53 protein-coding genes and 1 tRNA gene (2 of these 54 running past the window's edge) are annotated in these 56,222 nt (G+C 55.6%); 31 read left to right on the forward strand and 23 right to left on the reverse strand.

Annotation, left to right across the window (positions count from 1 at the left end):
- Positions 1-550, reverse strand: the start of a protein-coding gene (locus GOV89_RS02815) for a glycosyltransferase family 2 protein (RefSeq protein WP_171237394.1). 1,328 nt of this gene lie to the left of the window's left edge; only the first 550 of its 1,878 coding nucleotides appear in the window; its start codon is at positions 548-550; the stop codon falls past the left edge of the window.
- A gap of 82 nt (positions 551-632) precedes the next feature.
- Positions 633-1,799 (reverse strand): glutamine-hydrolyzing carbamoyl-phosphate synthase small subunit, encoded by a 1,167-nt coding sequence (carA, locus tag GOV89_RS02820; protein WP_171237395.1) that lies wholly within the window; start codon positions 1,797-1,799, stop codon positions 633-635.
- A 183-nt stretch (positions 1,800-1,982) separates the two neighbouring features.
- Here carA and GOV89_RS02825 point away from each other — a divergent pair, with 183 nt between their 5' ends.
- Entirely contained in the window at positions 1,983-2,468 is a 486-nt protein-coding gene (locus GOV89_RS02825; RefSeq protein ID WP_171174673.1) for a GatB/YqeY domain-containing protein, read from the forward strand.
- 21 nt (positions 2,469-2,489) lie between these two features.
- Here GOV89_RS02825 and GOV89_RS02830 read toward each other — a convergent pair whose 3' ends face one another.
- The 3 genes from GOV89_RS02830 to ctaD form a co-directional block, all read right to left on the reverse strand.
- A complete protein-coding gene (locus tag GOV89_RS02830) occupies positions 2,490-2,981 on the reverse strand; it encodes a DUF2244 domain-containing protein (RefSeq protein WP_171237396.1) in 492 nt (163 codons plus the stop codon).
- A gap of 44 nt (positions 2,982-3,025) precedes the next feature.
- A complete protein-coding gene (locus GOV89_RS02835; protein WP_171237397.1) occupies positions 3,026-3,625 on the reverse strand; it encodes a 2-hydroxychromene-2-carboxylate isomerase in 600 nt (199 codons plus the stop codon).
- Positions 3,626-3,747: 122 nt separating this feature from the next.
- Positions 3,748-5,406 (reverse strand): cytochrome c oxidase subunit I, encoded by a 1,659-nt coding sequence (gene ctaD / locus GOV89_RS02840; RefSeq protein WP_171089416.1) that lies wholly within the window; start codon positions 5,404-5,406, stop codon positions 3,748-3,750.
- Positions 5,407-5,711: 305 nt separating this feature from the next.
- Between ctaD and GOV89_RS02845 the strand changes: the two genes are divergently transcribed.
- Complete coding sequence (locus GOV89_RS02845; protein ID WP_171174666.1) at positions 5,712-6,128, forward strand: HIT family protein; 417 nt, start codon at positions 5,712-5,714, stop codon at positions 6,126-6,128.
- Positions 6,129-6,519: 391 nt separating this feature from the next.
- Here the strand turns inward: GOV89_RS02845 and lipB are convergent, their stop codons facing one another.
- Together lipB and GOV89_RS02855 are read right to left on the reverse strand one after the other, a co-directional pair.
- Entirely contained in the window at positions 6,520-7,176 is a 657-nt protein-coding gene (lipB, locus tag GOV89_RS02850) for a lipoyl(octanoyl) transferase LipB (protein WP_171237398.1), read from the reverse strand.
- Positions 7,177-7,215: 39 nt separating this feature from the next.
- Complete coding sequence (locus GOV89_RS02855) at positions 7,216-7,875, reverse strand: DsbA family oxidoreductase (protein ID WP_171237399.1); 660 nt, start codon at positions 7,873-7,875, stop codon at positions 7,216-7,218.
- 141 nt (positions 7,876-8,016) lie between these two features.
- Here GOV89_RS02855 and GOV89_RS02860 point away from each other — a divergent pair.
- Positions 8,017-8,103: transfer RNA gene (locus GOV89_RS02860), tRNA-Leu, on the forward strand.
- A 528-nt stretch (positions 8,104-8,631) separates the two neighbouring features.
- Here GOV89_RS02860 and GOV89_RS02865 read toward each other — a convergent pair.
- The 3 genes from GOV89_RS02865 to GOV89_RS02875 all read right to left on the reverse strand — a co-directional run bounded on the left by GOV89_RS02865 (position 8,632) and on the right by GOV89_RS02875 (position 12,195).
- A complete protein-coding gene (locus GOV89_RS02865) occupies positions 8,632-10,488 on the reverse strand; it encodes a KGGVGR-motif variant AAA ATPase (RefSeq protein WP_171237400.1) in 1,857 nt (618 codons plus the stop codon).
- Entirely contained in the window at positions 10,488-11,012 is a 525-nt protein-coding gene (locus GOV89_RS02870; RefSeq protein WP_171237401.1) for a type II TA system antitoxin MqsA family protein, read from the reverse strand. Before GOV89_RS02870 ends, GOV89_RS02865 begins: the two co-directional genes overlap by 1 nt.
- 490 nt (positions 11,013-11,502) lie before the next feature.
- Entirely contained in the window at positions 11,503-12,195 is a 693-nt protein-coding gene (locus GOV89_RS02875) for a hypothetical protein (protein ID WP_171237402.1), read from the reverse strand.
- Between the two features lie 340 nt (positions 12,196-12,535).
- Here GOV89_RS02875 and GOV89_RS02880 point away from each other — a divergent pair, with 340 nt between their 5' ends.
- The 4 genes from GOV89_RS02880 (at position 12,536) to GOV89_RS02895 (ending at position 18,193) form a co-directional block, all read left to right on the forward strand.
- The gene (locus GOV89_RS02880) at positions 12,536-14,410 is read left to right on the forward strand and encodes a glycosyltransferase family 2 protein (protein ID WP_171237403.1); all 1,875 of its coding nucleotides are present in this window, start codon (positions 12,536-12,538) and stop codon (positions 14,408-14,410) included.
- 108 nt (positions 14,411-14,518) lie between these two features.
- The gene (locus tag GOV89_RS02885; RefSeq protein WP_171174651.1) at positions 14,519-15,190 is read left to right on the forward strand and encodes a class I SAM-dependent methyltransferase; all 672 of its coding nucleotides are present in this window, start codon (positions 14,519-14,521) and stop codon (positions 15,188-15,190) included.
- Between the two features lie 22 nt (positions 15,191-15,212).
- Positions 15,213-16,265, forward strand: coding sequence for a glycosyltransferase family 2 protein (locus GOV89_RS02890; RefSeq protein WP_253284423.1), 1,053 nt, complete (start codon positions 15,213-15,215; stop codon positions 16,263-16,265).
- A gap of 26 nt (positions 16,266-16,291) precedes the next feature.
- Positions 16,292-18,193: an ATP-grasp fold amidoligase family protein gene (locus GOV89_RS02895; protein WP_171237404.1), complete on the forward strand. Its 1,902-nt coding sequence runs from the start codon at positions 16,292-16,294 to the stop codon at positions 18,191-18,193.
- A 43-nt stretch (positions 18,194-18,236) separates the two neighbouring features.
- Here the strand turns inward: GOV89_RS02895 and GOV89_RS02900 are convergent, their stop codons facing one another.
- Positions 18,237-18,539, reverse strand: coding sequence for a DUF6476 family protein (locus tag GOV89_RS02900; RefSeq protein WP_171174647.1), 303 nt, complete (start codon positions 18,537-18,539; stop codon positions 18,237-18,239).
- Between GOV89_RS02900 and GOV89_RS02905 the strand changes: the two genes are divergently transcribed.
- On the forward strand, positions 18,538-19,575 hold the full coding sequence (locus GOV89_RS02905) for an RluA family pseudouridine synthase (protein ID WP_171237405.1): 1,038 nt from the start codon (positions 18,538-18,540) through the stop codon (positions 19,573-19,575). The genes GOV89_RS02900 and GOV89_RS02905 overlap by 2 nt on opposite strands.
- Positions 19,576-19,717: 142 nt before the next feature.
- Positions 19,718-20,614 carry an RNA polymerase sigma factor RpoH gene (gene rpoH, locus GOV89_RS02910; protein WP_171237406.1) on the forward strand — a complete coding sequence of 299 codons (897 nt, stop codon included), beginning with the start codon at positions 19,718-19,720 and terminating at the stop codon, positions 20,612-20,614.
- 44 nt (positions 20,615-20,658) lie between these two features.
- Here rpoH and GOV89_RS02915 read toward each other — a convergent pair whose 3' ends face one another.
- Positions 20,659-21,738 carry a fasciclin domain-containing protein gene (locus GOV89_RS02915; protein ID WP_171237407.1) on the reverse strand — a complete coding sequence of 360 codons (1,080 nt, stop codon included), beginning with the start codon at positions 21,736-21,738 and terminating at the stop codon, positions 20,659-20,661.
- A 260-nt stretch (positions 21,739-21,998) separates the two neighbouring features.
- Here GOV89_RS02915 and GOV89_RS02920 point away from each other — a divergent pair, with 260 nt between their 5' ends.
- The 3 genes from GOV89_RS02920 to GOV89_RS02930 are packed head-to-tail and all read left to right on the forward strand — an operon-like array spanning position 21,999 to position 24,190.
- Positions 21,999-22,973, forward strand: a complete 975-nt coding sequence (locus tag GOV89_RS02920; RefSeq protein WP_171237408.1) for a Gfo/Idh/MocA family protein — start codon at positions 21,999-22,001, stop codon at positions 22,971-22,973.
- Between the two features lie 58 nt (positions 22,974-23,031).
- The gene (locus GOV89_RS02925; RefSeq protein ID WP_171237409.1) at positions 23,032-23,301 is read left to right on the forward strand and encodes a DksA/TraR family C4-type zinc finger protein; all 270 of its coding nucleotides are present in this window, start codon (positions 23,032-23,034) and stop codon (positions 23,299-23,301) included.
- Positions 23,302-23,314: 13 nt separating this feature from the next.
- Entirely contained in the window at positions 23,315-24,190 is an 876-nt protein-coding gene (locus GOV89_RS02930) for a DMT family transporter (protein ID WP_171237410.1), read from the forward strand.
- Here the strand turns inward: GOV89_RS02930 and GOV89_RS02935 are convergent, their stop codons facing one another.
- The 3 genes from GOV89_RS02935 to GOV89_RS02945 form a co-directional block, all read right to left on the reverse strand.
- Positions 24,191-26,011, reverse strand: coding sequence for a M3 family oligoendopeptidase (locus tag GOV89_RS02935; RefSeq protein WP_171174632.1), 1,821 nt, complete (start codon positions 26,009-26,011; stop codon positions 24,191-24,193). It lies immediately after the preceding gene.
- A 109-nt stretch (positions 26,012-26,120) separates the two neighbouring features.
- Positions 26,121-27,071: an alpha/beta hydrolase gene (locus GOV89_RS02940; protein WP_171174630.1), complete on the reverse strand. Its 951-nt coding sequence runs from the start codon at positions 27,069-27,071 to the stop codon at positions 26,121-26,123.
- Positions 27,071-27,361: an SCP2 sterol-binding domain-containing protein gene (locus tag GOV89_RS02945; RefSeq protein ID WP_171174628.1), complete on the reverse strand. Its 291-nt coding sequence runs from the start codon at positions 27,359-27,361 to the stop codon at positions 27,071-27,073. Before GOV89_RS02945 ends, GOV89_RS02940 begins: the two co-directional genes overlap by 1 nt.
- Positions 27,362-27,391: 30 nt before the next feature.
- Between GOV89_RS02945 and GOV89_RS02950 the strand changes: the two genes are divergently transcribed.
- From GOV89_RS02950 to GOV89_RS02975, 6 genes are all read left to right on the forward strand, one after another.
- Positions 27,392-28,000 carry a tetratricopeptide repeat protein gene (locus GOV89_RS02950; protein ID WP_171237411.1) on the forward strand — a complete coding sequence of 203 codons (609 nt, stop codon included), beginning with the start codon at positions 27,392-27,394 and terminating at the stop codon, positions 27,998-28,000.
- A gap of 18 nt (positions 28,001-28,018) precedes the next feature.
- Complete coding sequence (locus GOV89_RS02955; RefSeq protein ID WP_217352129.1) at positions 28,019-30,835, forward strand: DEAD/DEAH box helicase; 2,817 nt, start codon at positions 28,019-28,021, stop codon at positions 30,833-30,835.
- A gap of 6 nt (positions 30,836-30,841) precedes the next feature.
- On the forward strand, positions 30,842-31,207 hold the full coding sequence (locus GOV89_RS02960; protein WP_171234068.1) for an RNA-binding S4 domain-containing protein: 366 nt from the start codon (positions 30,842-30,844) through the stop codon (positions 31,205-31,207).
- A 66-nt stretch (positions 31,208-31,273) separates the two neighbouring features.
- Positions 31,274-31,612 carry a ferredoxin FdxA gene (fdxA, locus tag GOV89_RS02965; protein ID WP_074735041.1) on the forward strand — a complete coding sequence of 113 codons (339 nt, stop codon included), beginning with the start codon at positions 31,274-31,276 and terminating at the stop codon, positions 31,610-31,612.
- Positions 31,613-31,895: 283 nt separating this feature from the next.
- On the forward strand, positions 31,896-32,405 hold the full coding sequence (locus GOV89_RS02970; RefSeq protein ID WP_171089457.1) for a CarD family transcriptional regulator: 510 nt from the start codon (positions 31,896-31,898) through the stop codon (positions 32,403-32,405).
- A 114-nt stretch (positions 32,406-32,519) separates the two neighbouring features.
- Positions 32,520-33,281 carry an ion channel gene (locus tag GOV89_RS02975; protein ID WP_171237413.1) on the forward strand — a complete coding sequence of 254 codons (762 nt, stop codon included), beginning with the start codon at positions 32,520-32,522 and terminating at the stop codon, positions 33,279-33,281.
- Here GOV89_RS02975 and cobS read toward each other — a convergent pair.
- On the reverse strand, positions 33,278-34,090 hold the full coding sequence (cobS, locus tag GOV89_RS02980) for an adenosylcobinamide-GDP ribazoletransferase (RefSeq protein ID WP_371809922.1): 813 nt from the start codon (positions 34,088-34,090) through the stop codon (positions 33,278-33,280). The genes GOV89_RS02975 and cobS overlap by 4 nt on opposite strands.
- Before the next feature lie 30 nt (positions 34,091-34,120).
- On the opposite strand from cobS, the gene cobT reads away from it, so the two are divergent.
- Positions 34,121-35,131, forward strand: coding sequence for a nicotinate-nucleotide--dimethylbenzimidazole phosphoribosyltransferase (gene cobT / locus GOV89_RS02985; protein ID WP_171174616.1), 1,011 nt, complete (start codon positions 34,121-34,123; stop codon positions 35,129-35,131).
- Positions 35,132-35,161: 30 nt separating this feature from the next.
- On the opposite strand, the gene GOV89_RS02990 is transcribed toward cobT, so the two are convergent.
- Both GOV89_RS02990 and GOV89_RS02995 read right to left on the reverse strand, forming a co-directional pair.
- The gene (locus tag GOV89_RS02990; protein ID WP_171237414.1) at positions 35,162-37,042 is read right to left on the reverse strand and encodes a monovalent cation:proton antiporter-2 (CPA2) family protein; all 1,881 of its coding nucleotides are present in this window, start codon (positions 37,040-37,042) and stop codon (positions 35,162-35,164) included.
- A 20-nt stretch (positions 37,043-37,062) separates the two neighbouring features.
- Positions 37,063-37,518: an Lrp/AsnC family transcriptional regulator gene (locus GOV89_RS02995; RefSeq protein ID WP_171091132.1), complete on the reverse strand. Its 456-nt coding sequence runs from the start codon at positions 37,516-37,518 to the stop codon at positions 37,063-37,065.
- Positions 37,519-37,666: 148 nt separating this feature from the next.
- On the opposite strand from GOV89_RS02995, the gene hppD reads away from it, so the two are divergent.
- On the forward strand, positions 37,667-38,764 hold the full coding sequence (gene hppD, locus GOV89_RS03000; RefSeq protein ID WP_171237415.1) for a 4-hydroxyphenylpyruvate dioxygenase: 1,098 nt from the start codon (positions 37,667-37,669) through the stop codon (positions 38,762-38,764).
- A 42-nt stretch (positions 38,765-38,806) separates the two neighbouring features.
- Here the strand turns inward: hppD and GOV89_RS03005 are convergent, their stop codons facing one another.
- Positions 38,807-40,837: a hypothetical protein gene (locus GOV89_RS03005; protein ID WP_171237416.1), complete on the reverse strand. Its 2,031-nt coding sequence runs from the start codon at positions 40,835-40,837 to the stop codon at positions 38,807-38,809.
- Between the two features lie 155 nt (positions 40,838-40,992).
- Here GOV89_RS03005 and GOV89_RS03010 point away from each other — a divergent pair, with 155 nt between their 5' ends.
- Positions 40,993-41,697, forward strand: coding sequence for an SIMPL domain-containing protein (locus GOV89_RS03010; RefSeq protein ID WP_371810596.1), 705 nt, complete (start codon positions 40,993-40,995; stop codon positions 41,695-41,697).
- Here the strand turns inward: GOV89_RS03010 and GOV89_RS03015 are convergent.
- From GOV89_RS03015 to GOV89_RS03025, 3 genes are all read right to left on the reverse strand, one after another.
- Positions 41,694-42,410 carry a GNAT family N-acetyltransferase gene (locus GOV89_RS03015; protein ID WP_171237418.1) on the reverse strand — a complete coding sequence of 239 codons (717 nt, stop codon included), beginning with the start codon at positions 42,408-42,410 and terminating at the stop codon, positions 41,694-41,696. The two genes, GOV89_RS03010 and GOV89_RS03015, sit on opposite strands and share 4 nt — an antisense overlap.
- A gap of 2 nt (positions 42,411-42,412) precedes the next feature.
- The gene (locus tag GOV89_RS03020; RefSeq protein ID WP_171237419.1) at positions 42,413-43,705 is read right to left on the reverse strand and encodes an O-acetylhomoserine aminocarboxypropyltransferase/cysteine synthase family protein; all 1,293 of its coding nucleotides are present in this window, start codon (positions 43,703-43,705) and stop codon (positions 42,413-42,415) included.
- 72 nt (positions 43,706-43,777) lie between these two features.
- Positions 43,778-44,773 (reverse strand): hypothetical protein, encoded by a 996-nt coding sequence (locus GOV89_RS03025; protein WP_171237420.1) that lies wholly within the window; start codon positions 44,771-44,773, stop codon positions 43,778-43,780.
- 466 nt (positions 44,774-45,239) lie between these two features.
- On the opposite strand from GOV89_RS03025, the gene GOV89_RS03030 reads away from it, so the two are divergent.
- From GOV89_RS03030 to preA, 3 genes are read left to right on the forward strand one after another with little or no spacing between them, the layout of a single operon-like run.
- Positions 45,240-46,574, forward strand: coding sequence for an NAD(P)-dependent oxidoreductase (locus GOV89_RS03030; RefSeq protein WP_171234075.1), 1,335 nt, complete (start codon positions 45,240-45,242; stop codon positions 46,572-46,574).
- A gap of 46 nt (positions 46,575-46,620) precedes the next feature.
- Positions 46,621-47,457 (forward strand): methyltransferase domain-containing protein, encoded by an 837-nt coding sequence (locus tag GOV89_RS03035; RefSeq protein ID WP_171237421.1) that lies wholly within the window; start codon positions 46,621-46,623, stop codon positions 47,455-47,457.
- An 18-nt stretch (positions 47,458-47,475) separates the two neighbouring features.
- On the forward strand, positions 47,476-48,780 hold the full coding sequence (preA, locus tag GOV89_RS03040) for an NAD-dependent dihydropyrimidine dehydrogenase subunit PreA (RefSeq protein WP_171237422.1): 1,305 nt from the start codon (positions 47,476-47,478) through the stop codon (positions 48,778-48,780).
- Between the two features lie 47 nt (positions 48,781-48,827).
- Here the strand turns inward: preA and GOV89_RS03045 are convergent, their stop codons facing one another.
- Entirely contained in the window at positions 48,828-49,436 is a 609-nt protein-coding gene (locus GOV89_RS03045; protein ID WP_171174593.1) for a TetR family transcriptional regulator C-terminal domain-containing protein, read from the reverse strand.
- Positions 49,437-49,607: 171 nt separating this feature from the next.
- Between GOV89_RS03045 and GOV89_RS03050 the strand changes: the two genes are divergently transcribed.
- The 7 genes from GOV89_RS03050 to GOV89_RS03080 form a co-directional block, all read left to right on the forward strand.
- Positions 49,608-50,858 carry a Zn-dependent hydrolase gene (locus tag GOV89_RS03050; RefSeq protein WP_171237423.1) on the forward strand — a complete coding sequence of 417 codons (1,251 nt, stop codon included), beginning with the start codon at positions 49,608-49,610 and terminating at the stop codon, positions 50,856-50,858.
- Positions 50,859-50,950: 92 nt separating this feature from the next.
- A complete protein-coding gene (hydA, locus tag GOV89_RS03055; RefSeq protein ID WP_171174589.1) occupies positions 50,951-52,405 on the forward strand; it encodes a dihydropyrimidinase in 1,455 nt (484 codons plus the stop codon).
- A gap of 55 nt (positions 52,406-52,460) precedes the next feature.
- A complete protein-coding gene (locus GOV89_RS03060) occupies positions 52,461-53,258 on the forward strand; it encodes an ABC transporter ATP-binding protein (RefSeq protein ID WP_171237424.1) in 798 nt (265 codons plus the stop codon).
- The gene (locus GOV89_RS03065; RefSeq protein WP_171234082.1) at positions 53,248-53,691 is read left to right on the forward strand and encodes a GNAT family N-acetyltransferase; all 444 of its coding nucleotides are present in this window, start codon (positions 53,248-53,250) and stop codon (positions 53,689-53,691) included. The genes GOV89_RS03060 and GOV89_RS03065 overlap by 11 nt, the downstream gene beginning before the upstream one ends.
- Positions 53,688-54,605 (forward strand): ABC transporter permease, encoded by a 918-nt coding sequence (locus GOV89_RS03070; RefSeq protein WP_171237425.1) that lies wholly within the window; start codon positions 53,688-53,690, stop codon positions 54,603-54,605. Before GOV89_RS03065 ends, GOV89_RS03070 begins: the two co-directional genes overlap by 4 nt.
- The gene (locus tag GOV89_RS03075; protein ID WP_171174581.1) at positions 54,602-55,447 is read left to right on the forward strand and encodes an ABC transporter permease; all 846 of its coding nucleotides are present in this window, start codon (positions 54,602-54,604) and stop codon (positions 55,445-55,447) included. The genes GOV89_RS03070 and GOV89_RS03075 overlap by 4 nt, the downstream gene beginning before the upstream one ends.
- Before the next feature lie 63 nt (positions 55,448-55,510).
- On the forward strand, positions 55,511-56,222 hold the 5' portion of the coding sequence (locus GOV89_RS03080; protein ID WP_171237426.1) for an ABC transporter substrate-binding protein. Its footprint extends 284 nt past the window's final position; 712 of the gene's 996 nt are visible here — the first part of the coding sequence; its start codon is at positions 55,511-55,513; its stop codon lies off the right edge, out of view.

Here is a 56,222-nt window from a genome sequence, read left to right on the forward strand (position 1 = left end):
GCGACCCAATCGTCCAGTTGCGGCAACTCTGATCCGCATCAACCCGTGTTTCTGCAGCCTCTGCCAAAGGGCGCGAAAACTGTCGGGCAATAGTGCGGTCGATCTGATCAGAAGCCGCAAGAACTGGAATGATCGTGTAGTCGCAATCCCGCATGTTGTTTGTGACAGCTGGAAACCGATCCGGACGCGCTGTCGCAACCAACAGAAGCGGGCCCACGCGCATCCACGGAATGACGTTGTGTTTCAACCAAAAGCCAACTGGTTTCAGGTCGCACAGCCCCGGCATGGGCGGGATCTGTTCCAAGTTCGCAATCTGCCAGCCGGACTGGACAGACAGGGCATGCAAGATGTCTTGCCGGGTGGCAAATCCTTCACCCACCAAAATTTCGCCCAAAGGCGCGTTTTGCTGGGATTGCAAATGCAAGGCGTGGTCGAGTTCCGACTGCGTCAGAGTTTCGGCTTCTACCAGACAGGTGCCCAGCGGTTTTCGAAATCCGGGAGCGGGGATCGGAGAAGCGGCTGTGAAATTTTGGAGATTAAGCTCAACCATAAAAAGAACCCTGGCACAGTTACCCGTGCTCAGGGTTGTTCGATCAAGGTTAACGTGCCGTTAACACTGCAAAGCTTGAGAGTTATGCGCTCTGTTTTTTCTTTTCCATGGCGTCAGCGAAACGCTCGAACAGATAGAAACTGTCCTGAGGCCCGGGGGATGCTTCCGGGTGATACTGCACCGAATAAACGGGCCGATCTGTCATGCGAATCCCGCAGTTCGACCCGTCAAACAAAGATTGGTGGGTTTCCACAACGCCATCGGGCAGAGACTGAGCATCAACCGCAAAGCCGTGGTTCATCGAAGTAATCTCAACCTTGCCGGTATCCAGATCCTTGACCGGATGGTTGGCGCCGTGGTGGCCGTGGTTCATCTTGACTGTCTGACCGCCCAAGGCCAGTGCCAGCATTTGGTGGCCGAGGCAGATGCCGAAAACAGGCAGATCGGTGGTCTCCAGTACCTCTTTGATCATAGGCACAGCGTATTCTCCGGTCGCTGCCGGATCGCCGGGGCCATTCGACAGGAACACTCCATCAGGCTGATGGGCAAGCACCTCGGCGGCAGTGGCTGTTGCGGGCAGTACCGTTACATCACACCCAGCTGACGCAAGACAACGCAGGATGTTGCGCTTTGCACCATAGTCGACGGCCACAACCTTGTGCACCGGGGCTTCCTGACGCTGATACCCGTCAGGCCAGGCCCAACGCATTTCGTCCCAGCGATAGCTTTGAGCACAGGTCACATCCTTGGCCAGATCCATGCCCTCCAGACCGGCAAACCCACGGGCGGCTGCAACCAGTGCCTCGATGTCGAAATTGCCTTCGGGGTTATGGGCCAAAGCAACATGAGGTGCGCCTTGTTGACGGATAGCACGTGTTAAACGGCGGGTGTCGACGCCGCCGATCGCGATCCGTCCGCGACGGGCCAACCAGCCTTTGAGCTCCTCGGCCGATCGCCAGTTCGAGGGCTCGGTCGGATCCCATTTTACAACCATGCCTGCAGCAACCGGGTCGCCGGTTTCATCATCTTCGGGGTTCACGCCGACATTGCCGATATGCGGGAAGGTGAACGTCACGATCTGACCGGCGTATGACGGGTCTGTCATGATTTCCTGATAGCCTGTCATGGCTGTGTTAAAGCACAGCTCGGCCACAGTCTGCCCGGTGGCGCCAAAGCCATTGCCATAAAACAATGTACCATCGGCCAATGCCAGACATGCGGTGGGCTTGGACGGGGCGTTCTGGGCCATGGCGCGACTCTCCTTCAAGGTAAACCGGCGCATACCTAAGGGGGTTAGGCGCGTGGGTCAAGCCTGTTCAAATTTTTGGCTATTGTTGTTTTTCAAAGACTTAGATGTAATGGCTTCCTGTTGTATCAGGCTTTTTGTTTAGATATGGTCGGGGTTCCGTTGTCATGGGGATGGACAAACCAAATGGACATGCGATCACGGGTGAACACAGCCCTGAAGCAAGCAATGAAAGACAAAGCGGCCGAGCGTCTGTCGACGTTGCGGTTGATCAACGCGGCTATCAAGGACCGTGACATCGCCGCGCGCGCCTTGGACAATGAAGAGGCCAAGGGTTGCGGCGATGCTGAGGTACTTGAAATCCTTGGTAAAATGACAAAGCAACGCAAAGAAAGCGCCCGTGCCTATGAAGAAGGCGGCCGTTTGGATTTGGCCGAACGCGAGATGCAGGAAGTTGCGGTCATCGAGGAATTTCTGCCCAAGCAGCTGGATGATGACGAGGTGTCAAAGGCGATTCAGACTGCGATCACCGCAACCGGGGCCGGATCCATCCGAGACATGGGTAAAGTCATGGGCGAATTGAAGACTCGTTACACCGGACAGATGGATTTTGGCAAAGTTGGCCCGATGGTCAAAGATCACCTTTGCGCAGCGTCAAACGGCAACTGCTGAAAAAACAAAATGAACGATGACCTACTGCGCGACCCGTTCGCGCAGTCTTGTGCTTAGTTCGTCATAAAGCGTTATCCGCTCATCTTCCGATAAAAACGAACCGATCTCGACCTCGCGCCCATCACCGACAAGCGTGACATAGTGAGGGACGGGTCCACCTTTCTCGTGCATTTCCGTCCTTGCCCAAAAGCGATTGCAGGACCATTCCTGTTGGTCTTTGCCGGGTGTGTAATGCACCAGATGCGCTTGCGTATCAGACAGCGTCAGAACCTCGAAAACGCTGCGTGCGCGATAGTTGGTCTGAATGGCCAGCCAAAGGCCAAATACCGTGATCAGAAGAAAGGGTAACAGCCCCCACAGAACCACAGACCCCAGCATGGCCAGCAACGGGATCAGGCCAAACATGAACACCGAAAGTATGGTGATAAAAGCTCCGCGCGGAGGCAGAGAGTTATGCGGCCAAAGGCGAAGCTCTTGTTCCGTTTCGGATGTCTGATTCCATGTATACGGCATATCGCGAACATAGCGCAGGACTGTCTTGTGTCGACGGGTTTTGACTAGATGACGTGACCGACACGCGCCCAGGACAGGGCATCGTCCAAACGGTCATCTCCCCAGAACACTTCTTGGCGGACGACAAAACTTGGGGCGCCGAATACGCCCAGCTTCATAGCTGTTTCTGTTTCGGCTTCAAGCGCTGCGGTGACGTCATCACTGCGCGCCCGTCCCAGCGCCAACCTGGGGTCTTGCTGGCATCGTAAAAGGGCTTCGGACAAGGCGTTCTCGCTTCCGGCTTCAATCCCTTCTTCGAACCAGATACGGTACAGCGCCTGGGTAAAGGATTTACCCCAACCTTCAATCATTCCCAGCACGGCGACCTGATTGGCCAGAGCCAGATCTGAGACAGGGTAGGGCGCAGGCAGGTTGGCGTGAATGTGGTACTTGGCGCAGCGGCGTTCGATATCGCGCCACATATAGGCCGATTTGACCGGCTTTCCGGCAAAAGGAGTGTTCTGTTGGGTCGACATCACGGTACGCACGTTAAACGGCCGCCAGTTCACTGTGGCGTCATGTTCGGCGCACCACTCGTCCAGACGCATCACGGTTAGGTAGCTATAAGTACTGCCGATCGAGTACCAAAAGTCGATTTCAGGCATAGACGACCCTCCGGCTGTCTTGCACTGATATAATACCCGATTTTGTCCTGATTGGCGAACGTCGGGTCCGCGCAAAGAAAAACCCCGCCACTTGGGCGGGGTTTCTTTGGATCGGAATGGGATCAGTGCGCGTGGCCTTTGTCCCAGTCTTCCTGCTTTGGCAGTTGCTCGAACGTGTGTTCAGGCGGTGGCGATGGCAGGGTCCATTCCAGTGTGTCGGCGTATTCGTTCCATGGGTTCGGACGGGTCTCTTTTGCGCCACGGAACAAAGCGTAGAACACGATGCCGAAGAACAGCAGGAACGAAGCGAACGATATGAACGCGCCAATCGACGATACGAAGTTCCACTGAGCGAACGCTTCGGGGTAGTCAATATAGCGGCGCGGCATGCCTTGACGGCCCAGGAAGTGCTGCGGGAAGAAGGTCAGGTTGGCGCCAATGAAGAACATCCAGAAGTGAACCTTGCCCCAGAACTCGGAATACTGACGGCCTGTCATCTTCGAGAAGTAGAAGTACACGCCAGCGAAGATCGCGAAGACGGCACCCAAGCTCATCACATAGTGGAAGTGTGCCACCACGTAGTAGGTGTCATGATAAGCACGGTCGACACCGGCCTGCGACAGAACCACACCGGTCACACCACCAACGGTGAACAGGAACAGGAAGCCGAAGGCAAACAGCATCGGAGTTTTGAACTCGATCGAGCCGCCCCACATGGTCGCAATCCACGAGAAGACCTTAACGCCAGTCGGAACAGCAATAACCATCGTTGCCAGCATGAAATAGGCCTGCTGACGCAGCGACATGCCAACGGTGTACATGTGGTGCGCCCACACAACGAAGCCCAGAACACCGATCGCGATGATCGCCCAAACCATCGGCAGGTAGCCAAAGATTGGCTTGCGCGCGAAGGTAGCGATCACGTGGCTGATGATGCCGAAACCGGGCAGGATCACGATGTACACTTCCGGGTGGCCGAAGAACCACAGGATGTGCTGATACAGGATCGGGTCACCGCCACCGGCAGGGTCAAAGAAGGTGAAACCAAAGTTGCGATCCATCAGCAACATGGTGATCGCGCCTGCCAGAACCGGCAGCGACAGCAGAATCAGCCACGAGGTGACGAAGATTGACCAGCTGAACAGCGGCACCTTGAACAGGGTCATGCCCGGGGCACGCATGTTCAGGAAGGTGGTGATCATGTTGATCGCGCCGAGGATCGAGGAGGCGCCCGATACGTGCACGGCGAAGATCGCAAGGTCCATGGACATGCCGCCCTCGGTCGTGGACAGCGGCGGGTACAGAACCCAGCCTACGCCTGAACCAAGCTGGTCGTTACCACCGGGGCTGAGCAGCGAGGCCACACCCAGAGAAGTACCGGCGACGTAAAGCCAGAAGGACAGGTTGTTCATCCGCGGGAACGCCATATCCGGCGCGCCGATCTGCAACGGCATGAAATAGTTGCCAAATCCGCCGAACAGGGCGGGAATGACCACGAAGAACATCATCAGAACACCGTGATAGGTGATCATAACGTTCCAAAGATGCCCGTTGGGGGTACATGGGTCGGCCATGAAGCCTTCCAGACACATGTACTGAACGCCCGGGTGCATCAGCTCGAGCCGCATGTAAACGGTCATCGCCACCGAGATCAGACCGGCTAGGGCCGATACGATCAGGTACAGAATCCCGATGTCCTTGTGGTTGGTCGACATGAACCAGCGCTGGAAAAAGCTGCGCTCGTCTTCATGGTCGTGACCATGAATGGCTGCGTCTGCCATTATAGGTGCCTCCTGTTGCAACTGCACCGCGCAGTCGGACCTCTCCAACGCGCGGGATTCCTGCTGGTTTTAGATTGCGAAGAGGGCACCTTCAATGGCCGAGTTTGATCTGGATCAAGATTAATTGTCGCGGGCAGGGGGTTGCCGCGCGATTTTCAGGCCTCGAACGGCATCTATCTGGGAATGCTTGCCCGGTTTTCAAGCCGTAGATGGTGGCCCGCAAGGGCGTTTGGCAGAGTTCCGCCTTGACCGTCATGGGCAGGCGTCTCAGAACTACGCCAACACCCGCAATCCGGAGACCAAATATGGCTGACTACGATCCCGACAACATCTTTGCCAAAATCCTGCGCAATGAGATCCCCTCGACCCGCGTGTTCGAGGATGATGAGACGTTGGCCTTCATGGATATCATGCCGCGTTCGGACGGTCATTTGCTGGTGATACCCAAATCGCCGTGCCGCAATGTGCTGGACGCCACGCCCGAGCAACTGGTTGCCGTGATGAAGACGGTGCAGAAAATGGCACAAGCAGCGAAGGCGGCATTTGATGCAGACGGAGTGACGATCCAACAGTTCAACGAAGCCGCAGGCGGGCAGGAAGTTTTCCACTTGCACTTCCATGTCCTGCCGCGTCATGAAGACGTGTCGATGCGCCCGCCCGGAAAGATGGGTGATTTCGACCAGATCGCGCAGCACGCCGAAAAGATCAAAGCCGCATTGTAAAGCTGAGTTTCAGTTATCCGCCGTAACGAATTTCGGACCTACACCCCATCAAAGGGCGCGGCGTTTACGCGCGTATCAATCAGGGGAAAGAGAATTGCCGTTCCGATTTGGGGTCGGAACGGCAGACTCGTAACAAAACACTTCTCGGATTTCGAGGGCGAACCCTGGATCACCGGTTAACATACCACTCACTCTTGATTGGCAGTTTCATACTACTCGTTAACGGCTCCTTTGTATCTAGTTGAGTTAAATAATGTCTAAAAAAAAACGATAAACCCGGCTTAAACACGGTTAATTGCTTCAGGCGTCGGAAACAGAGCTAACCGCTTGAGCGTATTGTTTTGAAGCTCGCATGATATCACCGATTCGCTTTGCTGAGATACAGGGTGGCTCACCCGTCATTCGAACCAAAGACATCTACAAATGTCTTCTCTAACGCGGCATCAAGATCAGCCATGGTCACAGGAAGTCCTAGATCGACCAGAGAGGTCACGCCGTATTCGCTGATCCCGCAGGGGACGATTCCCGAGAAATGCTCCAAATCGGGTTCGACGTTGACCGAGATGCCGTGAAAGCTGACCCATTTGCGCAGGCGCAGACCAATGGCTGCGATCTTGTCTTCCGCTGCCTTGCCCGTCACCGTGAGCGGCTTGTCGTCCCGCCGAACCCAAACTCCAACGCGTCCGTCGCGGATCTCGCCGTGTACATTGAATTCAGCCAGGGCCGAGATCACCCAGGTTTCCAATTGCTTTACAAACTGGCGCACATCCCGTCCGCGTTTGTTGAGATCCAGCATGACATAAGCCACACGCTGACCCGGTCCGTGATAGGTGTATTCACCGCCACGTTTGCTTTCATAGACCGGAAACCGATCAGGATCGGTTAGGTCCTCGATCTTGGCTGAGGTGCCGGCAGTATACAGGGGCGGATGCTCCAGCAGCCAAACGCATTCTTCAGCGTTGCCGCGTGCGATTTCGGCAACGCGGGCCTCCATGAAGGCCACGGCGTCGTCATAGCTGGTCAGACCATCGGTGATTTTCCATTCCATGCCGGCCTCATATCTGTGCAAAGCGGTCAGGGAAAGGGGTCAGGCGGCCTCGGACAGGCATCGTTGCAACATCTGAGCATAGGTTTCGGTTCCCTGTGCGCCGGTCAGCAGGTATTTTCCGCCAAACACCATGGACGGCACGCCGGAAATACCCCGGCTGGTCCAGAATTGCTGTTTCTCGCGCACGGGGCCCGTGTGTTGGCCACTCTCAAGCGCTTGCCGAGCAGCTTCCGCATCAAGCCCGACTGATCGAACGGCATCCAGCAAAACCTCGGAGTCCGAGACGTCCTTCTGCTGGGTAAAATTCGCATCAAACAGAGCAAGCTTCAGCGGGTGTTGCTGACCTTGCCCTTCTGCCCAATCCAGCAACTGATGTGCGGCAAACGTATTTACCATCCGGCTTTCGTCGCCGAAGTTGAACGTAAACCCCAGCTCTGCGCCAATCGAAGTGAGTCTGTCCCGCGCTTGCTGGCTTTGTTCGGCGGTGGTTCCGTATTTCTCCATGATATGCTCGCGCAGGTTTTGACCTTCGGGTGGCATATTCGGGTTCAGTTCGAACGGATGCCAGCGCAGCCGGGCCAAAACACCCATTTGCTGCAATGCTGTGTCCAATTGTTTAAAGCCAACAATGCACCACGGGCAAACCACGTCTGAAACGATGTCGATCTGTACAATGGGGCGGTTCTCGGTTGAGGTCATTTGCGGTTCCTGTCAGATCGGATGTGTGGTGATCATTCAGCTAGATAGGTCTGCTTCCGAGTAATTTAAACCAGAGCGTTTTTGCCTCTTCACATCGTGCGCGCCAACGTCTATACGCCGCTCTACCAAGTCACAGGTAGTGCGGTCGTGGCGGAATTGGTAGACGCGCAGCGTTGAGGTCGCTGTGGGGTAACACCCGTGGAAGTTCGAGTCTTCTCGACCGCACCATAATTTTCTGAAAATTATTTTAATTTCAGCAACTTAATGAGAAATCGCATAAGTTGGACCACCTTTTGGGCCACCTCATGCGTGCTGCTTAGGTGGAGGTTCAAATCCATCGTTATGACTGCCATCGATTAACTTGGGCAAAGATGCAGCTCTGCCGTGGGGCTCTGTCGGTGCTTTGGGATTGAAGTTTCTTTGGGATTCAAGTGACATGCCTCGGTTGAAGGTCTTTCGCAAGACTTTCACCTTGGTGCAAGCTACCGCTATCTTAGAGTTCCGTTTCCACCAAGTAAGGCAGGACTTTCACTGCGGGAGCTCCAGCTTTCTCTATTCGATGAACAAAGAGGCGCTACAATTTGCAGCGCCTCTTACTTAAGCTTCAAAAAAGTTCGACAATATTACTCGTCTGAACCAGGATGAAAGATCATCTCAGTACTCCAAGAAGTGTTTCGTCGTTCTAACGGAACCTAGTTACGATTGGGTTAATTGTCTAGTGACAATCACCGGAAGTGGCGGAGCCAAAAGGTTGATTTAGTCTAGGTGGTTTTCTTCGACCTGCATGAAGGGGGGGATGACCTTGCTTCCTTCGTTCGCAAGCGTCCTCATATCTTGTAGCTGCTGGGTGAGCTCCTCACTTGGTGTATTTAAGTAAGTCCAGCAGCTAAAAACCGTTTCCCCGGGTTTAAGCAGTTGTTCTGCAATTGAAATTTGCTCTATGGCTTCGTCATGTGCGCCCAGCCCCATTTGTGCCAAGCCTAGACACTGTCTTGCATTAACAGATAGGTTTGAGTTGCGAGCTTCTGCTCGCTCGATAATGTTTTGCAAGAGTTCAATGGGCGGTTCTCCGTCAATAGCCCACGTCGCCATAGCGCGATTAAACAGGTTCTCAACCACGTATTCGGATGGGTCAGAGGTAGAGAACTTATCAATATGCTCAATTGCTTGGTGGAATTGACCAGAGGCGATTAAGCACAAAATAGCGTAATTGCGGGCTTGTGTCCTCTGATCGGTCGGCATTCCGCTGAAGTTGGACAGCTCCAAAAGTCGTTGGGCACAAAGTGGTGTCGCTTCGCGCCACAACATTAGATTCGAAACGACAGACAGCAATATGGCGAATTGCTCGTCTGGACGATCTAGGGCGACCGCTACAGCGGCCAACCATTCGTCAGAAAGCTCTTTCAAAACTTGAATTGCAGGAATGAGTTCGAAGACAGTTGCCGTCTTTGACCGCAATACCGCTACCAAGTCAGCTAAAGAATCCCTAGTGCTATCGGAGGATGATAGGGATTTTACTCCTCGGATCAGGCGCGCCCTATCAATCTCGTGGCCACAATCAATGGCAATGCTGAGCGCTTCGATCTCTTCGGACTGATCGCCAAGAGCGTCGAAAGCTTGAGCTGCCAAAAATCCTACTTCCCCGTCATTCGGGTGAAGGAACAAGATATTGCGTGTTTGTTCGTGCAGTCGTTCGCGTTTCTCTACATTTCCTTGTTGCCTTGCAGTATCTAGTTCGGAGGGGACTAAGCTAAGTGTGTATAGAGCTCCTTCTCGATCTGCTAAATTCCTGCCAACGATCTTAAGCCGCAGTTCATCCAACTCCCGCGAAAGTTTGGAATTTGGTCGAGCAATCGAAAAAGGGCTTTTTGAGAGAATATCAAGGCTCTGATAGTGGTGAATTGTGGTTGAGAATTCTTGGCTTTTGTTCAGTTTTTCCGAGGCATCATGAAGTAGTTCCGCCAGTATTCCTTTCTCGTCGTCCAAGTCTGGAACGTTCGTGGGAGTAATGTGCAGGTCAATTTTTGAGTGCCTATCTTGATTTTCATCGCGAATGCTTTTCACAATTGGAGTTAGGCCTGTAATATTGGAATCATTTGGTAAAAACATAATACTCACGGCATCAGGTAGATGGCGCGTGCAAATTCCTCCAACATCAGTGTGTCCGGTCCTGCTATCAATGAGGACGTAGTCGAATCCGTGTCCTTTGTATTGTGCCCACTGCTGCTTCATGTCTTCAAAGAAGAGATAGCCGTCTTGCTTTTCGTACAAGATGCTCCAGTCAATGGAATTTAGATCGTCTGTATAGCTGCCATCAGAATGGCGTCCTGCTGGCATCACCCAAATCGGGTTATTTTTGACATCACATTCAACGATAAACTCTTCACAGTTCGGAGCGATACCGGTGTTGCGATACGACGAAACGTAGTCCACCAACCCTTGCGAGTTCCGGGCATTCTGAAAGATATCAAAACTAGGTAGGCTGGGGGCTTCTAGATCAAAGTCAACCGCGAGCACTTTTCTACCAGATTCAGCGAGCATCGCGGCAATGTTGACTAGAGCCAATGTTCTGCCGACTCCCCCTTTGTAGGAGTAGAATGTTACGACGTACATTATGCGGCCTCGAGTTGTCTACAGTGGCTTGGTCTTAGGGAAAAGCTGCGTGCTCTCTGGCGTGTTGCTTCAGAAATCTCTGTACGGAAGACCGAGGTCCAAGACTGAGCATTTTTGACAACCAAGTCTTCGATCAGGGCCCGAAGTTGATTGTCAAAGGCTTGCCCCTGAATCACTATGCCAGTTTCCCAGCGTTTGATTGACGCCACGCCGATTCCTGTGTGCCTCGCAAATTGAGCTTGCGACATACCCAGTTGTTCGCGCAGTCCTAATATCTCCTTGGGTGTGAGCCTTCCCAGATAATTACAGACTGCTTCGTGCTTTATTGCTTCGGCACCTTCTGCAAAGTATCCGTCATCACAAGAAGCGCATTCGACCACTGGTACGCGTACATTCAAGGTTACCAGTCTATCCCCGGCTCTATAGTCAAATTCATGATCTACCATGGAAATCGCAGCGCCCTCTGCGCCGCAAATCTCACAAACCTGAGTGGGAATTGCAGGTCCATTAAGTGCATTATCCATATCAGTAGTTCCTTTTCTCACTTACGTGAAAGCTACGCCCTATCACCTTGTTCTCTGCGATCTCCAGCTTGATGTAGATGCTTTCATTGTGGTTTCCCGGAACAAGCATCACATACCCCGTTTTCCCAGGTGGCTTGTCCAACGTCATAACCTCGACATCGACGCCGTCATCTAGACATTGAGCAATGAACTCCCAAGCTCCCGCGTTGGTAAACGCCTCAATTGTGCCCGGTACGCAAATGGTTTCCGGTGACCATCGGTTTGGCCTCTTTCTCGTCCAAGTTTCCGTCCGTGTCCGGGTCGAGCGGCATAGTTTGGCGAGCTGCTTGCGTATTTCGTCAGGCACTGCCATTCCAAAATGCTCGTTCGCTGAGATGTTCTTTGGTATCATATGATACCGACCTTCTTGGATGTCAACTGCATTCTTTGCTCTGAGTTCTAACTATTCCGAAAACATCTCTAACAAGAAAAGAGAGCGTAATCACTTTATTTATGGGCGAACTTGTATTCTTTTTCGTGTGGGAAAACATTGGGTTATCGGTTGTTGCTCATTTGCCTGTTTTGTAGTCAGTCCTATGCCTGAAATCAGGTCGTCATATGATTCCGTCACATCTTCTTCTGATATCTCGCGCCCTTCTCCGGATAGAGAAAGCAATTCAACCAGCCTTATCTGGAGCTCGCGGACCAGCATCATATCGCTTTGCTCACCCTCGCGCACTTCTCCGTAGGCATTGGCGTCTAGTGGGTTTTGGTCGGGACGCCCATACAGTCCGATGCGTTCTCCCATTCTGGCGAACTGAGCTTCGGCTTGGGTTACCGTGTTGAGGTATGCCCGTTTTTCCTTTCGGTCTGTGGCGGAATGGTAGCCGGCCCACGCTTCCGCACGCACTTGCCTGAGTGAGGACACACTCTCCATAACGAAGTCACGCGGCTGCATGGATACGGCCTCTTTGCGAAGGTCTTCCAGCAGTCTCTGCTTCCACCTGTAGGCGGTGTCCACAGAAATGCAGAACGCGTCCGCGATGGCTTTGCCGGAATAGTTCTGCATCAACATCGGATGAAGCAATTGCCTGATGATTTCCCATTGTTGCTCAGAGCGCAGGCGACCAGATTGCCGGATCATTGTGGCAGGTGATTGCACAACTTCGGTATCGGGTTGCGTTGGGTTGGGTTGCTCGGTCATTTTGAAACCTTTTCGACTATGGGGGTATTTTGCGGCGTTACCATCGCGCGCACATTTGCTCATCCGGTCACCATCGGCTGAACCGTCAGCGCGCTTAATGCTTCGTACCCAATCAGTGTGAAGCTGTGTAAAAACTTCACTGCGCCGGGGCGGGCAGTTCTTTTCGTGCGATCTGAATGGTGGAGGCCAAGTAGATCGACGCTTGAGCGGTTTCTCTGACGCTCTTGAAAAGGGCTGTTGAGGGACGTAACAAAACCAAGCGCTTAGTTGGATCTGCGCTCGGTCGCAGCAAGCTAAATCGTACCGAGGTTTTGCGGTCAACAGTCACGGGATAATGAAAATGAGACTTGTCGTATCCACGATGAAAGACGAAGGGCCGTTTATTCTTGAGTGGATCGCTCACTATCTCTCGATCGGTTTTACGCATTTTATCGTTAACTCGAATGATTGTTCGGATGGGACGGATGCCATCCTGAAAAGGTGCGAAGAGCTTGGGTTCCTGGCGCATATTGATAATCCGGCTCCGTGGAAATTCGGACCTCAGGCATCGGCCTATGCCAACGCAATGCAACATCCCTGGTCATCCGAGGCCGAGTGGATTCTCGTGTGTGACGTGGACGAGTTTCTGGATGTCCGTATCGGGGACGGTACGCTGGACGACTTGTTTCGCGCTTTGCCACATGCTGATGGGTTTGCGGCACTGTGGCAGATGTTCGGGCACAACGGGATTGTTGAATTCGAGGACCGGTTCGTTGTTGAGCAGTTCACGCGTGCGGGCGAGCTGGGGATGGTCATGCCGCAGAATGTGCGCGCATTTAAGTCTTTGACCCGCAACAACGGGTCCTATCACGCGATCAATACACACCGCCCGCGCGGTCCTGTTCGGGGCAAGGCCGAAAATTTTGCTTGGGTGGATGGTGACGGAGATCCTCTGCCGCCTGCCATGCGTCGGCGAGGCTGGGCGTACACGACAACAGGAGCAGCCTTCGGAACCACGTTGTTCCGAATGAACCACTATGCCGTCAGATCTATCGAAAGCTATTTGATGAAACGGCTTCGAGGGGATGTGAACACAACGGCTTTTCACCCAAAGATGGAAGCGACGGGGCGGGCCTACTGGCACATGCACTGCTTTAATGTGGTCGAAGAGCGGTCGATCCTGACAAAGCTGAGCCGCCTACGTGAGTTTCACACACGTTTGTATGAAGACAACGTATTGAGAGACCTTCATGAAAACGCAGTGAAGTTTCACAAGTCCAAGATTGCCACGATCCGTGAAACAGAAGCTGCCAAGGGCTTTGTTCAGAGGTATCGGAACTTTCGCAGCGGGCAGTATCTAAAAGCTCTGGATCTTGGTGTTCTGGAAGAAGCAAATGCTTCATTTGACATTGAGATGTACAAAGACCCAGAGGTTAGTTTTGCTCAGGTCGCCAAGTGGAACCGGATTGGTCAAATGGCAATTGCCGGAAACGCCAAGTCCATGAATTATCCGTGGTTTGTTCGCCTGGATTCCCTGGAAACGCCTTTGGATTTTGAACAAGCGGCGGCAGAACATTCCAAGATCACAGATCCAAAGCAGGTCGATCTACCGTTTGATCCCAAAGATACTGATTTGTTGCCGTCGCCCGCCAAAGAAGTCAAGCGAACGGCGAAGCAACGTCAGAAATTCCTCAAGTCGATCAGCGGCAAGAAGTCTTGGGTGCTGATTGGTCAGGTCGAAACAGAAATCGTGCAGGAAATCCTGGATTTGGGAACTGTGGCGCAACTGACAATTATTGCGCCTTGGGGCTTGTCGTGGAACGGGTTTGCTTGTGTGGACACAACGCAAGACGCTGATTTGCAGGCGCTTGACCGTGCATTTTATGCATTTCTCGAGTATTTCCGCGAACCCATTCTGTCGGGAAAGCTGCGTGTATACCGGGCGATGCCAGCCTTGATGCTGAAACTGTTCGAGGATCAAAGCGTTGGCGTCGTGATCATTCGAGGCGTCCGGGCAGAGCGTGTGATGCTGCAGCTACTGAGGCGAATAGACAGGGTTTTGGCACCAGGTGGAAGCATTGCTTTTACGTCTTATAGACGCGGCAAAGGTTCGTACTCGGGCATGTCCGCAGCAATTAACAGGTTTCTTGCGGGCAACGCTGCCAGCTATAGGATCACCAGCCTGGAACCACCGTGGCTTGGGATCGACAAATTACCTCCGCTCAATAAAGAATAAGCCAAGCTTCTGGCTCTTGCGCGGCTGACATGGTAGCGATCAAAAAAAGAATAAGGCTGGATGGACGCTGTTCGGTAGTGCCCGCCGCATAAGCAGAACGAGGTTGAGATGGCAAACGAACCCCAAATCATCGGTGCCGTGCCGGGGCATAAGGAAAAGCCTAAAGCCGACAAGGTTACCAAGCGCAAGAATACCAAGGAAGCGATCCGCCGCACGTTCTTGTCGCGCCTTCCCAAAGGGGGCGTAGCAGTTGAGATCGGTGTTTGGCAGGGTGAGTTCTCTCCGACCATTTTGAAACTGCTTGAGCCCAGTCAGCTGTTTCTTATCGATCCGTGGAAACACATCGGGGAAGAGTCGCACACCACTGCGTTTGTCGGCCGAACCGAAGATGAAAAGATGGAGGCCATCTTCCAGAAGGTGGTCAAATCTTTTGAAAAAGAGATCGAAGAAGGCAAGGTTGGCATTATCCGAGACTTTTCTGTCCCTGCGCTCGAATTGTTCGATGACGAAAGCATTTCGTTTGCCTATGTCGATGGCGACCACTCCTATGAAGGCGTGACTGCCGACCTCGTGGCGCTGTTTCCCAAGATCAAGCCCGGCGGGATCATGGCCTTTGACGATTACCACCGTCGCGGATGGTGGGGTGACGGCGTGATCCGTGCGGTGAATGAGTTTCTGGGCAAACATCCACGTGCCCTGCGTATCCGGGCTATTGCCGGCGCTCAGATCGCCATCGAAAAGATTGTGCCGCAGGATGACAGTAAAGGGCAAACTGGCTAAGCGGTAGGATTGAGTGACAACGATGGTCAAGCCTGAAAAAATTCTCATCACTGCGATGAAGAACGAAGGGCCCTATATTTTGGAATGGGTCGCCCATCACAAGGTGTTGGGGTTCGACAGAATAATCGTCTACACAAATGACTGTACGGACGGCACAAACCAAATACTGCGCCGTTTACAAGACTTGGGCCATGTCGAGTTTCACAAAAATCGCGTTGGAACAGGCGGTATTCATCGTTCCGCCCTTAGGCAGGCGCGCCGTTTGCCAGTGGTGAAAAACGCCAAATGGATTCACGTGGGCGATGCGGATGAATTTCTGAATATCCACGTTGGTAATCACAAAGTTGATGATCTGATCGAAGCAACGCCCGGTGTCGACGTCATCTCGATCCCGTGGAAGATTTTTTCCAACAACGGTCGACATGTGTTGCGCGATATGCCCATCACGCAGCAGTTCTTTGATGGTGAGTTGGACTATGAACAGGGCGGGGCCGGGCGCCGATTTGTAAAATCCATGTTTCGACAGGGCGATGTGTATCTACGCTATGGATTGCACAACCCTCATCCCAGAGCCGAGTTTCAGGCGGCCGTCTTCAGGTCGGTCCCCGGTGGCCACGCAAAGGAACCGGCACCCTTCGGCAATCACGTCTCACCTCCGTTTGGTTTCGAAGTCGCGCAAATCAACCATTATGCGGTTCGGTCCACCCAGGCTTATCTGGCCAAGCGCAGCCGGGGCAGGGCGAACCACTCGTCTCAGACCCTTGGAACGGACTATTGGGATCGCTGGAACCGAGGTGGTGCGCAGGACGCAACGATCTTGCGATACAAGGATGAGGTAGACGCCGTGTTGGAAGAGTTCCGCGCAGATGACCGACTCAAACGGTTACACAGAAAATCGTTCCGTTGGCATAAGGCACTGATTAACGATCTTCTGAAGCAACCTGACTATCATGAACTGTACCAGAAACTGCTCGCCAAACCGGCTGTGGAATTCGTCAAGAAGGACCGTACTGTGCGGGAACGACTTTCAGCAGAGCCCATTCCTGTGCCCGATGAACATCGATCAGAATCCTAACAGACCCCCCCTCGGAGAATATTGAAATGGCTGCGGATCGCTCTCTGCCGACGATTGGGATGCTCTGGATGGAAGGGCGTCTGAGTTTTCTGGAACAGATGTGCATGTTGTCCTTTGTCGAACAAGGGCACAGAGTGGTTCTGTTTCACTACGGGCAGGTGGAAAACGTGCCTTCTGGTGTCGAATTGGTATCTGCCAACGAGGTGCATGAGCCGAAACAGTTCATTATGAACAATCAATTCAAAACACCTGTACCGCAATCTGACATTTTCAGACTTCAGTTGATGAAAAAGACGGACTTCCTGTGGTGTGACACGGATGTTGTGGCGCTGGCTTCGATCCCAAAAATAGATCATATCTTTGGCTATTACAACCGAGACACGATTTGCAATGCTGTGATGCGGCTGCCAGCCGACAGTCCGGCGCTAGACGCGTATATCGACTACAGCAAGGACCCGTACCCCATCCGCCCTTGGGTTGAAGGAGAAGAACGGGAAGAGCTGGAGCGCATGAAGAGTGCTGGAGAGTTGCCGCACGCTTCAGATCAGGAACACAGTGTTTACGGTCCGGGCGTTATGACCTGGTATCTGCGTCAACACGATGAGTTGAAGCATGCCAGCCCAATCCCCGTGTTTTATCCGCTACCGTTCCGTCAGGCAGGGCAAGCCAACGACATTCACGTTCGAGAATTCAGAGAGACCTATATCAAGGAAAATACTCTTGCCGTGCATTTGTGGGGCCGCCGAATGCGGTGGTGGATCGCCAATGGGATCAAACGGCATTCCTTCCTCGACAGGCGCCTGCGGAACTTAGGCATCCGCGCCAGCGATGCGCCTTTGCCGCGCCATGGCAGAAAAGGACCCAAGCCGATCGAGTTTCCGGCAAATTTGCCTGGGCTTCGCGCAACAACCGAAGATATTCGAAAGGCTACGGGTGGGGCAATGTCAACGGCCTTGCTGTCCGACCGGGAAGACTATCTGAAGGCAGCACAGGCCGAGTTGGACAAGATCACTGCTGGCAATCTCTTTGGTGTAAACGACCCACCGCCTCAGGGGTTTTTGCGAGGCTGGGATCACTACCGCAGCGATGCAGCGCGGCTGAATACGCTCGCATTGGCTATGTTCAATTTCGCCGAAAGCCATCGCCATCTACCCGATCTCTGTGACCCAAGCACATTTATGGAAAAGCTGTTGGTCATGAAGCTTTTGGGGGCTGTCCCACAAGCGTTCATCGCCGACAACGACATGGCTTTTGAAAGGCTGCCGGATCGCCTGACCGTGCCTAAGCGAGTGTGGCATGCACATGTTCCGGGCTTGCCGGACAAGCTTGAATGCGAGCCTGGGCAGTATAGCCTGAAAGGCTCAGCCAGCGCATCGCACCAGATTTCTCTGTCGCTTCCAATGGACGATGCTAAGCGTAATGAGGCGAACGCTCAGATGGCGGCGTGGCACAAGACCAAAACGCCAGAGGGTTTTTGGACCGGTGATTGGTGGCGCGTTACCAGCAAGCCATCCTATTGGATCGAACAAGATCAGAATGTTGGTGAACAGTCTGTCACTGAATGGCAGTTCTGGGTCATTGCGGGGTGCGTGACTTTGGTGCAGGTAGATCGAGACAGCGCGCGCGGACGCATTCAGATGTTACACGACCGCGACTACAATTATCTGGCGCATGAGCTTTTTTTCCCTAGCAGTTCGGATACAGAGCCGAAGCCTGCGCAATTCAATGACATGATTCAGATCGCTGAAACCCTGGCAAAAGATGTCGAATTTGCCAGAATAAAATTGTGCTTGGTCGGGGAAAAGATCTGCTTGCGCGAATTTGCTTTGTCTCCAACTGCGGGAAAGCAGAAGATACGCTCAGATGCGCTGGATCAGCAATTGGGCGCTGCATGGGTCGGAACATCTTTGTTTCCAAACGCCAGTTAGCCTGCGTTAAAAATCCAGTAGGCGGATCAAATGTTGCTCAGGCTCATTCAACAGCAATCTCTTGGCGCAGCTTTCCGGTCGTTTTGTCAAAGATCAGAACACGGTTGTCGTCCGTGACAACTGCATACCAGTTAGAGCCGATGGTCAGCGCCTGGGCCTTCGCACCGTCCGGCAACTCGATCTGATCCGGAAGGGTGGGGGTGCGGTCCGATAGGCGGATGACAATCAGGGCGAATGTCACTAGAACCCCGCCAATCATCACCGCGGTCAACAACATGACCATCCGCCGCAGCAATCGCAGCTGCGGTGTTTCCTGCGGTTCTTGGGGTTCGGAAGGGACAGTCATGGGCACCCGCCAGATTGAGTTTCAGATCGCGGCTGATCCGCCGTCACGCCTTGATAAGGCGCTTTCGAGGGATGTGCCAGACGGTGAAAACCTGTCGCGCACCAGGTTGGCGCGTCTGATCGAAGAGGGTGCGGTTCAGATCGACGGGCGCGAAGCACGTGACCCTAAGGCAAAAGTCTCGGAAGGAGCACATATTACCATCGTCGTGGCCGAGGCCGAAGACAGCCATATCGGCCCCGAAGACATCCCGCTTGAGGTTGTCTTTGAAGATGCGGACGTAATCGTTGTGAACAAGCCCGCAGGCATGGTCGTGCATCCCGCGCCGGGTTCGCCAAGCGGCACTCTGGTGAACGCGTTGCTGCACCATTGCGGGGATGATCTGTCAGGTGTTGGTGGGGTAAAACGTCCGGGCATCGTGCATCGGATCGACAAGGAAACCAGTGGCCTTTTGGTGGTGGCAAAATCGGACGCTGCACACCACGGCATGGCCGAGCAATTCGCAGCCCATAGTGTCGAACGGTATTACCGCGCCGTGTGCTACGGAGTGCCGGACGCAAACGATCCACGTTTGCGCGGTGTCAAAGGCGTCAGTTTCGAACCCGGCAACATCATGCGCGTGACCACGCAGCTTGCGCGGCACAAGACAGACCGTCAGAGGCAGGCGGTTCTGTTTCACGGGGGGCGCCACGCAGTAACGCGTGCACGGGTTGTTGAGAGTTTTGGTACACCCGCAGGGCTGGCCTTGATCGAATGCTGGCTGGAAACCGGACGCACCCATCAGATCCGTGTGCATATGGCTCATGCAGGGCATGGGCTGGTCGGAGACCCAGTTTACGGCGGCAAGCGCAAGCTGTCTGCCAAGGCGTTTTCGCTTTCGGCTGCTGAATCTGTCCGCGATTTCCCGCGTCAGGCCCTTCATGCAGCGGTTTTGGGCTTCGAACACCCGGTGACCGGCGAAAACCTGCGGTTCGAGGCTGACCTGCCGCAAGATATGAAATCCCTGATTGCAGGGCTGCGCAAACCAGTGTCACAATAAGCAAAGTCCCGTGAGAAAGAGTTTCTTATCTTCCCTTAACAGAAGTTTAATTTCAGACTGATAACAGCACCTCTTGAATAGGCAGGGTTCCTTACCCATATCCTATGTTAAAGACTTAAACATTTGTCGGAGGGACATCATAATGGCAAACTACGCAAATCTCCCCGCACCGACGCCCGAGGGCGGCCTGAATCGCTATATGCAGGAAATCCGCAAGTTTCCCCTGCTGGAGCCGGAAGAAGAATACATGCTGGCCAAGCGCTGGGTCGAAGAGCAGGACACCGAATCCGCGCATAAGATGGTGACATCTCACCTGCGTCTGGCGGCCAAGATCGCTATGGGCTATCGCGGCTATGGCCTGCCTCAGGCCGAAGTGATTTCCGAGGCAAATGTGGGCCTGATGCAAGCGGTCAAACGGTTTGATCCTGAAAAAGGCTTCAGGCTGGCGACCTATGCCATGTGGTGGATTCGCGCCTCGATTCAGGAATATATCCTGCGGTCGTGGTCGTTGGTAAAGCTGGGTACAACCTCGGCTCAGAAAAAGCTGTTCTTCAACCTGCGCAAGGCCAAGGCCCGTATCGGCGCTTTGGAGGAAGGCGACCTGCGTCCTGAAAACGTCAAGCAGATCGCCAATGATCTGGGTGTGACCGAAGAGGAAGTCATCAGCATGAACCGCCGTATGTCCGGTGGGGATGCCTCGCTGAACGCGACCGTTGGGTCCGAAGGCGAGGGCACGATGCAATGGCAGGATTGGCTGGAAGATGAAGATGCCGATCAGGCGGGTGACTATGAGGCGCGCGATGAATTGGAAGCCCGCCGCGAGTTGCTGACCGCAGCACTGGATGTTCTGAACGATCGGGAAAAGGACATCCTGACCCAGCGCCGGTTGATGGATCAGCCGGTGACACTGGAAGAGCTGAGCACGCAGTACAACGTCAGCCGCGAACGTATCCGTCAGATCGAGGTGCGCGCGTTTGAAAAACTGCAAAAGAAAATGCGGGATTTGGCCCGTGAAAAAGGCATGCTGGCAACCAGCTGACCGAAAAACCAGCCCGCAATCTCTGCGGGCTGGTTTGTTTCGCTTCAAACGAAAACAAAATCGTCTTCAGAGAGCTGACCTGGGCGAACACCAGTCAGTACGATGCTGTCGCCATCGTCCAATTCAATCTCTGTGCGCAAGAACCCACCAGAGATGTCGTCTTCGATATCTTCATAGCTGGTAATCCCGTCATATCCGGACAGATCAATCTTGTCTTTGCCAGCGCGAAAATCGAGGATCAAGTCGTCCCCACCTCCGTTCTCCATGACGAAAGTATCCTTGCCGCGTCCGCCGATCAGGATGTCATCGCCAGCACCGCCATCGATCAGGTCAGCGCCGCGACCTCCGTAGATTTTATCGTGGCCATCATCGCCGCGCAAAATATCCTTGCCGCGCCCGCCAAAAACGATGTCATTCCCGTCGCCGCCAAGGGCTACGTCATTGCCTTTACCCGCTTTGATAACATCGCGACCACCACCGCCATGGATGTAATCCTGACCCTTCCCGGTGAAAATGAACTCGTCAGTGTCATCACCCAGAATGAAATCGGTATTTTTCTGACCCAGTATGCTTGATACCGATACCGGAAGCAGCACGCCGTCCAGCACGTGAATGATCCCATTGGACGCATCCACGTCAAATGCAACCAGGTTTGGGTCAGTAATAGCAGCGTCCGCATCAACCAAGCTCGGTGGTGACGTTTCCAGGTTCAGTTCAAGAGATGATCCCAGAAGGGTGTTAATCTCAGCACCGTTACCCAGCGCAACCACGGCGTCTTTGGTGAATTCTCCGTCAACCACATGGTACTTGAGGATATCGGTCAGCAAGGGCAAAGGATCTCCGCCACCAAGAAGCGTGAGTGCCTTGACGATAAAATTCAGCGCTTCCGCCTCGTCATCGCCCGTGAAGCCAAGGGTTTGGGCCAAATTTATGAACGCTGAATTCTTTGGTGCGAAGACCGTCAAATCCACTTCAGGGCTATCCAATGTTTCGACCAGCCCTGCTGCAATCGCTGCTTCACGCAATATGTCAAAGTCATCCGGGTTGTCGTCAAAGGTGCCCGGCGCGCCGCTGTTCAGGACAATCCCGGTTATGGTTTGCTGATCCTTGGTTGTCGTCTGCATATCCGTCGTTTTTGGTTTCTCCCACCCAATTGGTTACGTCTGATCAAGACAAGCGGCAGACCTAATTGCGCTGCACACCTGTCGATATGTTTGCTACGGGGCAGACACGGAAACGGATCAGGAAAAGTGAATAAGTGGCGGCGGGCCAGCTTGTATGCTACGGGAAAGGCGTGCTTTATTTCGATGACATTTTGAAAGCGTCACATCGTGTATTGTTGCGATGATCGAACAAATTGGCGTGGACAAATAGGGAGGGCGCGATGCAAAAACCTGTTCAGTTTGGCGTTTTGGGGGCCGCGAAATTTGCGCGGGAATATATGGCGCCAGCGATCCATTCCGCCAACGGCGCGCAGTTGGCGGCCCTGGCGACCTCTGATACGGCAAAGGCGGATCCTTTTCTGTCTTTTTGCCCTGACCTCCAAGTTCACAACAGTTACGACGCGTTGTTGGCGGACCCAGGGATAGACGCAATCTACATCCCTCTGCCCAATCATTTGCACGTCGAATGGAGCCTGAAGGCCCTTGACGCTGGCAAGCATGTGCTATGCGAAAAGCCGATGACTATGCGCGCAGATGAGTTTGACGCGTTGATCGCCAAGCGCGACCAAACCGGCCTGCTTGCGGCCGAAGCTTACATGATCGTGCATCACCCCCAATGGCAATTGGCCCGTGATCTGATTGTGGATGGGGCCATCGGGAATTTGGTGCATGTGACCGGTGCGTTCAGTTTTGACAATCGGGCGGATACCGGGAACATCCGTAACCGCGCTGAAACCGGCGGCGGCGGTCTGCGGGATATCGGCGTCTATGTGATCGGCGGTGCACGCTTTGCCACCAGGGAAGAGCCCGTGTCCGTACAATCTGCAATCCGTTGGCAGGATGACATCGATGTCTTTACGGAAATCCGGGCCCAGTTCCCGGGGTTCACCTATTCCGCCTACGTATCCATTCGCGCGCACCCTCATCAGGAAATGGTGTTCCACGGCGAGCAGGGCCTGATCCGCCTGACAACCCCTTTCAATGCCCGAGTGTTCGGCGAGGCACGAGTCGAGCTGCACCGTCCAGGGCTAGAGGTTCAGATCACCCGTTTCCCAGGAGCGGATCACTACAAACTACAGGTCGAAGCGTTCTGCCGTTCGGTCCGCGAAGGACTGGACTATCCCTGTCCACTGGAGTTTTCGCGCGGCACGCAAGAGATGATCGACCGCGTATTTGACGGCGCAGAGCCGCTGTAACTTGCTAAGCGACGGCGGGACCAGCTATCGTATCCTCCTGTGTTTCAGGAGGTGAGTCATGGCCGGAGGTTGGGCGCGTGACGGCGCGGTAAGCGAACAGATCGAAGCGTCGATTTCGGATGAGCTGGCGCGGATGCAGGCACAAAAGCGGCCTGTGGGGGAAAGCCGGACACATTGTGCGGAATGCGAAGAACCCATTCCCGAAAAGCGACGCATCGCACTGCCGGGCGTCAAACTTTGCCTCGATTGCCAGCAAGAACGCGATGGCGCGTTCAAATTGAGGGGTGGAGTGAATCGTCGAGGTTCGAAAGACAGTCAGTTGAAGTAATCGGAACAAAGCGATGCTCAGCCCCAAACTGACGCAAAATGGTCTGGTTCTGGGGTTCCTGGCAGCGTTCCTTTGGGGCACGCACAGCGTTATTGTACGTTATCTCACCAGCGATCTGGGCGGGCTGCAAATCGCTGTAACACGTCTGTTTGTCGCCGCTCTGGCGATCTATTGCATGTTACGTGTGATGCGGGTTTCAGTATCGATTAAGTTGGGCGATTGGAACTTTCGGCTCGCAGTCTTGTCGACGGTGATCAACTACATCCTATTCCATGTTGGCCTTGAATACACAGGCGCGGCAAGTGCCATGGTATTGGAGAATACTGCTCCGTTCTTTGTTCTGATTTTCTTGTATTTCTTTTCCGACACGCAGGTGACACGTGCAGATGTCTTTGCCACGGCGCTGGCAATTCTGGGTGTTTTCCTAACAGTTTACCGGGATTTTCAGGGCGGCGGAGACCCTTTTTATGGCGATCTTCTGGAAATCGGAGCCGGGCTAAGCTGGGCAGTGTTTCTAGTTTCCAGCAGCCGTGCAATGCGCAGCTCAAAATCAACAGAAGAGCGGTTGAACTTCCTTTTCGGTATTTTCCTGTGCGCGGGCGTGCTGTTGCTGCCGTTGGCAGCTTTTTTGTTTAAGCTGCCAACAGCCAACGACGTCTTGTTTTTGACCTTGTTAGGCGTCCTGCCTACCGCATTGGCCTATTACCTTTGGTATGAGGCGGCCGCTCGGGTTTCAACCTTGACAGCCACGTTGATGTTCGCGGCGTCCGTCGTATTTACTTTCATCAACTCAGCCTTGTTTTTGGGGGCCACAATCACTCCAATTGCGGCCCTTGGGGCTGTTTTGATTATCCTGGCCATATTCCTTACAACCAAGAACCAAAAATGATCAGCCTTCCATCGCCTCCAGCTCGTCAATAAAGCCAGAAATCATCGACAGGCCCTTGTCCCAGAACTTCGGGTCGCTCGCGTCCAATCCGAATGGGGCCAGCAGTTCCTTGTGATGCTTCGATCCGCCCGCGCGCAACATTTCGAAATACTTGTCTTCGAACCCGTCCGCTCCGCTTTCGTAAACCGAATAAAGCGCGTTCACGAGGCCATCACCGAAGGCGTAGGCGTAGACATAGAAGGGTGAGTGGACAAAATGCGGGATGTAGGCCCAGAAGGTCTCGTACCCGTCCATGAATTCAAATGCCGGGCCAAGGCTTTCGGCCTGAACGCTCATCCACAATGCGTTGATGTCATCCGGGGTCAGTTCGCCTTCGCGACGGGCCGCATGTAGCTTGCATTCAAAATCGTAGAATGCAATCTGGCGGACCACGGTGTTGATCATGTCCTCAACTTTACCGGCCAGCAGCACCTTGCGCTGTTCCGGGGTTTCGGCTTGATCCAGCATCTTGCGGAAGGTCAGCATTTCGCCAAAGACCGAGGCTGTTTCAGCCAGCGTTAGCGGGGTAGAGGACAGCATCTCACCCTGATCGGCGGCCAGCACCTGATGCACGCCATGGCCCAGCTCATGCGCCAGGGTCATCACATCACGTGGTTTGCCCAGATAGTTGAGCATCACATAGGGGTGGACATCAGTGACTGTCGGGTGCGCAAAAGCACCTGGCGCTTTGCCAGGCTTCACCGCCGCGTCGATCCAGCCCTTTGAGAAGAACGGCGATGCGATCTCGCCCATGCGTGGGTCGAAGGCATTGTAAGCGTCCATGACGGTCTTTTCGGCTTCGTCCCAATTGACGACGCGTGTGTCTTCCATGGGCAAGGGCGCGTTGCGGTCCCAGACCTGCATCACATCCAGACCGAGCCATTTGCGCTTCAGCTCATAATAACGGTGGCTCAGCTTGGGGTAGGCGGCCACAACTGCCTCGCGCAGCGCTTCGACCACTTCGGGCTCTACATCGTTTGACAAGTGACGCCCGGTCTGCGCGGTGGGCATTTTACGCCAGCGGTCGACGATTTCCTTTTCCTTGGCCTGTGTGTTGTGAACACGGGCAAAGGTTTTGATGTTGTCCTGAAACACCGATGCCAGTTCCCGCGCAGCCGCTTCGCGCTTAGAGCGATCCTGCTCGGTCAACAGGTTCAGGGTGCCTTCGATATTCAGCTCTTCGCCGTCAACGTCAAAGGTCAGTCCAGCTATGGTTTCATCAAACAGACGTTCCCACGCATCACCTACAACGCCCAGATCGTGCAGGAATTTTTCCAGCTCATCGGACAGCTGGTAAGGCTTCATCGCTCTGATGCGGCGGAAAACGGGCTCGTAGCGTGCCAAATCGGCATTGGCGTCGAAATGAGCCTTTAGCACATCGTCGTCGATACGGTTGAGTTCCAGAGTGAAAAAAACCAGCGGCGTGGTGAAAATCGTGATTTTTTCCTGCATGTCTGACAGGAACTTGGCGCGCTCGGAATCCGTGGTCAGTTGATAATAGCGCAGACCAGCAAAGGACATGATGCGTCCGGCAATGGAATTGATCTTTTCATTGCGCTGTACACAATTCAGCAAGCCGGCTGCGTCCAGCTCGGCCAGTTTGCCTTCGTAATCCGCGGCAAAGGCGCCGCATTCGCCTTCCAGCCAGCCCAGGTCACGCTCAAGCTCGGGCGCTTCTTCCGAGGTGTAGAGATCGCTCAGATCCCATTCCGGAAGGTTACCAAGGTTGTCGGCACCGCCCATTGCGTTTGCGTCACGGACGGGAAAGGGAAGGTCGCGCATGGATCACCTTTTGTAGATATCTTTTGCAAACATCTAGGGCCGGCGCGACCGGATCACAAGCGGACAGTCCTTTGAGTGGGCAAAGGGGCCGATCTTTTCAGCCCACGGCCTAGCCGGTTGGGTTGGACTGAAAATGCGCGGCCAGCTGATCCAGAACCGGACCGCGCACTTCCAGTGCCTCCATCAACACTTCATGCTCGCCATCCGGGATTTCGACAAGCGTGCCGTTTGGCCAGTTTTCCATACGTGTGCGTATCGCCTTGCGGTCGACGATCTGTTCGTGGCTGCCCAGAAAGGTCAGGCAAGGTGTGTCTGGGGCGGGGTGTTCCATCAGCCAGGTGCATTCGTCCAGCGACTCGCGCAGCCAAAGGTTTGAAGGCGCACCAAGCGCCAGTTCGGGATGGGCCTTTAGTTGATCCTGCATCATCTTAAACATCGCCGCATCGCGGGTCAGCATGTTGCCTTCAAACGGTTGCGACAGGACATAGCTTTCCAGGGTTGTGGTCGGAGGTGTCTTTTCACCAAGACCAAGCGCCGTACCCCAATAGGCTGTCACACGACTGAGGGGTTTCATAACCGGGGTGAAGAAAATACCCCACATCGGTCCGGTGAAAGCACAGGCGGCAAAGCACTTCTGCTCTATCACGGCGCGTAACCCAATAGCACCGCCCATTGAGTGTCCGATCACATGCCAGGGTTTCGGCAGATCCAGCGCACGGGCAAGATCTAGCGTCGCCTGAACGTCATGCTGGTAGTCTGTAAACTGATCGACATGGCCAATACGAGGGTTGTCCAGCAAACGGTCCGCCAGGCCCTGACCGCGCCAATCAACCGCCAGCATGGCAAAGCCGCGTTGGATGAACTCGGCTGCGGTGCTTCCGTATTTCTCGATATATTCGGTTCGACCGGGAAACATCAGCACCGTGCCATGCGCATCGCCTTCGGGTCGCCAATGACCCACACGGATTCGAATCTGGTCAGAAGTCATCAGCCAGTGGGCGCTCCCACCGGCGGGACCGCCGGCCACGTCTTCAAAAAAAGGGGCCGGCGTCAATTCCATCAGGCCAACACCGATGCGAGTTTCATAGCAACGCCCATGTCGCCATCAATGGTCAGCTTGCCCGACATGAACGCACCCGTAGGGTTCAGCTCACCGCTGAGGATTTGCTCGAACGTTTCGGCGTCAGCGCTCATTGTAACGTCCGCATCATCGTCACTGACGCGCGCGCCGTCTGCGTCCAACACGATTGCGCCCAGATCGGCGATAGCAAACTTGGCCGAGGCGTCGAATGCGCCGCCTTCCAGTTTTTCATTCAGCGCGGCTGCCGCCTTTTCAAGAATCTCGCTCATGCTTTTCCTCATTTTGTTAGTGCGCCGTGAATGGACATCCCCGGTCGCAACGCTACACTGACGATTGTTATGAGCATTGCAATCCACAATCTCAAAGGTACCGTTGCGGCACTTGTTGTCCTAGTCACGTTTTCCACCAGTTGCTTCTCGCAACAGGCGGATTTGCGGGATGAAGACGCGCTGCTGCAGCAACTGGCCCAATCCACGCCCGAACAGGCTATGGCTCTGGATCGGCAGTTGCAGGCGCTGTGGGCACAGTCCGGTTCAGCTTCGGCGGATCTGTTGTTGGAACGAGGGCGCGAAGCGCTTGAAAACGGAGATGTAGACGCCGCACTGGATCATCTGACAGCGTTGACAGATCACGCACCCGAATTTGCGGAAGGCTGGCATGTACGTGCCTCGGCATTTTTTGGAATTGAACGGTTCGGAATGGCGGCTGCTGATTTGGAGCACGCATTGACCCTCAACCCCAACCATTATGAGGCAATATACGGGCTGGGTTTGATCTTTGAGATTATCGGAGAGCCTCAGAAAGCCTATGACGCGTATTCGCGGGCCTTGGCTATACATCCCCATCATGAAGAAGTAACCAATGCGGTGAATCGACTGAAGCCTCAGGTTGAAGGCGCAGCGCTGTAAGGTCTGGGGCAGGGGGCAATGGTGAGCGGGTCATCCCGAGTAGTGGCCGTATTGGGCCCGACAAACACAGGTAAAACCCACTACGCAATCGAACGGATGCTGGGATACCGCACCGGCGTGATTGGTTTGCCGCTGCGTCTGCTGGCGCGCGAAGTCTATGATAAGATCGTTGCCATTCGTGGCCCGTCGGTTGTGGCCTTGGTAACGGGTGAAGAGCGCATCGTGCCGCCGCGCACCCAGTATTGGGTCTGCACGGTCGAGGCCATGCCTGAAGGCATGGGGGCAGATTTCGTTGCGATCGACGAAATCCAACTTTGTGCCGATCCCGAACGCGGCCACGTCTTTACAGATCGTCTGCTGCGATCCCGTGGCACGAACGAGACGCTTTTCCTAGGCTCTGACACTATGCGCGGCCCCATCGCGGCGCTTGTTCCCGAAGTGCAATTCGTAAGGCGCGAACGGATGTCTCAACTGGTCTATTCTGGGTCAAAGAAGATCAGCCGGATGCCTGCACGCAGCGCCATTGTCGGATTTTCGGTCGACAATGTTTATGCCATCGCGGAATTGCTGCGCCGTCAGAAAGGGGGGGCGGCCGTTGTAATGGGGGCGCTCAGCCCACGAACGCGGAATGCTCAGGTTGACCTCTATCAAAACGGCGAAGTCGATTATCTGGTTGCCACCGACGCCATTGGGATGGGGCTGAACCTGGATGTGAATCATGTCGCGTTTTCATCTCTGACCAAATTTGATGGCCGCCGGATGCGCCCACTGGCCCCGAATGAACTGGCGCAGATTGCGGGCCGGGCCGGTCGCGGGATGTCTGATGGCACCTTTGGTGTGACGGGCGAGGCCCCGCCGCTGGACGAAGGTGTGGCGCAGGCCATCATGGACAGCCGCTTTACGCCGATGAAAAAGCTGAACTGGCGGAATGCCGCCTTGCGGTTCGGCTCCATCGACGCGCTGATCACTTCGCTTGAGGTCAGCCCAAATGATGAGCATCTGATCAAAGCGCGCCCTGCGGATGACCTGAACGCGCTCAAATCTCTTTCGCAAGTGACCGAGGTCGTAGCCCGCGCCAGCGATCCGCAATCCATCCGTTTGTTGTGGGACGTGTGCCGAATCCCCGATTTTCGCGGCATCAGCCACGCAGAACACGCCAGCTTGCTTGAAGTGATCTATGGTCACCTGCACGAGCGCGGATCGATCCCGGATGATTTTATGGCGCGGCAGATTCGCCGTATCGACCAGACCCAGGGTGACATTGATACGTTGTCCAAAAGGTTGGCATATATTCGCACTTGGACATATGTTGCGCAACGAAACGGCTGGGTCCGAGACGAATCGCATTGGCGTGACGAAACACGCACTGTAGAAGACAGACTGTCAGACGCGTTGCATGATCGTTTGACTCAAAGATTTGTGGACCGGCGTACATCTGTTTTGCTGCGCCGGCTCAAACAGAAGGAGGCCCTTTTGGCCGAAGTAAATGACAAGGGTGAAGTGACCGTCGAAGGCGAATTCGTCGGTCGTCTGGAAGGGTTCCGGTTTACACCGGACAAAAGCGCGCAAGGGACCGAGGCGAAAGCTTTGAAATCGGCTTCTTTGCAAGCACTCGCGCCGCAATTCCATCTGCGCGCCGATCGCTTCTACAATGCGCCCGATACCGAAATTGATTTCACGGATCAGGGTGGCCTGATGTGGGGCGAATATGCCGTCGGCAAGCTGGTTGCCGGGGCAGAGCCTCTCAAGCCGATGGTCGAAGTTTTTGTGGATGAGGCCGCAGGGCCGGATGTCGAACAGAAAGTGCAGCGCCGGTTGCAGCACTTCATCGACCGCAAGGTCGCTGCGCTTTTCGAGCCGCTGCTGAACCTGTCGCGTGACGAAGAGTTGAGCGGTCTGGCGAAGGGCTTTGCGTTCCGCATGGTCGAGGCGCTGGGCGTTCTGCCGCGCGGGCAAGTCGCGCAAGAGGTCAAGGATCTGGATCAGGATGCCCGCGGCGCGCTGCGCAAGCACGGTATCCGCTTTGGCCAGTTCACGATTTTCATGCCGCTGCTGCTGAAACCAGCACCTACGCGTCTGCGTCTGGTGTTGTGGGCGTTGTCCAGCGGTTTGCAGGAATTCCCCGAAGCGCCGCCTCCGGGTCTGGTCACTGTACCTGTCGCCAAGGATGCGCCGCAGGGCTATGACACCATGTGTGGTTACCGTGATGCGGGCGAGCGTTCGATCCGGATCGATATGCTGGAACGTCTGGCTGATATGCTGCGCGCCGAAGACAGCCGGGGCGGGTTCGAAGCCAAGCCCGACATGCTGTCGATCACGGGCATGACGTTGGAACAATTCGCGGACCTGATGCAGGGCTTGGGCTACAAGGCCGAACGCGGTGAGCGTGAAAAGGTGAAAGCGGTTGCCTCTGAGCAACCTGCGGCGGAAGCGGTGGAACAGCCTGTCGCTGAAGATTCTGCGGCACCTGAGGCTACGTCGGAAGAAGCCGCCGCACCCGCCGAGGCGTCAGCCGAGGCCACAACAAGCACCGAGGCGGCAGCCGAGGCACCAGCGCCTGACGCCGCACCGGATGAGCCCGAGGTTGAGGTTTTCTATACCTTCACCTGGGGCCGTCAACGCCAGCAAAACCGTGGCCCGCGCCGCGAGCAGGGGCAGGGCAAAGGCAAGCCCCGTGGCAAACCCCAGGACGGTCGCGGCAAGCCGCACGGCAAGAAGGGCGGCAAACCTCAGGGTGCCAAGACCTTCTCGTCACGGCCTCCGAAAAAGGAAAAGGCCATTGATCCCGACAACCCATTCGCTGCGGCGCTTATGGGTTTGAAAGACGGCAACTGACACAAGATGGCCGAGGCCAAGCTGCGGATCGACAAATGGTTGTGGCAGGCGCGGTTCTTCAAGACCCGTAGCCTGGCAGCCAAGCAGGTCAGTGGCGGCCATGTCCGATTGAACGGAAACCGGGTGCTCAAACCGGCGCAAGCCGTGGCACCCGGAGACGTTCTGACCTTTCCCCAGGGCCGTATCGTGCGGGTTGTGCGCGTGGAAAAACTGGGCGAACGCCGCGGTCCGGCCCCCGAGGCGCAAACGCTGTACTTCGATATGACGGAAAAACAGGACGTGCCTCCTAAAAATCCGGGGTTCGAAGGAAAAGGTCGTCCAACCAAGAAGGATCGGCGCGCTCTTGATCTTTCTCGCACAGAAGATCGCTGATCCCATCTTGAAGAGCGGGCCAGACTGAATTAGCTAGTCGAACGAACCGCAAACGGGAATCCGCTCATGACCTATGTTGTCACCGAAAACTGTATCGCCTGCAAATACACAGACTGCGTCGAAGTGTGCCCGGTGGACTGTTTCTATGAAGGTGAGAATACATTGGTTATTCACCCGGACGAATGCATCGACTGTGGTGTTTGTGAACCGGAATGCCCGGCAGACGCAATCCGCCCGGATACTGAGCCGGGAATGGAGCAATGGGTTGAGTTCAATCGCAAGTTCTCGGAACAGTGGCCGGTGATTGTTACAAAGAAAGACCCGCTTCCCGACGCTGAAGAGCGCGACGGTGAAGAGGGTAAGATGGAGAAGTATTTCTCTGAAGCACCCGGCGAAGGCGGCTAAGCGATTCGCGAAGAAAGCGCACGGCACAGCGCGAAGATCTTGAAATAAAGCATTGTGCGCGCAGGTAATTCGAATATTTTCCTTTGGGTAAACTTTCGGGTGTCGTATTTTTGTGATATACTCAGTTTTCATATGATGACCGAGATTGGGATGCGCTCCGTAAGTATGCTCGCTTTGGAGTACTGAATTTATGACAGAAACGCCGCCTGACGGGGCTGAGACAGTCCCGGCACGTGGTGCTTTTGTTGTCTGTGTCCCGGTCCGTAAGCAAGGAAAAAACTGAATGACAAAGTCGAAAAAGCTTGAGTTCCGCCCCAACGACTATGTTGTCTATCCCGCCCATGGCGTGGGTCAGATCATCTCGATTGAGGAGCAGGAAGTTGCGGGTTTCTCGCTCGAGCTGTTCGTCATCTCATTTGAGAAAGACAAAATGACACTGCGGGTGCCGACCAACAAAGCAACCGAATCCGGTTTGCGGTCGCTCAGCTCGCCAGATGTCATCAGCCAGGCGATGAAGACATTGAAGGGCAAGGCCAAGGTAAAACGCGCCATGTGGTCCCGCCGCGCCCAGGAATATGAACAGAAAATCAACTCGGGCGACCTTATCTCGATTGCCGAAGTTGTTCGCGATTTGCATCGCACCGACGATCAACGCGAGCAGAGCTATTCCGAGCGTCAGCTTTACGAAGCTGCTCTGGAACGCCTGACACGTGAGGTTGCAGCTGTTTCCGGTGCTGGCGAAGTTTCGGCCGCCAAGCAGGTAGACGAAGTCCTGACCTCGCGCGCCGCCTGATTGCAAGAGAATTGTGATTAAGGCCGCTCTAATTGGGGCGGCCTTTTTCGTGGCTTGGTGATTTGCACAACTGTCGTTAATTTCACTGTGTATGCAGCATGATACAGGGTGGATATGAAGCAGACGGTGAAATACCTGTATATCGGGCACGACCCGATTTCGGTCTGGTTTCGTTATGGTCTGATCCTTTTCGATATTGTGTCGATCATCTTCTTTGTCGCCACCGCTCATTTTCCTCAGGGGTCGGGCGTCACGGTCGCAAGCCTGCTGATTGGCTTTGTGATTTTTTTGGATTTCTCAGCGCGGCTTTGGATCGCCAAGGACCGTTGGAAGCTGCTGCGCCAGATTTACACGCTGGCGGATATCGTTGTTATCGTCTCTCTGGTGCTTGATCCGTTCCTGACGGGTAACCTTGCGTTTTTGCGGATTCTACGCGCCTTGCGGTTGATCCATTCCTACCACCTGCTGCGGGACTTACGACGCGACAGCAATTTCTTCCGCACCCACGAAGACGCGGTGATCGCCGCCATCAACCTGATGGTTTTTGTCTTCGCAACTTCGACCGCCGTTCTGGTGTTCTTTATTCCCGCAGATTCGCAAACGCCCTATATTGACGCACTCTATTTCACCATGGCGACCCTTACGACCACCGGGTTCGGCGATATCACCTTGCCTACGCCAGGGGGTAAGCTGTTCTCGGTTTTTATCATGGTGGTGGGTGTGGCGCTTTTTGTCCGGTTGGCGCAGGCGATTTTCATGCCTCAAAAGGTTCGCCACAAATGCCCAAGCTGTGGCTTATTCCGACATGACCCGGACGCTGTGCATTGCAAACACTGCGGCGGCACCTTGCGCATCGAAACCGGGGGTGCGTCTTAAACCAGCGCGGCGCAGACCAGCAGAAAGGTTATCTCGGACACCAATTGTGTGGCCCCAAGAATATCGCCGGTCTGGCCACCGATCTTTTTCTTGGCGACAACGGCCAGGGCGGCTGCGCTGGCTGCCGCAAAACCCATCGCAGGTATTGCATCCACACCTATGAGCAGAAGGGCGAGTGCTACCGCCAGAACAAGTGCAGCGATGACGGAAATCGTCTGCGGTTTTCCTACAGAATGGCTCAGGCCCGATGTGCGGGCATGAGGTAATCCAGCCATCACCGCAGGCATCAACGCTCGCGAGACAATGCTGGCTGCTAAAACTGCGCCCACCGCACCAGCCGTCAGCAAAGCAGCGATAGCCGATATTCGCACCAGTTGAGACACGATCAGGGCAAGCACGCCGAAAGTCCCAATATGACTGTCCTTCATGATCTCCAACCGGCGGTCGCGGGTGAACCCGCCCCACAGGCCGTCGAACGTGTCCGCCAGGCCATCCTCGTGCATCGCCCCGGTTGTTGCGATCAGCGTGGCCAGTAAAAGACCGGCCGCCGCCAGAACAGGTAAACCCAGCGCCAGCGCGCCCCAGCCCACAAGGCATGCGAGTCCTGCAACCAGCAGACCGACAATCGGAAAGGCCCAGGTTGCCTGAGCTTGCCGAGAAAACACTGGATCCGGCAAACGCGGCAGGGGCAGGCGGGTGAGAAGGACCAGCGCCAGCCGAATATCCCGCAGAGAAAAGGGTTTCGTGTCGTTTTTATGCACGCCCGTGCCTTTCGGGGTCTTGTCGGTTTCGGTGCTTCGGTTAAACACACTGCACCACTCTGATGCAATGAGGCTTTCATGTTGCCTGAACTGAATGATTTGAATGCGTTCCGTGCTGCACTAGCTGCAGCTCCGGGTCCGGATGCCGCTGCGGTGCATGGCGCGGGTGAGCGTAACGGACAACTGACTAAACCGCCCGGCGCGTTGGGTCGGCTTGAGGATTTGGCGATCTGGTATGCGGGTTGGCGTGGGGATGCCCGCCCGCAAATTACCGCACCACAGGTCATCGTCTTTGCCGGAAATCATGGTGTTACGGCACAGGGCGTATCGGCCTTTCCGCCGGAAGTGACCGTCCAGATGGTTATGAACTTTGAACATGGCGGCGCGGCGATCAATCAGCTGGCCAAGGCAGCAGGCGCGACAATGAATGTGCATGCACTTGAGCTGGACAGACCCACTGTGGACTTCACCCAGGCCCCGGCCATGAGCGAAGAAGATCTGCTGAGTGCCTTGCGTACCGGTTGGCAGGCCGTTGATCCGAAGGCCGATCTGCTGGTTGTGGGCGAGATGGGTATTGGCAACACCACTCCAGCAGCGGCTATCGCCTGCGCACTGTTTGGTGGGGATGCCGAGGATTGGACCGGGCGTGGCACCGGTGTCGACGATGCAGGGCTGGCCAATAAAACCCGTGTCGTAGCAGAGGGCGTCGCGAAACATGCGTCAGAAGATGGCCTGGAGATTCTGCGCTGCCTTGGAGGGCGTGAGATTGCCGCGATGGCCGGGGCGATTGCCGCCGCGCGCGTGTTGCGCATTCCGGTCATTCTGGATGGTTTCATCTGCTCTGCTGCTGCGGCGTGCCTTTGGAAGCTGTCGCCTAGCGCGCTGGATCACGCTGTCGCGGGGCACCAAAGCGCGGAAGCGGCACATGGTGCCGTATTGTCTCGGCTGGGCAAAGACCCGCTGTTAAGCCTTGGTCTTCGGCTGGGCGAAGGATCTGGCGGGGCATTGGCGATCAACATCCTCAAAAGCGCCGTGGCCTGCCATTCAGGTATGGCCACCTTTGCCGAGGCTGGGGTATCCGACGGGTAATGACTTGCCTGACCCAATCGGGGTTTTGGGTCAGGCAGATTTCTTGGCGTGTTCTTCCGCCAGTTCGAGCAGCGCAGTTTCCAGATCCTTTTCCAGTTTCTGAGCGCGCTCGATGTATTTCTTGTTTTCGGCTGTTGGCAGGCCAGGAACCCACAATTCAGCCAAATCACGAACAGACGTCCTGTCGTGGTGGTAAAAGGTCTGTTCAGCTTGCGCGGCCTCATACTCACTCAGCCCTATATTCTCCAGTACATAACGGCCTGCGCGCAACGAGCTGTCGAACAGTTCGCGCACGATGTCGTTGGCACCAGCTTGGTACAGCTCGTACACGTGGGTCCGGTCTCGGGCGCGGGCGATGATGTGCAGGTCAGGGCGCTGTCGTCTGGCATAACTGACTAGTCGCGTGACTTGCTTGTGGTCATCCATCGCCGCCACGAGGACCGAGGCTTTTTCCAACCCCGCAGCGCGCAACAGTTCAGGACGCGTCGGATCGCCCAAAAAGCCTTTTACACCAAACCGGCGCATCAGCTGGACGGTTTCGATATCATGGTCCAGAACCACCGTTTTAAAGCCGCTGGCCCGCACCAGCCGGTTCACGATCTGACCAAACCGGCCAATGCCAGCAATGATCACTGGGCCTTTTTCGTCGATCTCATCAGGTTCAGGCTCTTTGGACGTATCGCTTATTTTTCGGGACAGAAGGTCATAGATGATGAACAGAAGCGGGGTGATCAGCATCGTCAGGGCAATGATCATCAGCAGTTTCTGTGACAGGTCAGGCGGGATAACGTTCTGCTGCGTCGAAAAGGCCAGCAGAACGAAACCAAATTCACCGGCTTGTGCCAACCCCAATGTGAACAGCCAATGATCTCGGCCTCGCAGCTTAAAGGCTCTACCGACCAGAAACAGGATGATGCCTTTTGCAAGGATCACAAGCAGTGCCAAGCCGATCAGGTCAAGCGGGTCATCGAAGAAATAGGCAACGTCGATCCCGGCCCCAACCGTGATAAAGAACAGCCCAAGAAACAGCCCTTTGAACGGTTCAAGGTCGCTTTCCATTTCATGGCGAAACTCTGAGCTGGCCAGCACGACACCCGCCAGAAACGCGCCTAAAGCGGGCGACAGCCCAACAAGCGTCATCAGGAAAGAAATACCGACCACAATCATAAGCGCCAGAGCGGTGTACATTTCGCGCAGGCGCGTCGCGTGTATAAATCGAAAGAGAGGTCGGGTAAGATAGACGCCTGCCAAAATGACAAAAGCAATTGCGCCAATCGTGACCAGTGTGACAGCCCAGCCCGGCAATCCTTCAACCAAGGACAGACTGTGATGACCCGCGTCATGCAGATCACCCGCCCCCCGATCAATCGAACCGTCTGCTTCGATGTGAGGCATCGCAGGTAGGGCGAGCAACGGAAGCATGGCCAATATTGGAATGACTGCGATGTCTTGCGTCAAAAGCACCGAAAACGTCGCGCGACCACCATTTGTCTGCATCAGACCTTTTTCAGACAAGGTCTGAAGGACGATAGCGGTCGACGACAGCGACAGGGTCAACCCAACGGCCAACGCAACGGACCACGGGTGGTTTGCATACATCGCCACCGCAGCAATCACCGCGGTCGAAAGTAAGACCTGTAGCCCCCCAAGACCCAACAATCGGTCGCGCATGTCCCAAAGGGCACGAGGTTCAAGCTCCAGCCCGATCAGGAACAGCATCATCACAACACCAAACTCGGCGACATGTTGAAGGTTTTCCGTTTCGGCCCCGACCAGCCCCAGCATCGGTCCAATGATAATCCCGGCGGCCAAATAGCCCAGCACCGACCCAAGCCCCAGCCTTGCGGACAGAGGCACCGCAATCACAGCCGCAGCCAGATAGATCGAAGCCTGGTATAGAAAATCGTCCATGAGTCTCCTCGTGAGCCCGTTCAGGTGGGCAGCGGGGCGTCGCGTTTTAGTTGGTCCATGACTATCTGGCTTTGGACACGGGCAACAGCAGGATGCGGCAGGATGACCTGATGGAGCAAGCTGTTGAGGGCGGAAAGATCGTCGCAATAGACGTGCAGCAGGTAATCTGCCTCTCCTGTCATCGTCCAGGCGCTGGTAATTTCGGGGCGGGTATCGACCATGCGGGCAAAGCTCTGGGATTGTTCGGGGCCATGTGTACCCAGATGAACCTGAACAAAGCCTTGAACCTGCAAGCCAAGTTTCAGCGGATCGAGCCGGGCGGCATAACCTGTTATATAGCCCTCGGCCTCAAGCCGTTGTCGGCGTCGACCTGCCTGGCTGGGTGAGAGATTCAGCATTTCACCCAGTTGGTGCGCGGTCAGATGTGCGTCCTTTTGCAAGGCAGATAGAAGACGTTTGTCAGTAGCATCCAGCACGTGCGGAGGAATCCCGAATTTTTTGCGATTCATGCGCGTTTTACGCGTCTACTTTGAGTTTACACGAAAACAATGCGCAGAAACAGCGTCTGGAAAGTCATATTTTTGAATCAGCAAAAAAACTTCCTGTCTTCAAAGGAGACGCGCCATGGGTCCTTTCCCGCACAACGCCCCGAAATCAGTGATCAGTGAAGAAAACCCCGCCGGAACCGACGGGTTTGAATTCGTTGAATTTGCCCATCCCGAACCGCAAGAACTGCGCGATCTGTTCGCCAAGATGGGGTTCGATCTGGTGGCCCGGCACAAGGACAAGCCGCTGGTCGAACTCTGGCAGCAGGGGGATGTCACCTATATCCTGAATGCTGATCCAGAGAGTTTTGCGGACAAGTTCGTGGCCGAACACGGCCCTTGCGCCCCGGCGATGGGGTGGCGCGTGGTCGACGCGCAAAAAGCATATGAACACGCTGTTTCAAAAGGGGCCGAGCCCTATGACGCAGATGACAAAACGATGGATGTTCCTGCTATCAAGGGCATTGGTGGATCGCTGATCTATTTCATCGACCAGTATTACGACACTTCGCCCTACAATCAGGAATTCGAGTGGATCAGGGAATCCAAGCCGCGTGGCGAAGGGTTCTATTATCTCGATCACCTGACCCACAATGTCTACAAGGGTAACATGGACAAGTGGTTCAAGTTCTATGGTGACTTGTTCAACTTCCGTGAAATTCGTTTCTTCGACATTCAGGGCAAGTTCACGGGGCTGTTCAGCCGCGCATTGACATCACCCTGCGGTCGCATCCGAATTCCGATCAACGAAGACCGGGGTGAGACCGGGCAGATCGTGTCGTACCTCAAGAAGTACAAGGGCGAAGGGATTCAACACATCGCTGTGGGCAGCGAGGACATCTATGCCTCAACCGACGCGATTGCAGAGAACGGTTTGAAATTCATGCCCGGACCCAACCGGGCCTATTACGAGATGTCGAAAGATCGTGTGACGGATCATGACGAACCGCTTGATCGCATGATGAAGCACGGCATCCTGATCGACGGTGAAGGGGTTGTGGACGGCGGTGAGACCCGCATTCTGCTTCAGATCTTCTCAAAGACCGTGATCGGCCCGATCTTCTTTGAATTCATCCAGCGCAAAGGCGACGATGGGTTTGGTGAAGGCAATTTCCAGGCTCTGTTCGAATCCATCGAACGCGAGCAGATCGAAAGTGGCGAGATCTCTGCAGCCTGAAACTTACGCGAAACGCCGGGGTAATCTCCGGCGTTTTGACGCTCAACTGCGGGGCATCGAAAGCGTCACGTTACGGCCTTTTTTCTGATACCGCAGTTCGCTATCGCTTATGGCGATGACCTTGCCACCGTCGATGCGGTCTCCAACCTTCAGTTTCTTGTACCGGCCACTGGGCAGGCGGACCAAGGCACGGCGGTTGGCAGGCGTGCCATAAACGCCAATCAGGTTCAGCCTGCGCAGATTGATGGCGTTGTCGATAGTAGCCTGCCGGGCGACCGATGCGGTCGAAGGTATCTTGGGTGCCACGGTCTTGGGTTGAAAAGATTCTGCGTCGTCAGAGTTTTCAACAAGTGCCGCTGTTGATGCCAGAGTGGACGGCTTCGCGACGGTCGGTCTGGCAGCAACCAGTCCAGCCGGTCGCGCCTTAGGTCGGGGAACGCGCATAATGGCCAGCTCGGAAACAGGAACTTCGACCTCTTCTGGGGCTTCCAGGCCTGCAGGGCGCGCTTTGGGTCGTTTTCCGGCAAGTTCCTCCAGCGACTGGCCGCCCAGTTGCTGACGTTCGAAGGTCTCTTCAATGTCGCCGGGGCGCGGTTTGGGGCGCAAACCAGCCAGCCGTTGATCAACTTCTTCAACAACAGGTTCTTCTTCGAACCGCAGCGGTGCCTGAGGCGGCGCTTTGGAAGGGCGGCCCAGGTACACAGTGATCCCTTCGGGATTCAACGCGCCTTCGGGTGTGGGAACAACAAGTCCCCGGTCATCCAGATCGAAACGTGAGCCTGCAACACTGGGTAAATCGTCGCTCTGAAATGGTTCGTCCGTGTCGAAACTTGATGCGGGTGGTAACGCGACAGCATCTGTGGACAGATCAGACTTGTCGATGGATGTCAGGTACAGGTCTTCATGCTCAGCGATTTCCGGTTCTTGCAGAGGTGCAGGGGGTGATACGTCAATGCCAGTCTCAGCAAGGATTTCTTTTGGGGCGTCGGGGTCTTGAGCAATGGGTTCGACCGGTGTCGGAGCAACCTTGAGCGCCTCAAGGATCGCCGCGTCCGTAGGTGACAACTCTGGCTGTGCCTCAGCCTCCTCCGCTGGTGGTTCGGGGGGCGTGTTTTGCTGGGCGTCGGCAGCTGCCACCTCAGGGTCTGGCTCAGGGGCGACCTCGGGGTTTGGTGCATCTGAATTCAGCTCAGCCTGCTCTGACGTTTCCTCTGACGATTCGGGAAGGAAGGTTTGTTTTGGCTGGACGACCGCGATCTCTGGCTCCGGCTCTGGAGAGGCCTCGGGCGATGAGACTTCCGGTGCAGTGGGACTCAGTTCAGCCTGCTCTGGTTGATCTGTGGGTCCAGAAGCCAACCATGCGCCAAAAACTCCGCTCAGAAGAACTACGGCAGCAAAAGCTGGGATGGCATGCCGCTTGGAGGCAGGGCTTGAGGTGGCATGTGCTGCAGGGGACGTGTCAGGCGCTCGAAATGTTTCCGGCGCAACTGTGCCCGCAATAGGATGAGCGGGCAGGCCGGGGGTGTCTGCCTCATCGTGCGAATCCGCTTCATCGGGCTCTGAAGTCAGTGTTGCATGCGGCTGATCCACAAGTGGCTGATCAGGTTGCTCTGTAAACACCGGCTCGCGCGGGAAAGACCCAGCGCTTTCTTCGGCGCTGAACAGTGTCGGCACAAATCCATGGCCTGCGGCAAAGCTTCGCGCTTCGGCCAAAGTCTCATTGGCGACTACAGCGACATGGGTTGTGCTGCCGATTGTTTGGCTGTCGTAGCTGAGATCAGACAGGGCATACGGGGTCGCATCGGCCAATGCAGCCTCAATACGTGCCTCTCGCTCGTCGGGCGGTAACTCTCCGGTTTCGACGTCCAGAAAGCGCACCTGATCTGCTGGCAATACGACTTTGCAACTCAGATCGTTTTCCAGCGCAAAGGCCTTTTCCCGCAACGCCTGCATTTGTTCGGGCAGGTCCTCAGCATCCAGCGGAATCGAGCCGACAACATACCAATCGTCATCCGATTGGTGATGCAGAGTTATTCCGGTTGTAGAAAAAGAAAGCGCAAAGGCGGGTTTCATAATCCGGAGGAACCATAATTATCATCGTCAATGCAAACGACTTTGCGTTCGCAGACCGACATTAAAGCAGGAACCCGCCGAGGGAAAGAAAAAGGCTGGGTCTGCTCTTGTATGGCGACGGTCCGCTAACCCATCTTAAAGTAGAACAAATTGGAGTGATAACCTTGAAGACATTCGCTTTTCTGGCCGCGATGATGGCAGCAACAGCCGCAGGCGCAGCCCATGCGGAAGAACGTCGCATCACCGTGGACGCCAGCGGGACGGTGCAAATCGCGCCGGATATGGCGACGATTACCTTGGGTGTAACAAACGAAAATGCCGAGGCCGGGGCGGCCATGCAGGCGACCTCGGACGCGGTTGCCAAAGTCCTTGCGCGGCTGGCCGATATGGGCATCGAAGACCGGGACGTTCAAACCCGAGATTTGTCGCTGTCACCAGTTTGGTCGGGACGGCATGGGCAGAATGGCGAAAAGCCCGAAATTACAGGGTTCACCGCGTCGAACCGGGTTTTTGTGCGGGTTCGCGATCTGACACAGTTGGGGACGATCATGGATGTGGTCATTCAGGACGGTGCCAATGATTTCGGCGGGCTGAGCTTTGGTGTGCAGGATCCCAAACCGCTTGTGGCGCAGGCCCGTGCGCAAGCCGTAGGAGAAGCCACCGCCAAGGCCGAGCAGTTGGCGCAGGCGGCCGGTGTCACGCTTGGCGCGGTCCAGACAATCTCGGAACGTGTGGCTGGTGTCCGCCCGATGGCCGAGATGCGCGCCATGAGCATGGCTGATGCGGGCGGGGTCCCTGTTGCAGGCGGAGAGGTTTCAGTCTCGGTCAGTGTCTCGATGGAATTCGAGATTTCGGACTAAGATAGTGCCTTCGCACGGGCCATCAGCGGTTTGCGTTGTTGGCCTGCTGCATCGAAATTGTCCGGTGAAAGCCAGGCTTCGAACGCATCCCGAATGCGCGGCCATTCGCTATCAATAATCGAATACCACGCAGTATCACGGTTGCGTCCTTTGTAATGGGTCGCTTGCCTGAAAATCCCTTCAAAGCTAAAGCCCAGCCGCTCTGCCGCACGGCACGATGGCGCATTGAGTGCGTCGCATTTCCATTCATAGCGGCGATAGCCCAATTCATCGAACACCCGCTTCATCATCAGATACATGACTTCGGTGGATTGTGGTTTGCGCTGAAGCAGAGGTGAGAAGTGGATATGCCCCACCTCAATTGCGCCTGCAGCGGGCTCGATCCGCAGGTATGAGGCCATGCCGACCGGTACGCCTTCGCCGTCCAGAACGGTGTGAAACATCGGGTCCGCATCCATGCAGGTGGCGCGGGCCCAATTTACGAATGCAGGCTCGTTGTCGAAAGGGCCGTAGGGCAGGTAGGTCCAGTTGCGACCATCCCTGTCATTGGCAAACGCCCGGAAAAGTCCGGGCGCATGCCTGTTCACGTCCAAAGGCACGACAGAACAGTACCGTCCTTCCATCGGAGTATACGGCGGGGTCGGGCGTGGAAACTCGCCCGAAACCGGCAGGCCGATGGGCTGGCCAAGGTCGTTAGTGTCGTGCCCGGCCATCGTCAGGCGCTGGCCTTGGACAGGGCCTGATCCAGATCGGCGATCAGGTCGTTTGCGTCCTCAATCCCGATGGATACGCGCACAACACCCGGACCTGCACCTGCAGCTTCTTGTTGTTCCGGCGTCAACTGACGGTGGGTGGTCGAGGCCGAGTGGATGATCAACGAGCGCGCATCGCCCAGATTGGCCACATGGCTGAAGATTTCCAGCGCGTTGACCAGCTTGATGCAGGCGTCATAGCCACCTTTGACGGCAAAGGTGAACAGCGCACCGGCACCGCGTTTGTATTGCGACTTGACCCGGTCGTGATAGGGCGACGAGGGCAGACCCGCATAGGTGACATATTCCACGCGGTCATCCGCTTCCAGCCAGGCCGCGATCTTCTGGGCATTATCCACGTGACGCTCCATCCGCAGTGACAGGGTTTCGATCCCCATCAGCGTATAATGCGCGGCTTGCGGGTTCATGGTCATGCCCAGATCGCGCAGACCGATGGCGATGCCGTGGAAGGTGAACGCCAGCGGGCCAAATGTTTCGTGGAACTTCAGCCCGTGATAGGCCAGCTCCGGTTCGCTGAGCGAGGGGAACTTGTCATTTGCCGACCAATCGAACTTGCCCGAATCCACGACGCACCCACCGGTGACAGTTCCGTTGCCGGTCAGATACTTGGTGGTCGAGTGCACAACCAGTGTCGCACCGTGTTCAATGGGACGGCACAGGTAGGGCGTGGCCGAGGTGTTGTCGACGATCAGCGGAATGCCAGCTGCATCAGCTACGTCCGCCAAGGCACGGATATCGGTGACATAACCGCCTGGGTTGGCAATGGATTCGCAGAATACAGCACGGGTGTTTTCGTCGATTGCGTCCTTCACCGCGTCCAGATCATCTGTATCGACAAACTTGGCTGACCAGCCAAAGCGTTTAATGGTTTGGCTGAATTGCGTGACCGTTCCACCGTACAAACGGGTCGAGGCGACAACGTTGCAGCCCGGGCCCATCAAGGGGAATAGCGCCATGATCTGTGCCGCGTGACCAGATGAGCAGCACACGGCCCCAACACCGCCCTCAAGCGTGGCCACGCGTTCCTGCAACACCGCGACGGTTGGGTTGGTCAGGCGCGAATAGATAAAGCCCACTTCTTGTAGGTTGAACAGGGCCGCCGCATGGTCGGCGTCGCGAAAGACATAGGCCGTGGTCTGATAGATCGGTGTCTGGCGCGCTCCGGTCGCCGGGTCGGGGCGGGCGCCCGCGTGAATCTGCAGCGTGTCGAAACCGTAGGTGGGGCCGTCAGACATCTTGAAAATCTCCTGTTGGAATTTGTGTTGCTGAATCTTTAGGTGAATGCGCGCTTGCGCACAACGATCCTGTCAGCGCAGCCACAACCCTTTGCTTTTGATCGTGTTGCGAATGGCCTGTTCGCGCCGCGGCAGGTTGTTTTGATCAAACAGGGCGCGGATTTTTGCACCTTTTCCCTGAAGGACCAATTTTTTCAGCGGATCATACTGTTTGAGGACCTTCTTGACCTTGTTCGGAGCCACAACGGCCTCCAGAACGTCGATCACATGATCACTTTCGCGGGCGTAGAGCAGTGGGAACAAGCGGTAGTGACAACTGACAGAGCCATCAAGCAGGCCTTCGGGCAGCGCATCCCGACCTCCGCCGAATGAATGTATCACAAGCGGAAGGGCAGCTTGATCCAGCCATGGATCAAGGTTTTGGCCCGTCAGTTCGGGTATGTGTTCATCTCGGATCGCTTTGGCATAGTCCAGATAGCGTTCACCAAAAACCCTCGGGCATTTGTAAAAGAAATAGCCTGCGTTGAAATACAGATACCGCCGCCAGTAATCATGGGGTTGGCTGACATCTAATGAGCTTTCAAAATCCAGCCCGAACCGCTGATACAGCGCCCGCCAGATGCCGTCGAGGCCGGGGCCGTAGAGCGTTGGTTTTGGCCATGTCCCCTCAACCTTCAACGATGCGCCAGGACGGTCGAAGTCAAAGGGTACAGTTGTGATGTCACCGGTGATCAGCGTGTCGGTGTCAAAGAACACAAAGGGCTCATTTTCGGGCAAGGCCAAAAGGGCCTCGATCTTGTTGCCGTATGGGTAGCTTTCGCCAAAGACATGCGAATCAAAGGGAAGAACTTCGGCATCCAATTGCGTCAGCGCTTTGAGAACGTCTTCGTCCTGAATGCTGGGGTTCTGATTCCAACGTGGTCCCGATTTGGGCGTGGCGACAAACAGTTTGCCTTCAAATCGCGGTGAGCTGTGCCGCAATGATGCGGCAAACAGCAGGGCTTCGTATTGCAGGCGATTACTTTGTCCGACAACAGCAATGTTAAATTTCTGTGGATTTGCCTGCATCTGCGCCCGTTCCTGATGAGTGCGCGACCCGGCACCCTTCGTCCCGGAGTACAACACCTGACCCGAACCGTCAAAAGCCGAAAGCTGAATGCACTGCCGGGTAATCTCATTTTTTCAAGGTGGTCATCTGAAACAGCTGAATTGAGCGCTGACCAATGCACAAAGGCCTTTGTCATTGACGGCAGATCAACCGAAAAGGACAAGATATTCGAGAAATGGATCGGTTGCACTTACCGCCTGGTACGCAAACGCCGGCCATCGCGGCGCGCGGGTTTGGACCGAGTCCGATCATCTCATCACAATGACTGAGGTTTCTTAGCCTCAAAATTACACAAAGCCGGAGGAAAACCGGCTTTTTGCCCGGGTTTTTCACTTTTTTGACCTTTTGATAAATTTTACCAATTGATAAAAAAATTTTTTGTGGCAAGCTGAGGTCATAACAAACATATCTACAGGGAGTAGAGTGATGGCACAGGGCCAGATGGCACCCGGCATCGTCGCTGGGCGGCTTTCCAGCGATGAGCTGACCTCGAATTTCACCGATCTGCATCCGCCACTGGCCCCGCATGAGGCCGCCGTTGCCGCTGATCGATGCTATTTCTGCTATGACGCACCATGCGTGACAGCCTGTCCGACGGATATCGATATTCCGTTGTTCATTCGCCAAATTCAGGCGGGGCAGCCACAGTCGGCAGGGCGGACCATTCTGGAACAGAACATTCTGGGCGGCATGTGCGCTCGGGTCTGTCCAACCGAAACGCTCTGTGAAGAAGCCTGTGTGCGCGAGGCTGCAGAAGGCAAGCCGGTTGAGATCGGTAGACTGCAACGTTTTGCGACCGATGACATCATGGCCTCTGGCGCGCACCCATTCGAAAGGGCGGCACCTACGGGCAAGACTGTTGCTGTTGTTGGGGCAGGGCCTGCAGGGCTGGCTTGCGCCCACCGTCTGGCCATGTTGGGCCATGACGTCGTAATCCATGAAAGCAAGCCCAAGCCGGGCGGGCTGAACGAATATGGGATTGCCGCTTATAAATCGACCAATGATTTTGCGCAGGCCGAGGTGGATTGGCTGCTGAAAATCGGCGGGATTGCGATCGAGACCGGATCGGTGCTGGGCGACAGTATCTCGCTGGATGGCCTGCTTGAGAATTACAACGCGGTTTTCCTATCCATCGGCCTGGCTGGGGTGAACGCCCTGCGCGCAGGCGGTGTTGAAAAGGATGGCGTTCGTGCTGCCGTTGATTTCATCTCGGATGTGCGGCAGGCAGATGAACTGGTAAACCTGCCCGTTGGTCGCAACGTTGTCGTCATTGGCGGCGGCATGACAGCGGTAGATGCTGCTGTGAAGTCCAAGTTGCTGGGCGCGGAACATGTCACCATTGCCTACCGTCGCGATCGCGACGCCATGGGCGCCAGCCGGTATGAACAGGACCTTGCCGCCTCGCACGGCGTTCGAATCCTGACCAATGTGCAGCCGGTTGCCGTGCATGGAAACGGAACTGCTGCTGAGATCGAACTGGAATATACCTCCAGCCAGAACGGTCAGCTCACTGGAACCGGCGAGACAATCCGCCTGCCTGCAGATCAGGTGCTCAAAGCCATCGGTCAGACGCTGGATGGCGCGCCTGAAGGGCTGACGCTGGACGGCAATAAGATTGCTGTCAGCGGGGCTGGACGCACCTCAATGTCGGGTGTCTGGGCTGGTGGGGACTGTGCGGCGGGGGGTGAAGACCTGACCGTGACAGCGGTTGCTGAAGGCCGGGATGCAGCGATGGACATCCACGCGACACTCGTTTCGTGATAGAGTGGGGTATTCACCCCATTCCTTTCGCTGCTGAGGTATTCTCATGTCCCAGATCGAACAAGCTGTTGCTCAACACTATACCACCGGTGCCCTGACCGAACGCGTCCGCGCGGCGCTTGAGGCCAGCGGTATTGACCCGGACGCGGCCACCGTTGCTGATCTGAAGGCAGGGGATGAGTTCCACACGGGTGGTGTTCTGGCGACCGATAACCTGTTTGCTCAATTGTCGCCGACCCATGCAACCCGCGTTCTGGATGTGGGGTGCGGTATAGGCGGCACCTCGCGCTATATCGTGAATCGTTATGACTCTTCGGTAATCGGGGTCGATCTGACGCCTGAATTTGTGGAAACGGCCACCGTGTTGAGCGATCTGGTCGGGCATTCGGAAAAGGCCACTTTTCATGTGGGCAGTGCCTTGGACATGCCTGTGCCGGATGCGGGTTTTGACCTTGCAGTCATGATGCATGTGGGCATGAACATCGAAGACAAGGCCGGACTGTTTGCGGAAGTGTCGCGGGTGCTGGCCACGGGCGGAACTTTTGCCTTGTTCGATGTCATGGGCGGAGACGTGGACGAGCCGCTGGCTTTCCCACTCCCTTGGTCCACTTTGCCAGAGACTTCGTTCGTGCACGCGCCGGATGTGTACAAAGACGCAGCAGTGGCGGCGGGGTTGGAACTTGAGACCGAAACCGACCGCACCGATTTCGCGCTTCAGTTCTTCGAAGATGTCTTTGCCAAGATCGCTGAAAGCGGCCCCGCGCCGCTGGGGATCCACCTAATGATGGGCGAGACGGCGCCCGAGAAATTCCAAAACTACGTCACAAACCTCAAATCCGGGCGCATTCGCCCGACCGAAATGATTTTCAAGAAATCCGGCTGAGCCGGGAAGGGAGAAGCTATGGCCGATCTGACGACAAACTTTCTGGGCATTTCCAGCCCCAACCCGTATTGGCTGGCCTCTGCGCCGCCCACCGACAAGGAATACAACGTCCGCCGCGCCTTCGAGGCCGGGTGGGGCGGTGTTGTCTGGAAAACGTTAGGGTCCGAGGGCCCTCCGGTCGTGAACGTGAACGGCCCGCGCTATGGCGCGATATACGGCGCGGATCGGCGGTTGCTTGGTCTTAACAACATAGAATTGATCACGGACCGGCCATTGGAAGTGAACCTCGAGGAAATGGCGCGGGTCAAAGCGGATTACCCGGATCGCGCACTGATCGCTTCGATCATGGTGCCCTGCGAGGAGGAGGCATGGAAGGCCATCCTGCCGCGCGTTGCCGAAACCGGCGCGGATGGGATCGAACTGAACTTTGGCTGCCCGCACGGTATGAGCGAGCGCGGAATGGGCTCGGCTGTGGGACAAGTGCCGGAATACATCGAAATGGTCACACGCTGGTGTAAGCAGTACTACGACCGCCCGGTCATCGTGAAGCTGACGCCGAACATCACCGATATCCGTAAACCTGCAGCTGCGGCAAAGAACGGTGGCGCGGACGCCGTGTCGCTGATCAACACGATCAACTCGATCACCAGCGTCAATCTGGATACGTTCAGCCCCGAACCCTCAATCGACGGCAAGGGCAGCCATGGTGGCTATTGTGGCCCTGCGGTGAAGCCGATTGCACTGTCGATGGTGTCCGAGATCGCGCGGGCCGAGGCCACGCATGGCCTGCCGATTTCCGGTATTGGCGGCGTCACCACATGGCGTGACGCGGCCGAGTTCATCTCGCTGGGCTGCGGCAATGTACAGGTCTGCACGGCTGCGATGACCTATGGCTTTAAAATTATCGACGAACTGACCGCCGGTCTGTCCGAATGGATGGATGAAAAAGGGTACAGCAGCATTGACGAGGTGATCGGTCGTGCCGTGCCCAATGTCACCGACTGGCAGTATCTGAACCTGAATTACATCGCCAAGGCGAAGATCGACCAGGACCAGTGCATCAAATGTGGTCGTTGCTATGCGGCTTGTGAAGATACCAGCCACCAGGCGATTTCGATGTCGGATGATCGCGTGTTCGAAGTGATCGACGAAGAATGCGTGGCGTGTAACCTGTGCGTCGACGTGTGCCCGGTTGAAGACTGTATCTCGATGGTGCCGATGGCACCGGGTGAGGTCGATCCGCGTACAGGCAATGAGGTTCAGCCGACCTACGCAAACTGGACCACGCATCCGAACAACCCGATGGCCAAGGCGGCCGAATGAACCGATTTGGAAAGATCATTACGGGGCCGCTCTTGCGGCCCCTTTTTTCAAGGGGTCAAAAGCTTTCGATACAGCGTGTCCACAAAAGGGTCCGCCCCTTCAAACGGATCCTCTTCCCCCAAGATCGCACGCACCTGAACTTCGAAATCTGCGTAGTGCTGGGTCAGCGCCCAAATCGAAAACATCAGGTGATAGGGGTGCACCCGCGCGATTTTGCCCTGATCCATCCAGCGCGTCAGGATCACGGTTTTTTCGTCAACCAGTTCCTTGAGATCCTTGGACAAAGCCTCGTGGATACGCGGCGCGCCCTGCACCAGTTCATTGGCAAAAAGGCGGCTTTCGCGTGGTAACTCCTGACTCATTTGCAGCTTGCGCCGAATATAGGCCAGGATTTCTTCCATCGGATCGCCATCCTCGTCCAGATCGTGCAAAGGGGCCAGCCAGGTTTCCAGAAGACCCGATAGCAGTTCAGTATGGATCGCCTCTTTCGAAGGGAAATAGTACAGCAGGTTTGGTTTGCTCAGTCCGGCTTCGGCGGCAATCTGATCCACGGTCGATCCGCGAAACCCGTGGGCTGAAAACACGTTCAGGGCGGCCTCGAGGATCGCAGCACGGTTCTTTTTCTGAATGCGAGTCGGTGCGCGGTCTTTCGGCATGTTTTCGGCGTGTCTCTTTTTTCGACTATAGGCGCGGAATTCAGTGAAAATTCAAGCTGTGCCGCGCAATTTCTTGACTGATCTCGAACCCGTGATAGCGTGAGTTTGACCAGATGGTCAAATCAAGACACCAAAAGCGAGCCAAATCGCAAGCAAACAGGGAAGATGAACATGGCAGCTCCGGCGCAGAATCTCAGGATCAATGGCGACAGGTTGTGGGACAGCCTGATGGAGATGGCCAAGATTGGCCCCGGTGTTGCCGGTGGCAACAACCGCCAAACCCTGACGGATGAGGACGCAGAAGGCCGTGCTTTGTTCCAGAAATGGTGCGAGGAAGCTGGTTGCTCCATGGGCTTGGACCAGATGGGCAACATGTTCGCCCACCGTCAAGGGGCGGACCCTGACGCGTTGCCGGTCTATGTCGGTTCGCATCTGGATACGCAGCCGACCGGCGGGAAGTATGACGGTGTCTTGGGTGTTCTGGGGGGGCTCGAGATCATCAGGACCCTCAACGATCTTGGGATCAAAACAAAGCATCCAATCGTGGCGACCAACTGGACCAATGAAGAAGGCACGCGATATGCGCCCGCCATGCTGTCTTCGGGCGTGTTTGCAGGAATGCACACGCAGGATTGGGCGTATGATCGCGAGGATGCCGAGGGCAAAAAGTTTGGGGATGAACTGAACCGCATTGGCTGGCGCGGCGATGAGGAAGTCGGCGCGCGAAAAATGCATGCGTTTTTTGAGCTGCATATCGAACAGGGCCCGATATTGGAGGCCGAGGGCAAGGATATTGGCGTTGTCACGCACGGGCAAGGGCTGAGCTGGACCCAAATCACCGTGACCGGCAAGGATGCCCATACCGGGTCAACCCCGATGCCGATGCGTAAGAACGCGGGCCTTGCGATGGCGCGTATTCTCGAGAAAGTGGACGAGATCGCGTGGTCTCATGCGCCGCACGCAGTGGGAGCGGCTGGTCATATCGATGTCCATCCGAACTCACGTAACGTGATCCCGGGAAAGGCAGTGTTCACGGTCGATTTCCGCTCGCCCGAATTGGATGTGATCACGGACATGGAGAACCGTCTGCGGGTGGCGGCCGAAGACATTGTGGAAGACATGGGCTTGCAGATCGAATTCGAAAAAGTTGGTGGATTCGATCCGGTGAAATTCGATGATAGTTGTGTGTCCGCCGTACGCAACGCGGCCGAGCGGTTGGGATATTCGCATACGGATATCATCTCGGGTGCGGGGCATGACGCCTGTTGGATCAACCGCGTGGCCCCGACCGCGATGATCATGTGCCCATGCGTGGACGGGTTAAGCCATAACGAGGCTGAAGAGATCAGCAAGGAATGGGCTTCGGCTGGGGCGGATGTTCTGTTGCACGCCGTCGTCGAGACGGCTGAAATCGTGGAATAGGGGGCTCTGCCCCCGTCGCCCGATGGGCGACTCCCCCGAGGTATTTTTAGCCAGATGAAGCAAGCGGCGCAGACCGCATCAGGGAGTTTGAAATGAGCACTGTTATCAAGAACGGAACCGTCGTCACTGCGGATTTGTCGTACAAAGCGGACGTGCTGGTCGAAGGTGGTGTGATCACTGAAATCGGAATGGATCTGAAGGGCGACAAGGAGTTGGACGCCACCGGCTGTTATGTGATGCCGGGTGGGATCGATCCTCATACTCACTTGGAGATGCCCTTTATGGGTACGTACTCCAGCGACGATTTCGAAAGCGGCACGCGTGCGGCTTTGGCTGGTGGCACGACAATGGTGGTGGATTTTGCTCTGCCCAACCCCGGTGAAAGTCTGCTGGATGCGTTGAAACGCTGGGACAACAAATCGACGCGGGCGAATTGTGATTATTCGTTCCACATGGCGGTCACCTGGTGGGGCGAGCAGGTGTTCAACGACATCAAGACTGTGATTGAGACGCGGGGCATCAATACGTTCAAGCATTTCATGGCCTATAAAGGCGCGCTGATGGTGAATGATGATGAGCTGTTTGCGTCGTTCAAGCGTCTGGCCGAATTGGGTGGAACCGCAATGGTTCATGCCGAAAACGGCGACGTTGTGGCCGAGTTGAGCGCCAAGCTGTTGGCTGAGGGCAATACAGGACCCGAAGCGCACGCCTATTCCCGTCCGCCGCAGGTTGAGGGTGAGGCCACCAATCGGGCCATCATGATTGCTGATATGGCCGGGGTTCCGCTTTATGTGGTGCATACTTCTTGCGAAGAGGCACATGAGGCTATTCGGCGCGCCAAGATGCAGGGCAAGCGGGTGTGGGGCGAGCCACTGATCCAACATCTGACCCTGGATGAGAGCGAGTATTTCCACCACGATTGGGAGCACGCCGCGCGGCGGGTCATGAGCCCTCCGTTCCGTAACAAACAACATCAGGACAGCCTGTGGAACGGTTTGCAATCTGGAACGCTGAGCGTTGTTGCGACGGACCATTGTGCGTTTACGACTGAGCAAAAACGTTATGGCGTAGGGGATTTCACCAAGATTCCGAACGGGACCGGAGGGTTGGAAGACCGAATGCCCATGCTGTGGACCTATGGTGTGAATACGGGACGACTGACGCCGAACGAATTTGTCGCTGTTACATCAACAAACATCGCCAAGATATTGAATTGCTACCCTAAAAAGGGTGCGGTTCTGGTCGGCGCTGATGCTGATCTGGTGGTTTGGGATCCAAACAAGGCCAAGGTGATTTCGGCTGAGACGCAGCAATCATCGATCGACTACAACGTCTTTGAGGGTAAGGAAGTGCGCGGGTTGCCGCGGTTCACGCTGACCCGTGGTGCGGTAGCGGTGCATGATGGAGAGATCAGGACTCAGGAAGGTCACGGGAAGTTTGTGGCGCGTGACGCCAACACCCATGTCCATAAGGCTCTGAGCACCTGGAAAGAGCTGACGGCACCACGGCCCGTTGAGCGGACGGGTATACCGGCCACCGGTGTTTGATCTGTTTGGGCCGCTTTGCAGGCGGCCCTGACACCACTCTTTTCAAGGCAAAGTAATGAACACTGAAAGCACGACCCAGCCCGTCATCCAGGCAAGGCAGCTGGACCTGACGTTCCAGACCAACGATGGGCCAGTTCACGCGCTCAAGGACGTGAACCTGACAATCGACAAGGGTGACTTTGTCAGTTTTATCGGGCCGTCCGGATGCGGCAAAACCACGTTTCTACGCTGTATCGCGGCATTGGAAACACCTACGGGTGGCACGCTGACTGTAAATGACATGACCCCCGATGAGGCGCGTCGGAAACGGGCTTATGGGTATGTGTTTCAGGCGGCGGGTTTGTATCCGTGGCGTACCATTTCCAAGAACATCAAGTTGCCGCTTGAGATCATGGGATATTCCGCCGCCGAACAGGATGAGAGGGTGAATAAAGTCCTGGAACTCGTTGATCTTGCTGGCTTTGGGGGGAAGTTTCCCTGGCAACTATCCGGTGGGATGCAGCAACGCGCAAGCATCGCGCGGGCCTTGGCATTCGATGCCGACATCCTGCTGATGGACGAGCCGTTCGGCGCGTTGGATGAGATTGTGCGCGATCACCTGAATGAACAGCTTTTGGCGCTGTGGGCGCGGACCGAGAAGACAATTGGCTTCGTGACACACTCGATCCCCGAGGCGGTGTATCTTAGTACCAAGATTGTGGTCATGAGCCCAAGACCGGGGCGGATCACGGATGTAATCGATAGCCCTTTACCCAGAGAACGGCCATTGGACATTCGTGACACGCCGGAATTCATCGAGGTCGCGCATCGCGTGAGGGATGGGCTGCGGGCGGGGCATTCCTATGACGACTGAACTGAACGCAGATAAGATCAGACGCGCCGTGCCAAGTGACGTCAAGTCCTGCGCCAAGGTCGTTCACGACTGGGCGACGCAAACAGATTGGATGCCCGAGGAATTGCCGGTGGAAGAACTGGCGAACCTGATCCGGGATGCATTCGAAAGTCGTGAGATCTGGGTCGCCGGTGATCCGGTCGATTGCTATATGTCGGTTGATCCCGAGCAGCAGAAGATTGGCGCGCTGTATTGCAGCCGAACGGGGCAAGGCATCGGCAAGCGGTTCATCGATATCGCCAAAGAGGGAAGAGGGTTTCTTTGGCTGACGACCCACAGGCCCAACACCGCGGCGCAGCGCTTTTATCGCCGCGAAGGGTTTGAAGTGACCGCAGAGGAGCCTCCGGTACCGCCAGACACTGTGCCCGTCTATCGCATGGAGTGGCACGCATGAAGCAGGTCGTTGCCATACTCACAGTTGTCGCTGCAATCGCCCTGATTTGGTACGCGGCTTGTGTTCCGATGAATATCAAAGGTGTTCTGAGTGAGCTTGAGCGTGGCGGGGCCGAGGTTCAGCCGCCCACTGCAAGCGCGCGCCGCGACTTGGGCGAGTTTGGGCTGGTGGTAAACAACACGTTTGCGATCTCCGCCGCGTGGGAACAGAAAAAACCCCGTTTGCCTTCGCCCCATCAGGTCGTGATTGAATTGTGGGAAACGACTGTCGAGAAGAAAATCACCTCGAAACGATCGTTGATCTATCATGGTTGGGTGACGCTCAGCGCGACGATGCTTGGCTTTGTGATCGGCACGGGGTTGGGCATCTTGCTGGCTGTGGGGATCGTTCATAGCCGCGTGATGGATTTGTCTGTCATGCCATGGGCCATTGTGAGCCAGACGATCCCCATTATTGCACTGGCACCAATGATCATTGTTGTCCTGTATTCGGTTGGCGTTCAGGGGATAATCCCCAAGGCCATCATATCGGCTTACCTTAGCTTTTTCCCGGTTGTCGTTGGTATGGTCAAAGGGCTGCGCAGCCCCGATGCGATGCAACTGGACCTGTTGCAAACCTATAATGCCAGCCGGTCGCAAGGCTTTTGGAAACTGCGCTTGCCTGCGTCGATGCCTTACCTTTTCACGTCGTTGAAAATCGGTATCGCGGCGTCTTTGGTCGGCGCAATCGTGGGGGAACTGCCGACAGGGGCCGTCGCCGGGCTGGGTGCTCGTTTGCTGGCTGGCAGTTACTATGGCCAGACGGTGCAGATTTGGTCGGCCTTGTTCGCGGCCGCCATTCTGGCTGCCTGTCTGGTTGGATTGCTCGGATTGGTTGAGCGGATGGTCCTGAAGCGGATGGGGATGGCGCAATGATGTTGGTTATCTTTGCTCTGCTGCTGTGGGCTTTTGGCTGGTGGTTGAACAGCCGCCTGGCCAGTGGACCTCAGGCGGACAGTCGGATCGTACGCTTTCTGGCGCCGGTGATTTTCGGGTTGACCGTCGTAGGTGCGTGGGAGCTGTTGGTGCGCGGACTAGAGGTTCCGTTGGTCATCCTGCCAGCACCTTCCGCCATCGCGCTGCGCTTTGCCGGTAGCCTTGACATTCTGTGGGCGGATTTTGTTCAGACAATTCTGAAAGGTGCGCTCAGCGGATATGTCATCGGCTGTGGATCGGCATTTCTTATGGCCATTGCTGTGGATCGGTGGGACTTCCTGCGCCTCGGTCTTTTGCCTGTGGGGAATTTCGTAGCAGCTCTACCCATCGTTGGAACGGCGCCGATCCTGGTCATGTGGTTCGGGTTTGATTGGCATTCCAAAGCGGCGGTGGTCGTTGTGATGGTGTTCTTTCCGATGCTGGTCAACACCGTGGCCGGGTTGCGTGAAGCCACGGCGATGCAGCGCGATCTGATGGAGACTTATGCCGCAACCTATTGGCAGAGTTTTGTGAAACTGCGTTTGCCTGCGGCGATGCCTTTCATTTTCAATGGGTTGAAGATTTCAACAACTTTGGCTTTGATCGGAGCCATTGTGGCAGAGTTCTTTGGCTCGCCAATCGTGGGGATGGGCTTTCGGATTTCTACCAGCGTAGGCCAGCTGTCGCTTGATATGGTCTGGGCCGAGATCGTGGTGGCAGCGCTTGCCGGCACCGCCTTTTATGGCCTCGTCGCAGGCATCGAGAAGGTCGTGACGTTTTGGCATCCGTCACAACGTGGATAAGAAAAGGAATAATTCAACAGACCTCGAAAACGGGGCAACCAAAAGCAACTAGGAGATAAAAAGATGAACAAGCTACTTAGCGGGGCGGTTGCCGCCTTCAGTTTGGCAGCCAGTACGGCGCTTGCGGCGGACGAAGTGACGTTGCAGTTGAAATGGGTCGGGCAGGCGCAATTTGCTGGCTACTTTGTAGCAGAAGCGAAAGGTTTCTACGACGAAGAAGGGCTTGATGTCACAATCAAACCGGGCGGTCCGGACATCGCACCGGAACAGGTTATTGCTGGAGGTGGTGCCGACGTCATCACCACTTGGATGGCCGCTGGTTTGGCTGCGCGTGAACGCGGTGTTCCGCTGGTAAACATTGCACAGCCGTTCAAAACCGGAGGGCTTCAGGTCAACTGCCTGAAGTCCACCGGCGTTGAAACGCCCGAGGATTTCCCCGGCCGCACCATGGGTGTTTGGTTCTTTGGCAATGAGTATCCCTTCTATGCTTGGATGGCGTCCTTGGGCATCGAAACGGATGGCGCGGACGAGAACGGGGTTACTGTTCTAAAACAGGCGTTTTCCGCAGATCCCCTGATTCAGGGGCAGGCGGATTGCATCTCCACCATGACGTACAACGAGTACCGCCAGATCCTTCAGGCCGGTATCACGCCCGAAGAGCTGGTGACTTTCAACTATCTTCAGATGGGTTTTGGGATGCTCGAGGACGGCCTGTATGTCATGGAAGAGAACCTGAGTGATCCTGAATTTGTCGACAAGATGGAACGGTTCGTTC

It is taken from the genome of Ruegeria sp. HKCCA5763 (genome assembly GCF_013034545.1).
Classification (GTDB): domain Bacteria; phylum Pseudomonadota; class Alphaproteobacteria; order Rhodobacterales; family Rhodobacteraceae; genus Ruegeria.

What these genes read in the sequence shown, in the direction of transcription:
- carA (WP_171237395.1), bottom strand. Translation starts at nt 1,799, where the DNA reads ATGGCCCAGAACGCCCCGTCCAAGCCCACCGCATGTCTGGCATTGGCC.
- GOV89_RS02825 (WP_171174673.1), top strand. Translation starts at nt 1,983, where the DNA reads ATGGACATGCGATCACGGGTGAACACAGCCCTGAAGCAAGCAATGAAA.
- GOV89_RS02830 (WP_171237396.1), bottom strand. Translation starts at nt 2,981, where the DNA reads ATGCCGTATACATGGAATCAGACATCCGAAACGGAACAAGAGCTTCGC.
- GOV89_RS02835 (WP_171237397.1), bottom strand. Translation starts at nt 3,625, where the DNA reads ATGCCTGAAATCGACTTTTGGTACTCGATCGGCAGTACTTATAGCTAC.
- ctaD (WP_171089416.1), bottom strand. Translation starts at nt 5,406, where the DNA reads ATGGCAGACGCAGCCATTCATGGTCACGACCATGAAGACGAGCGCAGC.
- GOV89_RS02845 (WP_171174666.1), top strand. Translation starts at nt 5,712, where the DNA reads ATGGCTGACTACGATCCCGACAACATCTTTGCCAAAATCCTGCGCAAT.
- lipB (WP_171237398.1), bottom strand. Translation starts at nt 7,176, where the DNA reads ATGGAATGGAAAATCACCGATGGTCTGACCAGCTATGACGACGCCGTG.
- GOV89_RS02855 (WP_171237399.1), bottom strand. Translation starts at nt 7,875, where the DNA reads ATGACCTCAACCGAGAACCGCCCCATTGTACAGATCGACATCGTTTCA.
- GOV89_RS02865 (WP_171237400.1), bottom strand. Translation starts at nt 10,488, where the DNA reads ATGTACGTCGTAACATTCTACTCCTACAAAGGGGGAGTCGGCAGAACA.
- GOV89_RS02870 (WP_171237401.1), bottom strand. Translation starts at nt 11,012, where the DNA reads ATGGATAATGCACTTAATGGACCTGCAATTCCCACTCAGGTTTGTGAG.
- GOV89_RS02875 (WP_171237402.1), bottom strand. Translation starts at nt 12,195, where the DNA reads ATGACCGAGCAACCCAACCCAACGCAACCCGATACCGAAGTTGTGCAA.
- GOV89_RS02880 (WP_171237403.1), top strand. Translation starts at nt 12,536, where the DNA reads ATGAGACTTGTCGTATCCACGATGAAAGACGAAGGGCCGTTTATTCTT.
- GOV89_RS02885 (WP_171174651.1), top strand. Translation starts at nt 14,519, where the DNA reads ATGGCAAACGAACCCCAAATCATCGGTGCCGTGCCGGGGCATAAGGAA.
- GOV89_RS02890 (WP_253284423.1), top strand. Translation starts at nt 15,213, where the DNA reads ATGGTCAAGCCTGAAAAAATTCTCATCACTGCGATGAAGAACGAAGGG.
- GOV89_RS02895 (WP_171237404.1), top strand. Translation starts at nt 16,292, where the DNA reads ATGGCTGCGGATCGCTCTCTGCCGACGATTGGGATGCTCTGGATGGAA.
- GOV89_RS02905 (WP_171237405.1), top strand. Translation starts at nt 18,538, where the DNA reads ATGGGCACCCGCCAGATTGAGTTTCAGATCGCGGCTGATCCGCCGTCA.
- GOV89_RS02900 (WP_171174647.1), bottom strand. Translation starts at nt 18,539, where the DNA reads ATGACTGTCCCTTCCGAACCCCAAGAACCGCAGGAAACACCGCAGCTG.
- rpoH (WP_171237406.1), top strand. Translation starts at nt 19,718, where the DNA reads ATGGCAAACTACGCAAATCTCCCCGCACCGACGCCCGAGGGCGGCCTG.
- GOV89_RS02915 (WP_171237407.1), bottom strand. Translation starts at nt 21,738, where the DNA reads ATGCAGACGACAACCAAGGATCAGCAAACCATAACCGGGATTGTCCTG.
- GOV89_RS02920 (WP_171237408.1), top strand. Translation starts at nt 21,999, where the DNA reads ATGCAAAAACCTGTTCAGTTTGGCGTTTTGGGGGCCGCGAAATTTGCG.
- GOV89_RS02925 (WP_171237409.1), top strand. Translation starts at nt 23,032, where the DNA reads ATGGCCGGAGGTTGGGCGCGTGACGGCGCGGTAAGCGAACAGATCGAA.
- GOV89_RS02930 (WP_171237410.1), top strand. Translation starts at nt 23,315, where the DNA reads ATGCTCAGCCCCAAACTGACGCAAAATGGTCTGGTTCTGGGGTTCCTG.
- GOV89_RS02935 (WP_171174632.1), bottom strand. Translation starts at nt 26,011, where the DNA reads ATGCGCGACCTTCCCTTTCCCGTCCGTGACGCAAACGCAATGGGCGGT.
- GOV89_RS02940 (WP_171174630.1), bottom strand. Translation starts at nt 27,071, where the DNA reads ATGGAATTGACGCCGGCCCCTTTTTTTGAAGACGTGGCCGGCGGTCCC.
- GOV89_RS02945 (WP_171174628.1), bottom strand. Translation starts at nt 27,361, where the DNA reads ATGAGCGAGATTCTTGAAAAGGCGGCAGCCGCGCTGAATGAAAAACTG.
- GOV89_RS02950 (WP_171237411.1), top strand. Translation starts at nt 27,392, where the DNA reads ATGGACATCCCCGGTCGCAACGCTACACTGACGATTGTTATGAGCATT.
- GOV89_RS02955 (WP_217352129.1), top strand. Translation starts at nt 28,019, where the DNA reads ATGGTGAGCGGGTCATCCCGAGTAGTGGCCGTATTGGGCCCGACAAAC.
- GOV89_RS02960 (WP_171234068.1), top strand. Translation starts at nt 30,842, where the DNA reads ATGGCCGAGGCCAAGCTGCGGATCGACAAATGGTTGTGGCAGGCGCGG.
- fdxA (WP_074735041.1), top strand. Translation starts at nt 31,274, where the DNA reads ATGACCTATGTTGTCACCGAAAACTGTATCGCCTGCAAATACACAGAC.
- GOV89_RS02970 (WP_171089457.1), top strand. Translation starts at nt 31,896, where the DNA reads ATGACAAAGTCGAAAAAGCTTGAGTTCCGCCCCAACGACTATGTTGTC.
- GOV89_RS02975 (WP_171237413.1), top strand. Translation starts at nt 32,520, where the DNA reads ATGAAGCAGACGGTGAAATACCTGTATATCGGGCACGACCCGATTTCG.
- cobT (WP_171174616.1), top strand. Translation starts at nt 34,121, where the DNA reads ATGTTGCCTGAACTGAATGATTTGAATGCGTTCCGTGCTGCACTAGCT.
- GOV89_RS02990 (WP_171237414.1), bottom strand. Translation starts at nt 37,042, where the DNA reads ATGGACGATTTTCTATACCAGGCTTCGATCTATCTGGCTGCGGCTGTG.
- hppD (WP_171237415.1), top strand. Translation starts at nt 37,667, where the DNA reads ATGGGTCCTTTCCCGCACAACGCCCCGAAATCAGTGATCAGTGAAGAA.
- GOV89_RS03005 (WP_171237416.1), bottom strand. Translation starts at nt 40,837, where the DNA reads ATGAAACCCGCCTTTGCGCTTTCTTTTTCTACAACCGGAATAACTCTG.
- GOV89_RS03015 (WP_171237418.1), bottom strand. Translation starts at nt 42,410, where the DNA reads ATGGCCGGGCACGACACTAACGACCTTGGCCAGCCCATCGGCCTGCCG.
- GOV89_RS03020 (WP_171237419.1), bottom strand. Translation starts at nt 43,705, where the DNA reads ATGTCTGACGGCCCCACCTACGGTTTCGACACGCTGCAGATTCACGCG.
- GOV89_RS03025 (WP_171237420.1), bottom strand. Translation starts at nt 44,773, where the DNA reads ATGCAGGCAAATCCACAGAAATTTAACATTGCTGTTGTCGGACAAAGT.
- GOV89_RS03030 (WP_171234075.1), top strand. Translation starts at nt 45,240, where the DNA reads ATGGCACAGGGCCAGATGGCACCCGGCATCGTCGCTGGGCGGCTTTCC.
- GOV89_RS03035 (WP_171237421.1), top strand. Translation starts at nt 46,621, where the DNA reads ATGTCCCAGATCGAACAAGCTGTTGCTCAACACTATACCACCGGTGCC.
- preA (WP_171237422.1), top strand. Translation starts at nt 47,476, where the DNA reads ATGGCCGATCTGACGACAAACTTTCTGGGCATTTCCAGCCCCAACCCG.
- GOV89_RS03045 (WP_171174593.1), bottom strand. Translation starts at nt 49,436, where the DNA reads ATGCCGAAAGACCGCGCACCGACTCGCATTCAGAAAAAGAACCGTGCT.
- GOV89_RS03050 (WP_171237423.1), top strand. Translation starts at nt 49,608, where the DNA reads ATGGCAGCTCCGGCGCAGAATCTCAGGATCAATGGCGACAGGTTGTGG.
- hydA (WP_171174589.1), top strand. Translation starts at nt 50,951, where the DNA reads ATGAGCACTGTTATCAAGAACGGAACCGTCGTCACTGCGGATTTGTCG.
- GOV89_RS03060 (WP_171237424.1), top strand. Translation starts at nt 52,461, where the DNA reads ATGAACACTGAAAGCACGACCCAGCCCGTCATCCAGGCAAGGCAGCTG.
- GOV89_RS03065 (WP_171234082.1), top strand. Translation starts at nt 53,248, where the DNA reads ATGACGACTGAACTGAACGCAGATAAGATCAGACGCGCCGTGCCAAGT.
- GOV89_RS03070 (WP_171237425.1), top strand. Translation starts at nt 53,688, where the DNA reads ATGAAGCAGGTCGTTGCCATACTCACAGTTGTCGCTGCAATCGCCCTG.
- GOV89_RS03075 (WP_171174581.1), top strand. Translation starts at nt 54,602, where the DNA reads ATGATGTTGGTTATCTTTGCTCTGCTGCTGTGGGCTTTTGGCTGGTGG.